This window comes from Bacillota bacterium, from assembly GCA_040757085.1.
GTDB lineage: Bacteria > Bacillota > Sulfobacillia > JACIYH01 > JACIYH01 > JACIYH01.
Genome location: JBFLXJ010000028.1, coordinates 1 through 57,671, shown reverse-complemented (window position 1 = coordinate 57,671; position 57,671 = coordinate 1). Strand labels below are relative to the sequence as shown.

Here is a 57,671-nt window from a genome sequence, read left to right as displayed (position 1 = left end):
CACCATTTGAGCAGTTCGGGTTCCCGCCGCGCCAGGTTGGCCTTCATGGGAAAGGCCGTGCGGGGCAGATTCAGCGTATGGTCGTACTTTCCATCCTTGCTCACTTCTGCAGACACTCCTTCAAGCGGCCCGCCACCTCGTCCACGGTCAGGCCATGGATGAGCACCACCTTGTCGCGCGCCGTGTGGCCCCGGATGATTTCCACCCGCTCGCCAGGAACATCCAGGGTGTCCGCCAGCAGCCGGCGGCAAGCCTCGTTGGCACGCCCACCCTCGGGAGGGGCGGTAACCTTCACCAGCAGGGCACCCTGACGCACGCCGGCCACCTCCTGCCGGCGGGCGTGCGGCTGCACCCGCAGCTTGAATACCACCCCTTCCCGGGTACGGCCCATCGGGATCATGGCCGGCTCACCCACCGCGGTCACGGCGCCGTCATCTCCTGACCCATCAGCTCGTCACGGCCCGTCGTCGTCTCCTGCCGGTACCGCACCCGGCCCCCCCGGGGATGCCTGGGACGGGGCGGATGCCACCGGCGGCCGATCGGTGCCGTGCGCCGGCCGGTCGGCGGCAGCCGCCTGTTCCGCCGCCGCCACATCACCCAGCAGGTCGAGCTGGGTCAGGAACAGGCTGCGCACCCGCGCCTTGAAGGTCTGCACCTGCCGTTTCAGCTCCTCGTATTCATCCTGGGTGCGCTTCACGCGAGCCTGCGCCTCGCGCATGGCAAGCTGGGCGCGCGCCTCGGCATCGTCAACGATTTCCTTTGCCTTCGCCTGCGCTTCCTTGAGGATGATCTCCGCCTCGCGCCGGGCGTTGGCCCGCACCTCGTCGGCGGTGGCCTCGGCCAGTATCAGGGTCTGCTTAAGGGTTTCTTCCAGGGCCTGGTAGTTGGAGAGGCGGTTCTCCAGCTCCTCGACGCGTTCCTCCAGGGCGGTCTTTTCCCTGAGCAGGGCCTCGAAATCGCGCACCACCTGGTCGAGGAACTCGTCTACCTCTGCCTCCGAGTACCCGCGGAACGACCGGCGAAACTCCTTGTTGTGGATGTCAAGAGGGGTGAGCACCAGGGAACCCTCCCTTGCCTTCAAACTTCCGCCATCTTCGACAGGAGGCGACCGAAGTCCTGCGATCAGCCGCGGGGGCCGAAGATGGCCGTCCCCACCCTGATCATGGTTGCCCCCTCCTCCACCGCCACCGGGAAGTCCTGGGTCATGCCCATGGAAAGCTCCTTCATTTCGATTCCCGGGATGCCCCATTCCCGGACCCGCCGGGCCAGTTCGCGCAGGCGCCGGAAGCAGGGGCGAGCCTGTTCCATGTGCTCCACCAGCGGGGCTATGGTCATCAGCCCCTCCACCCGGACCAGGGGCAGGGTGGCCACCTCTTCCAGCAGGGGACGCAACTCGGCCTCGCTTACCCCGTACTTGGAGGGCTCCCCGGACACGTTGACCTCCACCAGAACCCTCACCACCCGGCCCTGCTCGCCCGCCCTCTTCTGGATTTCCCGCGCCAGGCGCACGCTATCCAGGGAATGGATGAGGTCGAAGAGCTTTACGGCGTATTTTACCTTATTAGTCTGCAGGTGTCCAACCAGGTGCCACGACACGGGCAAATCCACCAGGCGCCCGTGCTTGTCCCGGGCCTCCTGCACCCGGTTTTCTCCCAGGATATGCACTCCCGCTGCCACCGCTTCCCGGATGCGCTCATCGTCTATGCCTTTTGAGACTGCCACCACCGCGATCTCTTCCGGCCTCCGCCCCGCGCGCAGGGCGGCCTCGGCCACCTGATCAAGGACCTGCCGGTAACGCTCTGCTACGGACAACTGCCCCTCACCTCACGATGGCCCCCTCGCGGACCAGCCAGGGGTTGGTGATCACCTGGCTGCCCTCGGGAATCCCCTCGACGGCCACCAGGGAATCCTTTTCACCCCTGACCTCCACTTTAACCCACTGGGCCAGGGTCTTCTTCACCACGAATACCCCGGGCTGGCCTTCTCTTTCCACCAGGGCCCGCCTGGGGATCAGGAGTCCTGAGGCCCGCTCTTTGATAACCTCCACCGTAATTACCCTGACGCGCAGCAGTTGTTCGATCCATTCGTTGCTCGCCAGGACAATGGTGCCGTAGGTGCGGTCGTCCCCGGGATGGTGCGCTTCAGGCCGCATCGCAATCTCCCGGCCGCCCGGCAATCGCACCAGCACCCGGGAACGATTGGCGAGCTGGGCCACCTCAGCGGGAGGCAGGACCAGGCACAGGCGCATCCGGCTGGTATCCACCACCCGGGCCAGGGCCTGCCCTACCGCGACCGCCTCGCCATCGCGCAACTGGTGCGGCCGGGGCTTGAGCCCCAGGACCTGGGGAGCGGCCGGCGACGTCCCCGACCCGAAACGCAGGTGGCCTTCCGTCCCGTCCGTGACCAGGCTGACCACGCCGGGGGCGGGAGATCCCACCTCGTTCCCGTCCACCAGGCACACCGGGGTGCCCGTGCGCACCCTCTCCCCTTCCCGCACGCGCAGGCGTACCATACCTGCCACGGGGGCAGTGAGCACCCACTCGTCCCACAGGACCACGGCCTGCCCACTCACAGTGGTCTCCAACCGTCCCGGCTTGGCCTCCACCACGCGGACCAGGTAGGGCAACAGGGCAGCTCGTGTCCAGGAATACCCCAGCGTGCCCACGACGCCCACCCCGACGAGCAGCACCAGCCCCACCAGCAACCACCTCCCCCAGGGTGCCGGGAAAGGCAGGTACCGCCGCACCCCAGCAGAACGTACCCGGGATGAGCGGGTCCTTCCCCCTCGCCGGCGTGCCATGGTCCCCCGTGCGGCCCCCCCCGCGGCAGAACGCCGCCGCGCGGGTGGACGCCCTCCCCGGTAGGAGGCGGGGCGCACCTGCCTCCCCCGCGCTGCCGACCGCGTCATCCCCTCAGGGCCAGTACGGCCGCCATCCGGCCCGTCACACCTCCATCCCGTCTGTGGGACCAGAACAGATGGGGGTGGCAGGCCGTGCACATGTCGGCCCGGTAAACCTGTAGGGAGGGGACGCCGGCCCTCTCCAGGAGAATGGCAATCGTCCCCGGCAGGTCAAAGAAAAGCCTCCCCTGGCGGATGGCAAGCACCCGCGCGGCATCCTCACCCAGGCGATGTTCCACCCGGGCTCGCACATCGTCCCCGACCCCGTAGCAGCAGGGTCCGATGCACGGGCCGATGGCGGCCAGAACGTCCCCGGGGCGGCCGCCGGCAACGGCGGCCATGGCCTCCAGCCCCTGCTCCACGATGCCGGCCACCGTCCCCCGCCAGCCGGCGTGGAGCAGGGCCACCACCCGCCTTCCCGGGTCACAGAGGTGAACCGGAGCACAATCGGCACAGAACACGGCCAGAGGCAAATCCGGCCGGCGCGTCACCATGCCATCTCCTTCTCCGAGCGCGGGCCAGTCTCCCGGTTCGCCCGCAGGGGGGACATCTTCCACCGGCAGCACCCGGGTGCCGTGCACCTGGCGCACCACCACCGGAGGCCGGGGGAGGTATGCCCAGGTCAGGGAAGCCCGAACCTGGCGCACCACTTCCCCGGGATGCAGGGGGCCGGCGGCGAGGCCAAGGGGCCGTAATGTGAACAGGGCCAGGCATCCGGCCTCCTCCAAAGGCCGGATGCGCAGCACCGGTACACCCCCGTCGTCACTCCTTGAGAAACTCACGGGAAACCACCCGGGTTTGGTTTCGTCCCGCCCCGGGCGGCCTCCTGCTAGCCGGCCTCTACCAGGATCACGTCCTCGCCGATCTTCTTTATCCTCTCCCAGGGTATAACGTAATCCGGCTCCCTTCCCAGCAACCCCAGGACGCGGGGGCTACCGGGTACCACCATGGCCAGCAGCCGGCCGGTCTGGGGATCAACTTCCCAATCGCTGATGAAGCCCAGGCGGCGGCCGTCCTTTACCGTTACCACGTCCCGAAAGCGCAGGTCCGACAGGCGCATGTGGGCCCCTGCATCAATTTATGAGGGGAGCGCCGAACCCATCCCGCTCTCGGTTAGGGGTGGGCCTGTTCCTGCCACCACCTCTGCACCCAGCCCGCAGGGTCGATGCCCCGCCTCCGCATCCAGTCCAGGATGAACAAGCGCACCTCCGGACGCGGCATCGCCATCCCCCCGGACTGGGAGCGGCCCACCAGCAACTGCCGCACCTCATGCGGCACCTGCCCCGCCTCCAGTCGAGCGGCCCCCATCGCCTGCTGTCCATCCTGTGCCATGGCGAAAGACAGGACAGCTTCCTCCGCGCTCAGGGGCAGGGCCGTGGGGACGGCTACCCGTGCGTCCAGGAAGCAAAGGGGCGGGAACAGCACGCACCACCAGTTCTGTCCCGTGCCCTCTCCCAGGATCACCCGCAGGGCCGGATATGTTCCCGCCGGCAGGGTCAGGTCACGATAGGTCCGCTCGGGGAAGGGGAAGTACCCCACCTGCAATATAACGCCGTAGTCCTTACCGGCCGCGGCGATCAAGTCCCCCAGGAGCCGTGCCAGCTCGACCCTGTTCGCCTCGAGCACGGCCAGTGCTCCCTGGGTGTCCCGCACTTCTCCCCACCGGGAAGAAAGGAAATTGACGACCGTGTCGCGGGCCCGCATTTTCAGGGCCTGATCCTCGGGCCGGTCGCTGGCTGCGAGAACGTGCAGGCGCACCAGGTTGTAGGGATTGTACGCAAGCTCGGCTCGCGGGGCGGGACGCACGCTGGCCACCAGCCCGACCGCACCCACAATGGCAGCCAGCACCACCGCCCCCAAGCCTAGCAGCACCCTCCGCCCGCGCCTGCTGGAATTGCTCATCACCTTTGTCTCACCTTGCCTTTTCCTCCTCGTCTCTTCCTCCCGCTGTTTCGTACCCGGACGCTCGGGCGCCACGCCAGCTGGCGCCCCGCGGGGGCGGCGGAACGGTCACATATGCTGACGCATGTGGTTGAGGGCCGCCTTTTCCAGCCGGGAGACCTGGGCCTGGGATATCCCGATTTCCTCGGCTACCTCCATCTGGGTCTTCCCTTCGAAGAAGCGCAGGGTAAGGATCAGCCTTTCCCGCTCGGAAAGCTTACCCATCGCCTCCCGGAGGGAGATTCCCTCCAACCAGCTGGCATCTTCGTTGCGCTCGTCGGAGATCTGATCCATCACGAAGATAGGGTCTCCCCCGTCGTGGTACACGGGCTCGAAGAGGGAAATGGGCTCCTGGATGGCGTCCAGGGCGTAAACCACTTCCTCCTGGGGCAACTTCAATTCCTCGGCGATCTCGGCGATAGATGGTTCACGCGCGTACTTGCCGACCAGCGCATCCCGTACCTGCAGGGCCCGGTAGGCCACGTCACGCAGCGAGCGGCTCACCCGGATGGTGTTGTTATCCCGCAGGTAACGGCGGATCTCACCGATGATCATGGGCACCGCGTAGGTGGAAAAGCGCACATTCTGGCTCAGGTCAAAATTGTCTATGGCCTTCATCAGGCCGATGCATCCTACCTGGAACAGGTCGTCCACGTATTCGCCCCGGTTGTTGAAGCGCTGGATGACGCTCAGGACGAGGCGTAGGTTCCCGTATATCAACTCTTCCCTGGACCGCCGATCGCCATTCTTCATGGCCTCAAAAAGCTCCCGCATGCGGGCATTGGATAGTACGGGCAGGCGCGAGGTATCCACCCCGCATATCTCCACCCGGTTCATCCATCCGACCCCCTGCCGTGGGCATCTTCCGCCAAAAGTATGCCCACAACAAAGGACCTTTATGCGCAACGTTGCATGCCAAGTCGGACAAATATGTAAAGGGTACCCCTGCCAGCCCTGCCACCAACCGGCAGGAAGCGCACCGCGACGGGATGCCGGGCCGGTACGGGGCGGCGGTGCTACTGCATGGCGCGCATGAGTTCTCCCTGCAACCGCTTGAGGATGCGCTTCTCCAGGCGGGAAATGTAGGATTGGGATATGCCCAGCAGGTCGGCCACCTGCTTTTGCGTGCGGGGTTTGCCGTCCTTCAGTCCGAACCTGAGTTGTAGGATGCGCCGCTCCCGGGCGCTGAGTCGGGCCACTGCGCTGCGCAGGAGGACGCGGTCAACCTCGTCCTCCATGCGCTTGGACACCGCCTCGCCTCCGGTGTCAGGCAGGACATCGCAGAGGAGCAGTTCGTTCCCGTCCCAGTCGATGTTCAACGGCTCGTGCAGGGACACTTCCAGGCGGGTGCGGCCGTTGCGGCGAAGGTACATGAGGATCTCATTTTCTATGCACTTGGAGGCGTAGGTGGCCAGCTTGATCCTCTTGGACGGGTCAAAGGTGTTGACCGCCTTGATAAGGCCGATGGTACCGATGGAAACCAGATCCTCCGTCGGTACTCCCGTGTTGTCGAACTTGCGGGCAATGTAGACCACCAGGCGGAGATTGCGCTCGATTAGCACGCCCCGCACGGCAAAGTCTCCCTTTTCCAGCCGGGCCAGGAGGTAACGTTCCTCCTCGCTGGACAGCGGGGGCGGCAGTACCTCGGTGGTCCCCACGTACCAGATGCGGGGGATTATCCCCCAGCGTGCCAGCACCCCACGGACCCACAGGTACACCTGCCAGCGCATGGTCGCCCACCGTCGTCTCATGTCGTATCCCCTCCCCCACCCCTGTTCTCTTCCCGGAGGGCATCCTGGGGCAAGAGGCCCCGGTACCACCCTTCCGGCGACAGGATGTCCGGGCAAACTCCCACCACTACCGGTCCCACCAGGCGCCAGCCATCCTGGTGCTGGACTCTCACCCTGTCCGGGCGAAAGCCGTACAGCACGCCCCGCTGGCTCCCGAGGGCTACGAAGGGCACGATACAGAACCGCCCGGCCAGGGGTTCCTCGACCCCTTCCCCGGCACCGGGCACCGTGCGACCGAGCAGGAGGGGCTGAAGGGGCCGGGGGACCAGGCGCCGGGCCGTCCCGTACTCGACCACCACCACGGGAGCACCGGTAAAGGGGTCCCGCAGGCGGTTGCCGGTGTCCACCAGGGCGGGGAAGGCCACCGTGCGCCCGCCCAGGGAGACCTCTGCCGGCAGCACCATCAGACTGGACTGCTGGTGGCGGTAAGCCCAGGCCCGTCCGGCCAGGACCAGGGTGGCTGCCACCGCGACGCCCACCAGCCATGAGGGGATACCGGGAAACGGCCCCCCCACCCCGGGCAGTTGCAGATAAGCCAGGGCCAGGGCCCCTCCGCCGGCAGCCAGGGACAGCACCGCAAAACACCCCCACAGGCGCCCGAGGTGTAGCGGAGAGCGGACAGGGAAGGCCACCGTAACCATGAGCACCGAGAAAACGGCCTTGGCCGCTACTGAATACAGGGGGCGGGCGGCGGGGAACAGGAAGGCGGTGGCGTAGGCGGCTCCCAGGAAGGACGAGGCCGCCAAACGCAACCCCCGGGCCCGCACCCCGGCGAACCTGGCCGTGGCCCAAAGGAGCAGATAATCCATGGCCCAGTTGGTTAGAAAAAACAGGTCCGCGTAGATTACCACCGGCTGTCCCTGCCCGGCATACTAAATGTTTATGCCCCCCGCTCCGCTGTATGCCCCTGCCCCTTGCCCGCGGGGCCACGCATCAAAGCGGGCTGCCAGGATTATACAACTACCGCCGGGGTAGAAGAACGCGAAAACTGGATGTGGCACTGCCAGGCAGGATCCTGAGCGAAGTGCGACCGCGCCCTGCCTGCACCGTGGCTCTTGCATTGGGGCCATCGGAGTCACCCGGATGGGCATTGGTGCGCTCAATGTGCGCCCGCTGCCAGCACTCCTCCGGGAACTCCGGTGTCTTCTGCACCCTCCTGAGCGCCTGCAGCACCTCGCGGGGACGCACCCTCACCTGGCCCCGGACCGCGCCCGGGGCTGGCGGCGATGGCTTCCCGCACATCCAGGAGCCGGCCGGCCAGCGCAGGCGGGACGGCCGTGGCGCAGGCGCTCCCAACCAGCACGATCACCAGGCCCACCGCCCGCAGCCAGGCGCGCACCCCCGTCCAGGACCCCACTCCCATCATCCAGACCCCGGCTGCCAGGACGCCGGCATAGCCAGCTTCCAGAAGAAGGCTCAGCAGGAACGCCCAGCCCGAGGTCCTCTGGCGCGGGTCCCGGGCGGTGAAGTTGGGGTAGAGAGCGCCGGCGGCCACGTTAAGGGAAACCAGACCCGGCGCGACGATGAGGACGAAGGCGGCGATAAGCAGCACGGCCAGCGTGCCACCCCCGAGGACCAGAGCGAGCAGGGGAGCCAGCACCAGCCCCGGGGCGATCACCAGGGGCGTGACACCCAGGACCTTCCCCCAGAGGATCTCCTCCCCGGCCACCGGAGTGCTGCGCAACAGGGGCCAGCTTTTACCCTCACGCCCCACCGCCCCCACACCGAGGTAGCCGGCCAAACCCGCGAGCATCAGGTAGGCGGCTCCCAGGCCGGCGTACCGCCCGCCACTACCGGCAAGGAAGCTCGTGCTCCCACCCTTGATAACGGGGACCACCACGGCCACCCCCATCACCACCACCAGGTACAGGGCCTGGGCCCACTCCCGCATGTCGCGCGCGATGCTGCGCACTTCCTTGGCCGCGAGCGCCAGCACCGGCAACGGCAGCCCTCCCGGCGCGCGGGCCGCACCGGCCGCGGGCACTGGACCGACCGCGCGGCGCACACAGGTTCCGACCGCCCGGCCAGCAGCCTCGGGCACGGCGGCTGGCGCACGGGCGGTGCGCGGCTGGCGGGCGAACCGGCGGCGACGCTGCCTGCCGCGCACTTCGCCGCTACCCGCCCACCCGCCGTAAAACGCCTCCTGCACCAGCACGAACGATAGGGCGAAGAAAACCAGCGAACAGGCGGCCACCAGGCCGAACCAGCCCAGGAAGGCATCGGCCGGTCCCCGGGCGGCCGTGCGGGCGGCCTCGGCCAGCCACCAGGCCGGGGAATACCCCGCACTGGCCAGGCGAAAGCGACCCACCATGTGGGCCAGCTCCTGTGGGTTCATGCCCGCCGCATAACGCGGGCCCAACTGGCTCAGGGCATAGAATGCCGCACCCAGCAGCGAACCCAGGGCGGCGCCCAGTTCCTTCACCCGGTACGGGGGGATGAGGCGCATGGCGAGCAGGTTGAGGGAGGTGCCCACCGCCGCGGGCAGGAACACCGTCACGAAGGCCAGCACGACCGCCGCCGGGTAGTACCACCAGCCGGCACCCACGCCGGCCCCGTACCCCAGGGTGACTGGCAAAACCAGCAGGATGACCCACAGGGACTCGGTCGCCAGTATCTCGGCGAATTTCACCATAAAGACCTGCGTGACCGTGAGAGGGGCACAGAAAAGGAGGGGCAGGTCTGAAGACGAGTACATGGTCACGAAGGCGGTCCCGAAGGCGGTGAAAAGGCAGATCGACAGGCCCACCAGGTAGACGCCTGAGAGCAGGAGACGCTCCATACCCGCGAACATGGCGGCGGCTTCCGGAGGCACCCCCGGCGGCAGGCCCCGCGCTGTCCAGGCGAAAACGTAGCGGGAGCCCACGAAGACCGCCACACTCCACACCAGGCCGAAGAAAGCGAGGATGAGGCTGACGGCAGCCGCTACCTGGGACCGCCGGGCCAGGGAGCGCCAGAACAGCCGGAACTTCCACGCGAACAACCGGCTCACGAGGCGGTCTCCTCCCCGAGCAGGCGGATCACTTCCTCGTACTCGGTGCCCCCCGTGAGCTTGAGGAAAATGTCCTCCAGAGTGGCGGAATCCTCCCGGGCCTGTGCCCGCAGTTCCTGCATGGTCCCGCTGGCGACGAGGTGCCCCCGGTCGACGATGCCCACCCGGGTGCACATGCGCTCGGCGATCTCCAGCACATGGGTGGACATGAACACGGTCACGCCCCTCGCGACAAGAGCTCGCAGGACGTCTTTGAGCACGCGCGCGCTGCGCGGGTCCAGGCCCACGGTAGGTTCGTCCAGGATGAGGACGCGCGGCTCGTGTACCAACGCCCCCGCCACCGCAAGCTTCTGCCTCATACCCCGGGAGTAGGACTGGATGAGGTCGTCCCCACGTTCGCTCAGGCCGAAAAGTTCAAGCAGCTCGGGAATGCGCTCGCGCCTGCGGCTGCCGTCCACCCGGTACAGGTCCGCCACAAAGGTCAGGAACTCGCGCCCCGTCAGTTTCTCATACAGCACGGGCTCGTCGGGCACGTAACCGAGCAGGGCCTTGGCCCGCACCGGCTCTCTCTGGACGTCGTAACCTCCTATGAGTACCCGCCCCGCCGTGGGCCGCAGAAGCCCCGTCAACATACGGATGGTGGTCGTCTTCCCCGCACCGTTCGGGCCCAGAAATCCGAAGAGCTCTCCCTGCCGAACTTCCAGGTCGAGACCGTCAACGGCCATCAGCGTGCCGAAGCGTTTACACAATCGCTCCATCCTGATCACCGCGCCTGTCGCCTCCCAACATCCTCAACCCCGCAAGCCCCCACGCCCGGCCCACTCCCCAGGCACCACGCGCAAGTTGAGGCCACACTTAGCTAATACGTGACGCAACCCGCTCTAACCGCAGTGCTGCTCCACCTCACCTGTATCTCCTCGAAACCCAAAAGTCTCCCCACGTCGCCGGCCTCCTGCTCGAGCCTCTCCTCCTCTGCCCTTCTCTCATGCAAGCCCAGGGCACCAAAGGGCTCAAACTCAACTACCAGCCGTTTTCCGCTCCGCGTGTAGTTCCAGGTGCCCGCAATCCTTCCACCTACAAGCATCACCGGGGATATCCACCCGGCTTTCCGGTACACCTTCTTGTAATGCTCACTGTCCAAAAGAAGGGTCTTGTCACGGTGACCCAGGAGGAAGGGGTCGAAACTGGGCAGGAGGTTTGCAGCATGCTCCGGCTCATCCATGGAGACTAACGTCTCCACGTCTTCTCTCAGGACGAGGGCCTCGGCGCCCGCAATGGAGACGCCCACCACCCTCTCACCCAGGTCTTGCCGAGCCTCGGCTGCATCACTTACGGGAACACCGGACCAAAAAGAAAAGTCCTGGATGGTGGCGGGACCGTATCCCCTCAGATAGTTCTCCAGGACCCTGGCCCTGGCGTAAGCGCCTTCCCTTTCTGAGAGCCGCTTGACGCCCGGGATCCACTGGTCCAACTGCGCAAAGGTGACTTCTCTCCCGCGCTCAGGGCCGAAGCACACAAGCCCCCTGAGGCACGCCTGCTTGATGACCCCTCCCCAGCTGTGCTCCACCCACGGCCTGGCTTCCTCGCCTATCCGCGCCACCACCCGGTAGCCGATCTCCCGCCTGGTGAGGGGCCCGTCTGACAGGACCTCCACCACCGCATCTACCATGCGGTCCAACAGGGGACGCTCCAGGCCGTCTTTCGCCATCCACCGATGTTCTTTGAGGGCTATGCTTGGACATATTCCGGCCAGGTACCACGGCAGGTCGGATGCAGGTAAGTAATGGAGGGTGGCCCTCATGCACCATGTCTTCACCAGCTTTCGTTCCACCCACAGGTGCCCCTCCACGTCCTCGGGCGCAAGACCATTCACCCTGGCCCGGAGTGCCAGACATGCCGCAGCAGCGACCTGGGCCTGGACGCCCGAGATGCTGCGCACTACGTCTTCCAGGAAGACCGGGTCCCCTCTCCGGGAAAGGTGATGCCTCATCAGGCGGAAAGATAGGACCTGGGAGGGGGATACGATTACCGATTCCTTCTTACTCTTATTAGGCCGCTGCGGCAGTTTGCGACTCTCCTTTCTGCGCGCGCTCCGGGGCTACCTCTCCCCGCCTCCCCCAACACGCCCCCTTACGGTTCCCAGGCCACTTGCGCAACCTTTAGAAGCTCTTCACTACTTCATCAACAAGCGAACCCACATAGGCGACAGCCTGGAGGATAGGTTCGGGCTTGGTCATATCCACACCGGCCATCTTCGCCAGTTCGATCGGGCTCTTCGTGCCTCCCGCTTTCAGCACCTCGAGCCACCGTTCGACCGCAGGCTTCCCTTCCTTCTGGATGGCCTGAGCCACGGCAGTACCGATGGTGAGGCCCGCCGAGTAGGTGTAAGGGTACAAGCCCATGTAGTAATGAGGCTGGCGCATCCAGGTCAGCCTGGCGCCGTCGTCGATCTCGACTTCGCCTCCCCAGAACTCACCGAGGATCTCTCCCTGGACCTCGCTGAGAACGCTGGCGGTGATGGGCTGGTCCTTCTCGGCCAGAGCGTAGATACGGCGCTGGAGTTCGCCCTCGATGAGATGACGCACGAAGTTATGGTAGTACGTCATGAGGAACTGCATGGTCATCCAGCGCCGAAAACGCACGTTTTCGGTTTGGGAAAGGATGTAGTTCCCCACCAGGAGCTCATTTGTGGTGGAAGGCGCCTCCACGAAGAACATGGAGGGTTCGCAGTTGACAGGCCGCTGGTACCTTTGTGATAGCACTCCGTGACCGCCGTGACCCAGCTCGTGAGACAGGACGAGCGTGTCGCGCATGCTGTCGGTCCAGGTGATCAGAATGTAGGGATGCACACCGCAGACCGGGTTGCAGAAAGCGCCCGTGGACTTACCGACGTTGTCCGCCAGGTCAATCCACCTGTTCTTGAGAGCCGCGGCAATTATCTCGGTGTACTCAGGTCCGAGAATAGACAGTCCGTTGAGGATCAGCTCCGACGCCCGCTCATAAGTGGTCTCGGGGGCAAAATCCGGGTCAAGCGGGGCCTCGATGTCGCAGTAGAGCATTCTGTCCAACCCCAGCACCTTTTTCCTCAGCTGCGCGTACCGCCTCATATGCGGCGCGAGTTCCTTCAAGATGATATCGTGAAGGTTGTTGTACACCTCGATGGGGACTTCCTGACGGTCGAGGAACATATGGATGGCCGATTCGTACCCGCGCAATTTGGCCAGTACGACGTTTTTCTTAACCTCAGTGCCCCAGGTGGCCCCAAAGGTGTTCTGGTAGGCCTTCAGCCCCTTTACAAACGAGGCATACGCGTTCCGCCGCAAAGTCGTGTCGGGGGAAGTCTCGTACCGGCTCTCGTAGAGCGCGAACGACATGGACAGCTCGTTTCCCTGGCTATCGGTGATGGGGTCGAAAGACATGTCGGTTGCCTTTGCCCGGTTGTAGATCATTGAAGGGGCGTCGAGGACCTCACTCAAGGCCGCCACGGCCTTTTCCGTTTCTGGATGGAGGACGTGCGGCTTTTGTCTTATGAGTTGCTCAATGGCGCGGCGGAAAGACGCAAGGGCCGGTTCCTCCTTAAGGTAGCGTTCCAGAGTACCGTCCGGAAGGGCCAACGCCTCTGATCGAACGAAGGATGTCTCGGCCTGTATCTGAGCCTGCAGAGACGTAGCCTTACCGGCAGCAACCTGGTTGGCCGGCGAGGTTGCATCTCCCGCAAGCCTTAGCAAAGCGTACGAGGCCACACGGTCGAACCTGACCGCAAGACTTTCACAGGCCTCCATGCACTCCAAGAAGACCCGAGCTCCTTCACCGAGGCGACCCTTGTACCTGGTTACGCTGGAAATATCACCTGCAACTGACTTTAGTTCGGCCTCCCACGCTTCCTCGGTAGGAAACAGGTCGTCGAGGTTCCACGTCAACTCACAGGGGACCTCAGATCGAGCCAGACGTTTCCTCAAAACCACCCCTCCTCCAACGGGTCAGGCGCCCGGTACCGAGCAGTTGTGAGATACCACAAGACCACAGCCGGCTCAGACACCACCCTGGCCCGCCCCGGGACATGCGGGCCACCTCGCTTATACCATTTTTGCCGCGCCCTGGTCCAGTCGGTCCTGCGCAGACAACGTGTAAAGTTTCGGTAGGTGGCGGTGGGTCCCGAAGAGAATAATGAGACCTCACCCCGGGGATGTCCTTTCGGGCATCTCACTGCCTGACCAAAAGAGGGTGAGGTCTCATGTGGACAATTCAGTCGCTTCGCGCATGGTAGAGCGTGATTGTGGCTTTGGGACGGATGAAGATCCTGGTACCTGGCTGCGGGCCCGCGTGCCCGCGTTAACCGGCTGGCCCGGGTGCCTCAGGTCACCGGATGGTTACCATGGCAGAATTCGGGTCCGCGGTGGCGGAGGCCGTTCTCGGATCGGGCACGAGAAGGTAGGGATGCTAGAGGGCCGAGCGCTGTGTGCCGCGATCGACGGCCTTCGTCCATTCGCCTGGTTCCCTCCCCCTTGCCTGCATCGACCCCATTATGGTTTTGCAGGCTACCGCCACCGCCTCCCGATGTTGTGGGGGCAGCGTATCCCAGTCGTATGGTTGCCCCAGCGCTTCACGGTAGACTTCCCACCACTGCTTCGCAATCCAGTCATGCAGACTCTCCATGCCTCTCCCCCCTGAGATCAGGTTCGCCACATCCTCGCCCACCTCCTGCATTTTGTTACCGTACAGTCTATACTTATGCGGACCACGGCGTAGCCGAGACCAGATACGGCAGTGCCGGCGGGGTACCTCCCCTGCCTGCTACCTCATCGGCATTATTCTGAGGAGGGTCATGGGCTCCGACCCGTCAGTGATCACAGCGTCCCAGGTGTAGGCCAGGTAGCCACCGCCCGGCGACACGGTCAGTTCCCTGAACATTGCCGGTCCGTCCACCGTCGACACCACCTTGCCGTCGGCAGAAAACACCCGGATTTCACGGACGTGGGGCTGCTTGCCTGGAAGCACGACTTTCCCCACGAGAGTGTGGTCGTCCAGCCAGGTCACCGGAGTGACAACTTCCCCGAGCATCACCGGAGCGAGCCAGGAGCCGGCCGCGCCCCGGCTCCCGCCCGGGCTCCTCACCACGCCTACCCAGAGGCACTGCTCATCCTCCAGGGAAGGAGCGGAGAACGCTAGAGCCGTACCGTCAGGAGCCCATGACAGGGGAAGTTTCGCGCCTTTCCCCTGCGCAGGTCCCGTGACCTGTGTGACCACCCATTGACCGGCCTGTTCCTGGGCTATATGCACATCACAGGACACGCGGAAGCCGCTCGTCCTGCTGCCCTCCACGGTACCCGCCGCAAACGCCAAAGCACCGCCCACGGGCGACCAGACCGGGAGGCCGTACACCAGCTTCCCCGGCACGCTCACGTATTCCACACGACCAGTTCCCACCTCCAGGATTCCCACCCTGTGCGCGATGGGCGGAATCAACTCGTCCTCCGGGCCAAGAAAGGTATCGCCCTCTCCGTCAAGCACCAGGAAGGCCACCCGCGACCCGTCCGGCGACCAGGCAGCCTCGAACGCGCACCCTTTGCCGGGCGCCACCCTGCATACCACGGTGCCCGTGTCCGTCCGCACAATCCCGAACCAGCGCGCCACCTGCCCCTCCACGACCTGATACAGGTAATGGACACCGTCAGGCGACCAGCTGCACCCGATCCCTACAAAGGGGAACTCGTAGCTGGGAACTCCGGGCAACCTCACTTTTTGCCCGGTACGGAAGTCCGTCATGCTGGCCCCTTCGTTGTCATAAAGGACAGCCCGGGCGCGATCCGGCGACATCCTGAACACCGCATTCACCGGCTCGGTTACCTTGTACACCCCGCGCCCCTCCACACCGGAGGGCTCGATGTCGTACCGCCACAGGGGTCCCAGCACGCTCTCCCGAAGCGTAGTAAACACGATTGATTTCCCGTCCGCCAGTGGCGCCCACATGTAGAAACCCTCCGGCAGAGCGTCCTGCTTGAGGGTGAGGACCGCGCGGCCCGTCCAGGCGCCTCCACGGTCCCGGGAAAACCGGACAATAGACTCACCACCCTGGTGTCTCGCCAGCGCCAGGAACTCTTCGTCGCTCACCCAGGTCACTCCGAGCAGCTGCCGGAAGGGCCCGGCAGTCGCCACGTTACCCTCCCGGCGCACCTCTACGGCACCTGCCTCCCCAGGCGTCCACTCGGGCGCGGAGACCCCGTCACCCACCCCGGCTCCCGGGGTCTGCCCGCTGCCAGGCGCTTCACCCCCGCCTCGCGGGCCGCCTCCGGACGGTTCCCGGCTGGCGGCCGGGCCCGGCCCACACCCGGTCAGGCACGACGCGCAGAGCACCGCCAGGCAGGTGAGCATGACCATCGCCAGGAGAATTCCACGGTTACTCGCAACTTGGGGCACAAAGCATCTCTCCTCTCACGGCGCAGGCCGAACCGCAGGGCACGGCCCCCAACAGGAACACCACCGCAGCGAGCCACACCAGCGAACTCCTGACAACCTGAGCGACAAACCCTCTCATCAGCCAGCCCCCCGCTCAAGGCACACCGGTTCCTCACCAACCGCACGAGAACACTTCCACGAAGGCCCGACACGGGTCGCTCAACGCAGACACGCGCCAGCCGTAGTTCCGCTCGGGTTCGAGCGCCAGGGCGAACGAGGCTACGCGGCGCTTCGCCCTTTCCCGAATCAGGCTGAACTCCCGCCAGTCGCCGATCCGGGTGACGGCAGCGCGGCCGGCACACCCGGCGAGGGCCACCGCCAGGACTGCCGCCAACACCACACCGCGAGCATGCTTCTTCACCACGCCAGCCTCCTCCATACAGCCTCATTACATGAGACGCCCCGGGCCAGACCGACGTTGCGGCTGCCAGTCAGCCACCCTCACAACCCCGGAACTGCGGAACCTGGGCGCGGCCGAGGGCCGAGCTGGAAGTCTACCCATGCCAGGAAACAAGTACGCATTCTGTGGCACAAAAGCGATGCGGCTCCGGATTTCGTCCAATGACAGTTCCTCAAGCGGCCGTCCCAGGCATACGCACCGGGAAGGTGACCATGGTGGCTTCAGACCTTTCTGGCGCGCACTCCTAGACGGGAGCATCACCCGCGAGGCGCAACTCCTCCCACTCCACCGCGTGGCGGAGGATAGCCTCTCGCACCAGCCGTTCCCGGCGGCTGAGGTCGGAGTGGCCGGTTTTAACTTCGACGAAGACGATGCGGCGCACCGTGCCCTCGTCCAGGCCGTCGAACACCACCAGGTCCACGGGTGACCCTATGAACCGCACGTCTCTGGGATTGTAAGGAAACTGGGGCAGATAGGGAACCAGGTGCTCTCTCACCTTGCCCGCCGTCACGGCCCGGCTCCTTTCCACCGCGTCCTGGCGGATCGCCTCCTCGATCTCCCGCTTCCAGGCTTCCAGAGCCAGCCGGTACTGCTCGTCCACCAGGCGTCGCTGCTCCTCGACGCGGGCATGGAACTGGCGTTGCAGGGCACCCAGTGCCGCCGCCATTTCTGCCGCCCGCACCCTCGTCACGACGTACAGCACCACCAGGACCAGGACAAGGCAGCCCAGCACCACCAGCAGGAGTTCCCTCGCGCTCAGCAACCACCAGAACCGCTCCACCTGCACCCCTCCCTGGTTCGCTGCCCCTGCCCCGAGAACAGGATACGCTGGGGAAACAGGCCCTGCAAGACGTGCCGTCCACTCGCCCCGAAATTCGTATGTCCAGCCGCCATCGTAACTGTACTGCAACCCGGGCAGGAACCGGTTCAGCGCGAAGGAGAAAAGTGGGGAGGAATGGAAGATCCCCAGATGGCAATTGGAGGTGACAGTCGTGGAGTACAGGATGGTGGGGGAACTGCGGGTGTCGGCAGTGGGACTGGGGTGCCGGCGCCTGGCGGGACCGGGGATGGATCCCGAGCGGTCCCGGCAGGTCGTGCACGCGGCGCTGGATGCCGGGATAGTACTATTCGATACGGCGGACATCTACGGCCGGGGAGCATCTGAGGAGGTGCTGGGGAAGGCCCTGCGCGGTCACAGGCACGAGGTGGTGATAGCCACCAAGGTGGGGATACGCCGGGGCGACGCAACATTTGCCCCGCCCCGCGGGACCGGCCCCGGCGGGGGCACGCAGGCTCCGGGTGGGGGCCTGGGCCCGGCTACCACCACCCAGGACGCGACCGCACCCTACCTGATCAGGGCCACCGAGGATTCGCTGCGCCGCCTCGGCACTGACTACATCGACCTCCTGCAACTCCACTACCCCGACCCGGCCACTCCTTTTGAAGAGACGGCCCAGGCCCTGGGCCTGCTGGTGCGGCAGGGCAAAGCCAGGGCGGTGGGGCTCTCCAATTTCTTTGCCCCCGACCTGGAAGCCTGGCTAGAAGGCCAGCCCGGCTGGCCGGTGGAATCGCGACCCGTGGCGCTGCAGGTGCCGTACAACCTGGTGCAGCGCGACATCGAAGAGACGGTGCTCCCGCTGGCGAGGCAGCACGGCTTCGGGCTGCTCGCTTACATGCCCCTGTTCCTGGGATACCTGGCCCGGGAACCGCAGCCGGGAGAACAGGAGCGTGATCCACACCGCGGGCTTCTGCCCCTGCCCTACATCGACCGCCTGGCCCGAGCGGTGGCCCGCATGAGGGAACTGGGGCGCGAGTGGGGTCTTACGCCCGCCCAGCTTGCCCTGCGCTGGGTCATCGACCGGCCCGGGGTGGTGGCCGCCCTCGCCGGCGCCACCCGCCCTGAGCAAGTATGGGAAAATGCAAGAGCCGGCTCCGCCCTGCCAGACCCGTTGCGCTCAGCCCTCGATGAGATCAGCGAGGACCTCAGTCCGGTACCCCCGCTGGTCATCAACGAAACCGTGGTGGAGTGCCATCCCGCCCCGCGCGGTGACTATTACCTGGTCCTGGCCTCCGGGCTGAAAACTCCCAGCGCGAACCCGGTCAGACCGGGATGGACCGTGGAACTCGACGGCTGGCGCGGCCAGATCCTTCGCGCACGGCCGCCCGAGGGATAGAAACGGCCCGGAGAAGGGCCTGCGTGGGGAGGAGGCTAGGAGCGGCGGCGCAGGAAGGCCGGGATATCGAGATCATCCTCGGCAGCAAACCCCTTGAGGTCGATCTGTTCCAGGGGCAGCTTGTCCCGGGCGGCAGCCTTGGGCCGGGCGTCGAAACCGGTGGCGATCACCGTCACCCGCACTTCGTCCTTCAGGTTGTCATCGATGACGGCACCGAAGATGATGTTGGCGTCCGGGTCGGCAGCCTCGGCCACGATCTCCGCCGCCTCGTTCACCTCGAACAGGCCCAGGTCCGGTCCTCCCGTGATGCTCAACAGCACCCCGCGGGCACCCTCGATGGAGGTCTCCAGCAGGGGACTGGAGATGGCGGCGCGGGCCGCATCGGCAGCGCGGGTTTCCCCGAAGCCCACGCCAATACCCATCAGGGCCGACCCCGTCTCGGCCATGATGGTGCGCACGTCAGCGAAATCCAGGTTGATGAGGCCGGGCACGGCGATGAGATCGGATATCCCCTGCACACCCTGGCGGAGGACATCATCTGCTACCCGGAAAGCCTCTACTATCGACGTTTTCTTGTCCACCACTTGCAGGAGCCGGTCGTTGGGGATGGTAATCAGGGTATCCACCTTGCTGCGCAGGGTGGCAATCCCTCGCTCCGCCACGGCCATGCGGCGCCTGCCCTCGAAGGTAAAAGGCCTGGTCACCACGCCCACGCAGAGGGCCCCAGCCTCCTTGGCGCACTCTGCCACCACGGGGGCCCCGCCCGTACCCGTCCCGCCTCCCATCCCCGCGGTGATGAAAACCAGGTCGGCCCCCTTCAGGGCTTCCAGGATCTGATCGCGGCTTTCTTCTGCCGCTTTGGCCCCCACTTCCGGATCGGCCCCCGCGCCAAGGCCCTTGGTGATCCGGGCACCGATCTGGATCTTGCGGGTGGCGTGACAGGTGGCCAGGGCCTGGGCGTCGGTGTTGATGGATATGAACTCAACCCCTTTTACCCCGGTGGCTATCATGCGATTGACGGCGTTGTTGCCCCCGCCCCCCACTCCGACCACCTTTATCACTGCAAAGGGCTCCCCTTCTAGCTCCAGATCCAGCATGGCAACACCTCCCGAATTTCGCCTTGCGGAGGTCACAACGTGCGCGGCGGCTCAGAAGAAATCTCCCAGGACGCGGCGCACCCGGTCCCAGAGAGATCCCAGCACACCGCCCCGCACCTCTGCCCGCGCCAGCCCGGCCTGGCCGCGGGTGGCGTACAGTAACAGCCCCACCGTGGTGGCGAATGCAGGACTGGACACCAGATCCACCAGTCCCCCCAGGCCAGCTGGCGTCCCCACGCGGGCGGGCATCTGCAATTCCTCCTCGGCCATCTCCCCTATCCCGGGTAAAAGGGCGCATCCGCCGCACAGCACCACCCCGCCCGGGATCTGACCGGCCCGGCCCGACCGCCCGATCTGCTGCTTGACCAGAGCGAACAGTTCCTGCAGCCGGGGGGCAATGATCTGGGCCACCACGCTCCCGCTCATCTGTCGGGTACCCGTACCACCCACGTTGGGTACCTCGAACACGTCGTCGTCCGCCTCGGGACAGGGCCGCGCCCGTCCGTGCTCCAGCTTGATCCTCTCCGCCTCGGGAGGCGGGGTACGCAGGCCGATGGCCAGGTCCCCGGTAACGTGGTCACCTCCCACGGGAACGACGGCGGAATACAAGGGATTGCCACGCTCGAATATCCCCAGATCGGTGGTACCGCCGCCTATGTCCAGCACAAGCACTCCCAATTCCCTCTCCGCCGGTAGGAGCACCGCTTCCCCCGAGGCCAGGGAAGACACCACCAGGTCCTCCACCTGTAAACCCGCCCGGGCCACGCCCTTGAGGAGATTCTGGATGGAGGTCACCGCCCCGGTTACCACGTGGGCCTCCACCTCGAGGCGCACCCCCAGCATGCCCACCGGATCCCTCACGCCGTCGTAGCCGTCCACCACGAACTCCCGGGGCACCACGTGGACGATCTCCCGGTCAGCGGGAATGTTGAGGACGCGAGCCGCGTCCAACACCCGATCCACATCTTCGGCGGTGATCTCGCGGTCATCCCTGGCCACCGCCACCACCCCCCGGTTGTTGAGGCTGGAAAGGTGGCTCCCAGAGATGCTGACGTATGCGGATTTTATCTCCACCCCCGCCATGCGCCCCGCCTTTTGGGCCGCATCGGCGACGGCGCGGGACACCCCTTCTATGTCCACCACCACGCCCTTGCGCATGCCGGCAGAGGGAGTCACGCCGAATCCGATGATGTCGCAGGTGCCGTCCCGGCGCACTTCTCCTACGATGGCGGCTACCTTGCTGGTCCCCACATCGATTCCTACCGCCAGATCGCGCCTGGGCAACCTATGCACCTCCTGGGCCGTTGAATTCTGCAACGCATGTTGTTTTTCCTTTAAACGCCTCGCTTGGCCGGTTGCTGGTGCCGCTTCCGCCAGGTTGCCAGCAGGAGGTGTCTGATGGCTCCCAGGTTGTTGAATATGCGGATGCCGAACGCTACCAGGGCGGCAAAGTAGAGTTCTACTCCCAGGCGGTCCCCCACGTAAGTGAGCCCGGCCGCCAGAAGGGCATTGAGGAAAAACCCGCTTATGAAGACAGTGTTGTCGTACTTCCCTTCCAGCCCTGCCCGCAGCCCGCCGAAGGAAGAGTCCAGGGCAGCCAGCAGGGCCACGGACAGGTATCGGCCGTAAAAGATGGGGATCTGCAGGGGAATGCTCGCCCCCAGCAAGACCCCCACCACCAGCGCCGCCAGAGGAATCCACATGTCACTTTCCTCCCGTCTGGGCCACCCGCCCGTACTGGAAGCGCAGGCTCCCGCTGTAAGCGGGGATGGTCACTTCGGCTTCCTTCTTCACCGTCACCTCGATACCCCAGAAGGACAGGGACTCCACCACCCCGCCCCGCATCCGCAGGGCCCTCTCCAGCACATCGGGATCTCCTATGGCCTGGATGACGATGGGCGGCGCCGTCATCACCCGGTTCACCGATATGGTGGGGCCGGCGCAGCGCACCTCCGTGGTGGCTATCACCCGCTGCCCGTTCAGGGACATGGCCTCGGCCCCCGCAGCGAAGAGCTCGTTGACCACACGGAGCACGTCTTCGTCGTGCAGGAGGAAGGCGTTGATGTCCTGTCCTTTCTGGATGGGCCGCTTGGAATCGTCCATGGTAACGGTGACCCCCGGCCCCTTCACCGGCACCAGCCCGGCCAGCATCTGGGCCTTGGCCAGTTCTTCCTGGAGAGCCTGAAATGCCGCCTGCCCCTGCGTGAGCCGGGAGACGGTGTTGCGCAGTTCCGCCACTTCCTGCTCCAGGCGGCGCCGTTCCGTCTCGGCTTTCTGCAGGAGTTCCACCAGTTCTTCCGTGCGGCGATGGGCCAGGTCAGTAGCAGCCCGCTGCTGCACCCGATACTGGAGGGCCAGCATCAGCCCCAGCACCAGCATCACCAGGGCAACCGCGACCTGTGCTCCCCTAGAGCGCAAGGCCCCTCACCCCCCCTGGGCGGGCTTGACGATGGCCCGGCTGTGGTCGCGAATGTCCACGTACTCGGCCCGCCCCCCCTGGCGCCGGAGGTCGTCCCAGATGGCCACCAGCACCCGCACCTTTTCGGGGAGGTAGGCATCCGGCAACCCAAGGAGGGCAGGGACACCGTCCAGGTCGTAAACCACCAGCTCGCCCTTTTCACTGGCGTGCACCTCGGCAACTCTCTCCCGTCCCGACTGCGGGAAAGCTTCCACACAGGCCAGGGCCGCCAGGATGCCCTGGTCGGTGAGGAACTGCCCGGCCATCGGTTCGGCGGGGACCGGCCCGGTGACCAGCGGCAATCCCCAGGGACTGGCCTCCTCGGTGGTGGTGAGGACCCGGCCTTCGGCGTCCACCACCAGGAAGCGATCGTGATGGGGCACGAGAGCCACCGGGGTGCGCTCGCTCACCCAGATGACCGCCCGCCCGGGCCAGGCCCAGCGTATCCCCGCCTCCTTCACCCAGGGAAGGGAACGCAAGCGAGCAGCCACCCGGGCCGGGCGCAGGGAAAAGACGCTCTGTCCCGGGCGCAACCCGGAAAACTCCGCCACCTGGCCGGGGTCGAGACGGCTGGTGCCACGCACGCTCACTTCCCGCAGCATGGCGTAGCGGGATTGGGCAAAGGCCAGGACAACCGCCACGGCCAGCAGCAGTAACAGGCACCAGGTCACCCTTGTCCGACCAGCATGTCCCCCGAACGTCCGCATCAAGACATCCCGCCCTCAATCACCTAATTGTACCCTACCCCTTACCGGTCCGCCAGTTGCACGCTTTCAGCCGGCCACGCGCTCGATGCGGGCACCCAGACCGGCCAGCTTCGCCTCCAGGCGGTCGTAGCCGCGGTCGATGTGGGAAGTATCCTCCACCGTGGTCACCCCTTCTGCGGCCAGGCCCGCCAGGACCAGGGCTGCCCCGCTCCGCAGGTCGGTGGATTCCACCGCGGCCCCGAACAGTATCGGCACACCCTTCACCACGGCGGTCCGACCTTCCACCCTGATCTGGGCGCCCATGCGGCGCAGTTCGTCGGCATGCTTGAAGCGGTTCTCGAACACCGTCTCCGTAATGACCGACGTCCCCTCGGCCAGGCACATAAGGGCCATCACCTGGGGCTGCATGTCCGTGGGGAACCCCGGGTAGGGCAGCGTCTTGAAGTCGGTGGCCCGCGGCCTCTCCGGTCCCTTCACCAGCAACTGACCCGGCCCCACCGGCGACACGCTCGCCCCGGTCTCCTTGAGCTTGGCGGTGATCGACTCCAGGTGCTCGGGGATCACCCCGGAGACGACCACCTCTCCGCCGGTGACGGCGGCCGCCACCATCATGGTCCCCGCTTCAATGCGGTCGGGGATCACGTGATGCTGGCATCCACCCAATTCCGAAACCCCCTCGATGCGGATGAAGTCGGTGCCCGCCCCGGTGACACGGGCCCCCATGGCGTTGAGGAAGTTCTGCAAGTCCACGATTTCTGGTTCTTTGGCCGCGTTCCTGATCACGGTAACCCCGCGGGCCAGCACCGCCGCCATCATGATGTTTTCCGTGGCCCCCACGCTGGGGAAATCCAGATGGATCTCCTGCCCCCGCAGGCGGGTTGCCTCTCCGTAAATGTATCCGTGGCGTTCCCGGAGTCGCGCTCCCAGGGCCTCCAGCCCGCGCAGGTGCAGGTCGATGGGGCGGGGTCCGATGGCACAACCCCCGGGGTAAGCAACCCTGACCTTACCGGCACGAGCCAGGAGCGGCCCCATCAGGAATATGGAGGAACGCATCTGCCGGCTGAGTTCCTCGCGTACCTCGCACGTCCCCAGTTCCCTGGCCCACATTTCCAGGGTCCCGTCGGGGCGCCACCCCACCTCTACCCCCAGCCTCTCCAGGATCTGGCGCATCACGGAGACGTCTCGCAGACCGGGTACGCCCCGCAACGTGCACCTCTCCCGAGTAAGTACCGCCGCCGCCATCATGGGCAGTACGGCATTCTTGGAACCACTGACCAGAACGGTTCCAGAGAGGCGGTGTCCTCCCTCGATAACAAAACGTTCCACACCCTTCACCCCCGGCTGCCTCCCTGGGGGTCAGATCGCCGGCTCCTCACCCACGATTTCCACTTCCGGCTCCAGCCAGATACCAAACCGCTCCGCCACCCGCTCACGCACCCTGGCGGCCAGGGCCAGGACGTCGCCGGCCGTGGCTCCGCCCCGGTTGACCAGGAAGTTGGCGTGCACCGGGGAAACCTCCGCTCCTCCCACTCGCATCCCCTTGCACCCCGCCCTCTCGATCAGAAAACCGGCCGCCACTCCGGGGGGGTTGCGGAAGAAACTGCCCGCCGACGGCACCCCCCGTGGCTGGGTCCTGCGGCGCACCTCCAACAGTTCCATCGTACGCGCTTCCACCTCGGCACGGGAGGAGGAACGCAGGCACAGTACGGCCTCAGTGACCACCATCTTTTCGCGACGCAGGCGGCTGTCCCGGTAACCGAGCCCCAGGTCCTCCCGGCCCAGGAGCATGCAGCCGTCCCCATCCAGCACGGTGACCTGCTCGATCACTTCTCCCAGGCACATCCCGTGGGCACCTGCGTTCATGATCACGGCGCCTCCCAGGGTTCCCGGTATCCCGGCCGCAAACTCCAGGCCGCTCATGCCGGCCCGGGCGGCCCCGCGGGCCAGGGCGGGAAGGGGAGTGCCACTCCATGCCACCAACCTGACGCCTTCCACCCGCCACCCGCTCAGGCGGGCCGTGGACACCACCGCCCCGCGGATGCCCCCGTCCCTGACCAGCAGGTTGGTGCCCAGTCCCACCACCAGCACCGGCAACTCGGCTTCGGCCAGGATGGCAAGTGCCGCCTGGAGTGAGGGGAAATCCGCGGGGCGCACGTACAGGTCTGCCGGCCCCCCCACCCGGAAGGAGGTGTGGCGGCTCATGGGCTCCGACCACCTGACATCTCCCCGCACCATGCTACGCAGACGGGCCAGCACCTGTTCCAACCGATCCGCCCCCCCGCAGGTGCCTGAGGAACTCCTTTCCCAGCTTCCACACGTCGCCGGCTCCCATGACCAGTACCAGGTCACCGGGCCGGGCGGTTGACTGCAACCACGCCAGAGCCTCTCCGGGCGAGGGCAGAAACGGTGCCTCCTTCCCCTGATCGCGCACTGCCTGCGCGACGAGTTCCCCGGTCACACCCGGGATGGGCGTTTCCGCCGCCGGGTAGATGTCCATGACCCCTACCAGGTCGGCCAGGACCAGGGCCGGCCCGAATGCCCGGTGCAATATCTGGGTACGCGTGTAACGGTGGGGTTGGAACAGGCACACCACCCGTCCTTCACCCGCTTCCTGGCGCGCCGCCCGCAGGGTGGCCTCCACCTCGGCCGGGTGGTGGGCAAAGTCGTCCACCACCCTTATCCCCCTCTCTATCCCCAGGGTCTCAAAACGCCGCCTGACCCCGCGGAAGGAGGCCAGCGCTTCCCGGGCAGACGGGAACTCCACTCCCAGGAAAGAACAGGCCGCTATGGCTCCCAGGGCATTCTGGACGTTGTGCCTGCCCGGCACCGAGAGCCTTACCTCTCCCAGGCGCCGGCCGCGGAACCAGGCGGTGAACCGCGATCCCCCCGGCTGGAGCTGGATGTCCTGGGCGCTGTAATCGGCCTCGCCGTTGAGGGCATACGTGATGAGCCGACGGCCGTATCCATTCAGAGCCCGCCGCACGTAGGGGCTGTCCAGACAGGCCACCGCGGCGCCATCGGGACGCACCTGCTCGAGGAAGCGGCGGAACGCTGCCATCAACTCATCCATGGAATACCGGTAACGTTCCAGGTGATCGTCGTCAATGTTGGTAACCAGGGCCACATAGGCCTCCAGGAGGAGGATGGTACCATCGTATTCGTCCACCTCTGCCACCAGGTAACGCCCGCGGCCCAGGCGGGAAGTGGCGGCGGCGTCGTTCAGTTCTCCTCCGATGAGGACGGTGGGGTCAAACCCGGCACGCTCCAGGCACACCGCCACCATGGAAGCGGTGGTGGTCTTGCCGTGGGCGCCCGCCACCCCCACCCCGTCCCTCTCCGCCATCAGGCGGGCCAGCAATTCCGACCTCCCCAGGATGGGTAACCCGCGGGCGCGTGCTTCTTCGACCTCCGGGTTACCCGCAGGAACTGCGGCCGAAACCACCACCAGGTCGGGATTTCCCACCTGCTCGGCCCGGTGGCCCTGAAAAATGGTAGCTCCCTGGCTGGCCAGGCGCCGGGTGGCCTCGCTGGACACCAGGTCCGACCCGCTCACCTCATACCCCATCTCTATGAGGACATGAGCCAGGGCCGACATGCCGGCCCCGCCGATCCCTACGAAATGCACCCTGGGCATGAACAGTCCTCCACCTGCTTCCCTTGCATCCCATTAGTATGCCACAGGTAACCTGCCGGGCTTCATCCGGACGGGTCACTGCATGCCCGCCCGGCACGCCGCACCGCATCGCCCGGCACCATGTGCGGCTACTCCCGGGCGGCCTGCACCACCACTTCTGCCACCCGCCGGGCAGCATCGGGCTTCCCCAGCCGGCGGGAACCGGCGGCCATCGCTCCCCTGAGGGATGCATCCCCCAGTATGGTATTCACGACAGCGGCGAGGGCCTGTCCATCCAGGTTGTCATCCGGGATCACCCGGGCCGCCCCCTCTTTTTCGAGCTGGCGGGCGTTGTAATCCTGGTGACGCCCTACCACGTTCGGGGAAGGGATCAGGATGGCGGGCAGGCCTCGCACCGTCACCTCCGCTACCGTCATGGCCCCGGCGCGCCCCACCACCAGGTCCGCTGCCGCCAGGGCATCTTCCATGTTATAGACGTAGGGCTCCAGCCGCACGTGCCCCCCCGCCTCCACCCGACCGAGCCGGGAACGGGCTTCGGGGTAATAGTCCCGGCCGGCGATGATCAGGACCTGCAGATCCGGGTGAGCCTCCCTCACGGCAGGAAGTGCGTCCACCGCAGCCTCCGCCACCCGCCGGGCCCCCCGGCTTCCTCCCAGCACGAGGAGCGTAGGGCGCCGTGGATCCAACCCCAGGGCCCGGCACCCCTCTTCCCGGGTACGGGTTACCACCTGGGGGCGGACAGGGTTCCCGGTCACTACCAGGACGGCCCTCGAGGGGAAGTGCACCAGACACTGGGCGTAGGGTACGCACACCGCCCGGCAAAAGCGTGATAACACCCGGTTGGTGGCACCGGGGACCACGTTTTGCTCCTGCAGCACGGCCGGGATGCGCCGCAAGATGGCGGCCAGCACCACCGGACCCGTCACGTACCCGCCCGTCCCCAGCACCGCGCGGGGACGGAAGCGCCCCAGGATGGCCAGGGCCTGTCCCACCGCCAGGGCGGCCCGCCCCGCACCCGCGACCACCTGCCCCGGTGACTTGCCCCGCAGGCCTGTGACCGTTATCCCCTCGAAGGGGATACCCTCCCGGGGCACCAGCTCGGCCTCCATGCTCCCGCGGCTGCCCACGTAAAGGAGCTGGGCGCCATACTCCTCGCGGAGCACCCTGCCCACCGCCAGCGCCGGGTAGATGTGACCGCCCGTCCCTCCGCCCGTCAACACAATCCTGAGTTCGCCTGCCACGCCACCACCGCCTTCGTACATAGGCATCCCGGGTTCCCTCCCGTAACCGCCCTCACCCGGAGGGACGGGTGTACCGGGAGACGTTGAGCACGATGCCCGCCGCGGCCAGGGAGAACACCAGGGAAGAACCGCCGTAGCTGATGAAGGGCAGGGGGATACCGGTAACGGGCAACATGGCCGTGACCACCCCGATGTTCACCACCGCCTGCAGCGCGATCATCCCGGTCAACCCCGCCGCCAGCAGCGAGGAAAAGGTATCCGGTGCGTGCATGGCTGCCCGGAACCCGCGCCAGGTGAAAAGAAAGAACAGGGCGACCACCGTGACGGCCCCGATCACCCCCAGCTCTTCCCCTATTATGGCGAAGATGAAGTCGGTGTGCTCCTCCGGAAGGTACCAGAGCTTCTGCCTGCTTTGCCCCAGGCCCACCCCGAACAGGCGCCCGCATCCCAGGGCGTACAGGGCCTGTATGATATGGAATCCCGACCCCTGCGGGTCAGCCCAGGGATCGAGAAAGGCCAGAAAGCGCCGGCGGCGGTACTCTTCCGCGAAGATGGCCCAGAAGGTGACGGGCACCGCCGCCGCGCCCAGCAGGACGACGTGGGAAAGGCGGGCCCCGGCGGTGATCAGGGCCAGGAACAAAGTCCCCCCCACCGTCACCGCCGTGCCCAGGTCGGGCTGTTCCAGGATGAGGGCAGCCGCCAGGCCGATCCAGAAGAGCAGGGGCACCACCCCCCGCCAGAAGTCCCGCGCTATCCCCTCCCGGCGGGAAAGGTGGTAGGCGGCAAATATGGTGATGGTGACCTTGGCCATCTCGGAGGGCTGAAAGGCGAGGGATCCGTACCCCAGCCAGCGCTGGGCTTCCCGGGATGTCCGCCCCACCCCGGGGATGAGCACCAGCACCAGCAGGATGATGGTGACCACCAGGGCGGGACGCGCCAGCGAGATCCAGTGCCAGTACTTCAGGCGGGAAGTGAACAAGGCGCCCACCAGTCCCAGGACCGCCCACACCGCCTGGCGCTTCAGGTAGTAAAAGCGGTCGCCCAGAGTCTCCAGGGACTTGGCCGCCGACGAACTGGCCACCATGACGATACCCAGCGTTACCAAGCACACCACGGCCAAAAAAAGCAGGGGATCGGGGCTGCCGGGCTGGGGGGAAACCGCCCGCGCCCGCACACTCCTCACGTTCGCGGCCGCCCGCGCGCTCGGGGTCGCCCCCAGACGGGAGCCCCCGGAGCCATGACCGCGAAGATGCCGCCGCTGACCCCCACCCTGGCGTGCCATCACCCCATCCCCCGCCACACCAGGAGCCCCAGGAACGCACACAGCGCCGAACAGGCCCAGAAGAATTCCACCACGCGGGGTTCCGGCCATCCCACCAGCTCGAAATGGTGGTGGAGCGGGCTCATGCGCAGGATGCGGCGGCCGAAGGTGTGGAACCAGAAAACCTGCAGGATGACGGACAGCGCCTCCACCACATACAGCCCCCCGATGAAAAGGAGCAGGAGCTCGGTGCGGGTGAGGATGGCACAGGTGCCCAGAGCCGCCCCCAGGGCGAGGGCTCCCGTATCCCCCATGAATACCCGCGCGGGGTAGACGTTGTAACGCAGGAAACCCACCAGCGCGCCCACGGTGGCCAGGCAGAACGTCACCAGGTCTTCCTCTCCCAGGCTCCAGGCTATAAGCCCGTAGGCCAGGAAGGAACAGGCGGTCGCTCCCGCCGCCAGGCCGTCGAGCCCGTCGGTGAGGTTGACGGCGTTTGCCCCCGCCAGCACCACCAGCATCCCCAGCACCCAGTAAGCCGGGCCCAGGTCGAGGGGACCGTACCAGGGCACCTCCACGATGGTACCCCTGCCCAGGTTCAGGGCAACCGCCACTATGGCCGTGGCCAGGGCCAGTTGACCCGCCACCTTGTAACGGCCTCGCAGTCCCAGCGGTCGCCTGGCCACCACCTTCAGGAAATCATCGGCCCAGCCCAGCATACCGAAAGACCAGGTGCTGAACAGGAGCAGGTACAGGGATCCGGTCCGCGGCCCCCACGCGAGCCCGGCCGCCGAAAGGGCCAGCAGGAACACCAGCCCTCCCATGGTGGGGGTGCCGGCCTTGCCCGCGTGGCTGCGGGGTCCGTCGCTCCGCACCACCTGTCCGGCCTTGAGGCGGCGCAGCACGGGGACCAGCAGGGCACCCGCCACCAGAGCAAACACCCACGCCGCCACCAGCGGCTGCACGCCGATCATCATGCCTGCCCCCACCTCTGCCGCAGTGCGGCCACCACCTGTTCCAGCTTCATACCCCGGGACCCCTTCACCAGCACCACATCGCCTTCTCCCAGCAGGCCGTTCACCAGTTCGGCCGCCTCCCGGGCGGAATCCACCGACGTGATCCGCTCCCCTGGCATGCCCTCCTCGCGGGCGGCTTCCACCAGGTGGCGGGAAAGGGTGCCCACCGTGAGCAGGTAGTCCAGCCCCAAGCGGGCCACCAACCTGCCCACTTCCCGGTGACCGGGGATGGCGCGGGGCCCCAGTTCCAGCATGTCTCCCAGCACAGCCAGGTGACGCCGCCCCGGAATATCCATGAGAGTCTCCAGGGCGGCGGACGTGCTGGTGGGGCTGGCGTTGTACGCATCGTTCAGCACAGTCACCCCGCCCAGCCGCACAACCTCCATGCGCATCCCCGACAGAGCGGGGTTTTCCAAACCCCTCACGATCTCCACCAGGGAAAGGCCCAGCGCCCACCCCACGGCCGCCGCCGCCAGGGCATTCGGCACCTGATGGCGGCCGGGAACGGGCAGGAACACCTCCCCCACCTCCTCCCCCAGGTGCAAAAGGAAACGGCTGCCCCGGTCGCCCAGGGATCGCACACCCGAGGCCCGCACCTCGCACCCGGCGCCCAGGCCAAAGTACACCACCCGCCCCGGGAACCGCTCCCCCATCCTGCGCACCCGGGGGTCGTCACCGTTCAAGATGGCAGTACCGTCCGGGGGCAAAGCGGCCACCAGTTCGGCTTTGGCCCGCGCCACCTCCTCAATCGACCCCAGGAGTTCCAGGTGACTCTCGGAGACGTTGGTAACCACGCCCATTCGGGGCCGTGCCAGGCCAGCCAGGTAGGCTATCTGCCCCCGCCCCCGCATGGCCATCTCGATCAGGGCCACTTCGTGGGTGGCATCCAGACCGAATAGGGTCAGGGGAACCCCCACCTCAGTGTTCAGGTTCCCTTCGTTCTTCAGCACCCGGTAGCGCGTCCCCAGCACGGAGGCTGCCATATCCTTGGTGCTGGTTTTCCCCAGGGAGCCTGTGATCCCTATGACCACCGGGGAAAAACGCAGGCGGTGAGAGAGGGCCAGCTTGCCGAGGGCCAGCACCGTATCGGGCACGAGCAGGCAGGGTCCACCCGCCGGTCGCTGAGGTTCGCGGGAGACCAGGGCAGCCACCGCCCCCCGCGCAAAGGCGTCTTCCAGAAAGAGGTGACCATCCGTGGCGGCACCCGGTATGGCCACGAAGAGGGTTCCCGGGTTGACCCGCCTGCTGTCGTGGGTTACGGCCAGGATCTCCCGCTGCCCCATCCCGCTGGCCTCCGCCGGGGACCCGGCACCGGGGGGAATGAGGCGGCCGTCCAGGATGCGGCAGGCTTCTTCGACCGTGAACAGCAAGCCCTGTCACCTCCCCGCCAGCAACTCCCGCGCCACCTGGCGGTCGTCAAAGGGCAGGGTGCGGTCCCCGATGATCTGGTAGGTCTCGTGGCCCTTGCCCGCGATGAGCACCAGGTCTCCCGGCTTCGCCTCTGCCAGCGCCAGGGCTATGGCCCGGCGCCGATCGGGTTCGACCAGATACTGGTACCCGGGGGCACGCACCCCCTCTTCAATCTCGCGAATGATAGCCCGGGGGTCTTCACTGCGGGGGTTGTCGGATGTGATCACGGTGAGGTCAGCCAGTTCCCGGGCTATCCTCCCCATGATGGGGCGCTTCCCCCGGTCCCGGTCCCCGCCGCAGCCAAACACGGCGATCACCCGCCCCTGCGTGATCTCGCGGGCCGTCTCCAGCACGTTGCGCAGCCCGTCGGGAGTGTGGGCGTAGTCCACGATCACCGAGAAGTCGCGGGCCTCCTTGATCCTCTCGAAGCGTCCCGGCACCTGGGGGGCTTCCGCCAGGGCTCGCACGGCCAGGGCAAGGGGCACACCCTCTCCGATGGCCACGGCCACGGCGGCCAGGGCATTATACACGTTGAACCGTCCCACCAGGGGCAGGGTGACGTGAGCCTCCCCGGCGGGTGTCCTCGCCAGGAAAGATGTACCTTCCGCCGTCATACGTACGTCTTCCGCCGTCATGTCCGCCGGATTACGCAGGGCGTAGCTCACCACCCCGGCCCCCGCCCGGCGAGCTTCCTCCACGAAACGGTACGACGAGGCGTCATCTGCATTGACCACCGCCAGTTTCTTGCCCACGGTGTCCCCCAGGTACCCCACGCCCAGGGACCGGAAGAGCCGCAACTTGGCCTGCAGGTAATCCTCGAATGTGGGGTGGTAGTCCAGGTGGTCCTGGGTAAGGTTGGTGAACACCGCCACCGCAAATTCGCACCCTGCCACCCGCTCCTGGTCCAGGGCATGGGAGGATACCTCCATCACGCAGTACGTCGATCCGCAGGCCGTCATCTGCCCGAGCAGGGACATGATGTCAACCGACTCGGGCGTGGTCCGCTCCACGGGCAACTCCCGGTCGCACACCACGTTCCGTACCGTTCCCACCAATCCCACCCGATGGCCACAGCAAGCCAGGATGTGGCGCACCAGGTGGGTGGTAGTGGTCTTTCCGTTGGTCCCGGTCACGCCCACCAGCCGCAGCCTGCGAGAGGGATGGCCCCAGAACACGGCCGCCAGCAGGGCCAGGGCACGCCGGGAGGAGGGCACCAGTACCTGAGCCACATCCGCGTCCAGCTCCAGCCTCCTCTCCACCAGCAGGGCCCGCGCTCCTCGACGCACCGCCTCCGGGGCAAAGTCGTGGCCATCCCACTTGAGCCCCCGCCAGCAGGCGAAAAGGAACCCGGGGCGCACTGCCCCGGCGTGGTAAGCCAGACCCGTGATTTCCGTGTCCGGGTCACCTCTTAAGTCTTTCTCCGGCAGTATCTTTATCAGTTCTCTCAGGGTCATAGGCAGCAACCACCGCTTTCGGTTAACTTTTCCAGTATTCTGACTCAACCCCGCTCATTTTATGTGACGCCCGCCACCGGCACAACGTGGCGCACCGCCGGGGAACTGCCAGCCGGGCTTCGCCGGCCGCAGGCGAGGACACCAGCTAGGGGGGAGCAGGAGGCGGCGGGGCAAACTCCACCCGCACCAACCCGCCCCGGGGCAGGCTGGCACCGGGAGCGGGTTCTTGTTTCACGGCCCGACCCGTCCCCCGCGCCGCCATGCGCAGGCCGGCCTGCTCCAAACAGTAGGCAGCCGCCCGCATACTCATCCCCCGCACGTCCGGTACCGCCACCGTCCCCGAGGCCACGGCCCCAGCCGCCGTCGTCACCCGGGATCCCGCGCCGGTCGCGCCTGCACCCCCCTGCCGGACGGCCGGGGGGGCAACCGTGCCCTCAGGCGGGATCTCCAGGTAGCGGAAGGCATCAGCCATGATGGCGCTGAACACCGGCGCCGCCACCTGGCTGCCGTAATACTCTCCTTTGGGCTCATCCAGGACGACCAGGGTGAGCAGGCGCGGATCGGGCAGGGGCCCGAACCCCACGAAGGAACTGATGTACTTACCGGAGGCGATGCGGCCCTCCTCCACCTTCTGCGCCGTACCCGTCTTTCCTGCCAGCCGGTAACCTGCGATCCGGGCCGACTTACCGGTTCCCTTTTCCATCACCAGCTCCATGGCACGCACCAGTTCGCGAGCTGTCTCTTCGGAGATGACCCGCCGCACTCCCTTGTCCTCGTAGGACCGCACCAGTTCCCCGGAGGGGGTGCGGATTTCCTTCATCACGTGGGGAGTGGTCATCACGCCCCCGTTGGCGATGGCGGCGATGGCCCGGCAAAGTTGCAGGGGGGTGACGGTCAGCGTCTGGCCGAAGGCCATGGCCGCCAGGTCCACCGGTTTGCAATCCCGCTTGGGCAAGAGCAGGCCCTGTGCCTCCCCCGTACCCGCATCGGTCCCCGTGGGCTGGGTGAACCCGAACTCGTCCAGGTAACGGTAAAAGGCGTCCACGCCCACCCTCAGCCCCATCTGGATGAACGCCACGTTGCAGCTCTGGGCCACGGCTTCCTCGAAGGTAATGGCACCGTGGCCGCCATCCAGCCAGCAGGCAAAGGTGTGCCCGGGTACGGTGATGGAACCGCCGCAATAGAAACCGGAAGTGGGAGTGACCACCCCCGTTTCCAGCGCCGCAGCCGCGGTGATCGGCTTGAAGGTGGAACCGGGAGGGATAGTGTCCGAAACCACCGGGTTGCGGCGGTACGAGCCGGGGAAGTCCTGGTACCGGCCGGGATCAAAAGTAGGACGGCTGGCCAGGGCCAGGATCTCGCCATTCCCCGGATTCATCATCACCACGGCCCCGGCTTTGGCCTCGGTGCGGGCCATGGCTCGCTCAAGTTCCCGTTCGCATATGTACTGGAGCACCTGGTCGATGCTGAGCACCAGGTTGTTGCCGGGCACGGGCGGTTCGAACTGGCGCAGGGAATGGGGTATCTCCCGCCCCAGGGCATCCACCTCCACGACCACCCGGCCCGGCTTACCCCGCAACTCCTCGTCGTAGATGAGTTCCAGTCCCTCCAGCCCCACGTTGTCTATGCCCACAATACCGAGGAGATGGGCAGCCAGTTGCCCCTGAGGGTAAAAGCGCTGGGCTTCCTGGGTGAGCCCGATACCGCGCAGCTTGAGCCCCTTGATGGCGGTGGCCTCCTCCTCGCTGATGCGACGCTTAATCCATACATAAAAGGCGCGTTGCCGCAGCCTTTCCAGGACATCCTGGGGCGGAATACCGAGGACCCGGGACAGTTCACGGGCGGTCTTTTCCACGTCTTTGATTTCGGGTGGGATGGCGTACACCGAGTTTACGTCTACCGATATGGCCAGTTCCCGCCCCCGCCGGTCCAGGATGAGACCACGCCGGGCCTGTACCGGAATGTCGTTCATCCGCACCTGGAGGGCACGGCTCCTCAATTCTTCCCCCTTGACCACCTGCAGCCAGCCCAGGCGCCCGACCAGTACGGTGAAGCAAAGAAAGAAGGCAAAAAAGAGCACCACCAGTCGCCTGCGCAGGCTCAGAGGAGGACTGAACACTACCCTCTGCCCCCTCCCGGCCACTAGCGGGCGGGTCCGGCCAGCACTCCCTGTCCTTGTAGCAGGCCCGCCAGGAAGGAGAATACCTGTTCCAGCCAGGAGGCGGTCACCCGGGGCTCGGCCGCCTCGGCCAGGACGGAAGCGGGAGCCGGGATGGTCCTGGCAACCTCGACGGGCACCATTCCCAGTTTCTCCCTGGCCACCTGCTCCACCCGGGCCGGGGAACTAAGTCGCAGCACCCCCAGTTGCAGCCGTTCGTTCTCCGCCTGGAGGGCTTGCACTTCCTTCTGGAGGGCCAGGATGCGGTGTCCGGTGTCCAGGCAGGCCACGTGCAGGTACACCAGGGCCAGCGCAAGCAGTCCCACCAGCCCCACCAGAGCGGGTCCCAGCACCCAGACCGAGCCCAGCGCGCGCCCGACAGCGCGCGCTCGGGCCGCCCGGCGTACCAGGGGGGTAGCGCAGCGGGCCCGCGCCGCCCGCCGCGTTAGCGAGGTAGCTGCCCGCACCCCCCGTCGGAACTGCGGGATGGCGCACCCCGCCCTGACCGCTCGCCCTCGGGGGCGACCGTATCCCACCCACCGGCCGGTACAGGCCTCGTCGGCCATAACCATGCCTATTCCTCCCCTCCTTGCCCTATGCGGTGGTCGCTCCGCTGCCGGGCTCGGGCCGCCCGCCCTCGTCCCCAACCTGGAACCCCCGCAGCCTGGCACTGCGCGCGCGGGGGTTTGCCTCCACTTCTTCCGGCCCCGGCACGAGGGGGCGACGGGTGAGCACCGTACCCCGTCCCGCCCGTGCCAGGGCAAGGAATCGTCGCTTGACTATCCTGTCTTCCAGGGAATGAAATGCGATCACGCACACCCGCCCCCCCGGCCGGCAGGCAGCGACCGCCTGCTCGAGCCCCTGCTCGAGTTGCTCGAGTTCGCGGTTAACGGCTATCCGTAGGGCCTGGAAAGTGCGGCGGGCGGGATGTCCCCCGTGCCGCCGCGCCGGTGCCGGGATGGCATCCTTGATGATGGCCACTAGGTCCAGAGTGGTGCGGATGGGAGCTCTGGCCCGGGTCTCCACGATACGCCGGGCTATGCGCCGGGCCCACCGCTCCTCGCCGTAGTGGGATATGATGAAGGCCAGTTCCTCCTCGGGTAACCCGTTCACCAGATCCGCTGCAGTCAGGCTCTGCCGCCGGTCCATGCGCATGTCCAGCGGCCCCTGGTGCTGGTACGAGAATCCCCGCCCGGGATCGTCCAGGTGCCGCGAACATACCCCCAGGTCAAAGAGCACGCCGTCCACGGGACCGATGTTCTCCTCGGCCACCACCCACCCCAGGCGCGAAAACGGTTCCCGCCGCAGGCGCACCACGTCCCCCCAGGGAGCCAGCTGCCGGGCCGCCGCCTCGAGGGCTTCCCCATCCCAGTCGAGGCCGAGCAGGCGCCCCCGCCCACCGGCCTTCTCCAGGATGGCGCGGGCGTGACCGCCCTCGCCTACGGTGCAGTCCACGTACGTGCCCCCTTCTTTCACCTGCAGCAGCTCCAGAACCTGGGCCACCATCACCGGCCGGTGCACTACCGGCCTCCCTCCTCTGCCGGTTCCTCGGGAGCGAACAGGCTCTCCGCTATCTCCTCGTACTCCGCGTTCACCTGTTCTTCGAACGCCTCCCATCCCTGGCGGTCCCATATCTCCACGTGATCGGAAACCCCCGCCACCACCACCTCCCGGGTCAGTCCCGCGTAGGTGCGCAGGGCGGGGGAAATCAGGATGCGCCCCTGGGCATCGGGTGAACACTCGACGGCTCCCGCGAAGAAGTAGCGCTGGAAATTGCGGTTACGCGCCCGGGTGAAGGGAAGCTGGGCGAAGCGGCTCGAGATCGCCCGCCAGGTTTCCCACGGGTACACCCACAGGCACTTGTCCAGCCCCCGCGTCACCACCATGCGATCCCCCAGTTCGGTACGGAAGCGGGCGGGGATGGCCACCCGGCCCTTCTCGTCCATGTTGTGAACGTATTGTCCGAGAAACATACCCCGCCCCCCTTCCCCTCCGAACCGCGTGTCCGCGTTCCCCACTGTTCACCACTTTGACCCACTGCGCTTGTCCTATTCTCCACGCGTGCCTCAATTCCTCCTGCCCGGCAAGAATAAAGACATTCCCCCGCAAACGGGGTTGCCACAGGATAGGGAAATCGGACCCGGGATACCTTACACCAGGGTGGCCTCAGTCGGGACGGGGGAGGGAAATCCTTGTTTGCAAATCGCCCCCTGGTGTGCTACCTGAGCACGTTCCCGCCGCGACGTTGCGGCCTCGCCACCTTCGTCTCCAACCTGATGGCCGGCGTGCAAGCAGCGGGATGGGAAGGCAAGGTTATCGCCGTAAGCGACCACGCGGGAGCATACGATTACGGGGAACCGGTGATCGGGGAGATAAGGCAGGGCTACCCGGCCGACTACCGGGCGGCGGCCGATTTCCTCAACCGGGCAGGTTGCCCGGTGGTGAACCTTCACCACGAGTACGGCATCTTCGGAGGCGAAAACGGCCAGATGGTGCTGGAACTGGTGGATCGCCTGCAGAGGCCCCTGGTAGTCACCCTGCACACCGTGCTGTCCCGTCCTCTCCCGGGCCAGCGAGAAATCGTCCGCCGGCTGGCCGACCGGGCTGCGGCCCTGGTGGTGATGACCGACACCGGCCGCCAGTTGCTGGGTGAAGTGTACGGTATCGATCCCTCCCTGGTGCACGTGATCCCCCACGGCGTCCCCGCCGTTCGCGCCTGGAGCCGGCGCGAAATCAGGCGGCGCCTGGGACTCTCCGGAAGGCAGGTGCTCTGCACCTTCGGCCTCATCAACCCGGGCAAGGGCATCGAATACATGCTCCACGCCCTCCCCGGCATCGTCAGGCGCCACCCGCGGGTGCTGTACCTGGTTCTGGGGCAAACCCACCCCGTGGTGCGAAAACTATACGGGGAAAGCTATCGGGAGCACTTGCTCGGGGTGGTAGGGGAACTTGGGCTGACCGACCACGTCCGCTTCGTGGACGCCTACCTCACCGAGGCCGAACTCACCGATTACCTGCTCGCCTCCGACATCTACGTCACCCCGTATCTGGGCGCCGACCAGATTGTATCGGGCACCCTGGCCTACGCGCTGGGACTGGGAAAGGCTATCGTCTCCACGCCTTACCTGTACGCCCGGGAGCTGTTGGGCAACGGCAGGGGCCTGCTGGTGGAGTTCCGCAACCCCGAGGCCCTCGAACATGCCATCAACCGCATCCTGGGTTCCTTCCGACTGCGCCGCCAGTTGCAGCAACGGGCCATCACCTTGGGCATCACTATGACCTGGCCCCGCGTGGGTGCTCGCTACGCGAGCCTGTTCAGGGAGCTAACGGGAAGGAGCAAGGGATATGACCGCGTGCGCAAGCTTGCCGTCCCCTACCTTGCGCTGGGATCACCTTCAACGCCTGACGGACTGCACCGCCCTCATCCAGCACGCCATCTATTCCCTGCCGGACCTGGCCAGCGGATACACAACGGACGACAACAGCCGGGCTCTGACGCTTCTGATGAGAGTGCCAAACACGCGCGGTGATCCCGTGCTGCAGCCCCTGGCCCAGCGCTACCTGGCCTTCCTGGCATATGCCCAGATGCCAGGAGGGTGGTTCCACAACTTCATGGACTACACCCGGCGCTTCGTGGACGAAAAAGGATCGGAAGACTGCTTCGCCCGGGCCCTGGGAGCCTGCGTAGAGGTGATGACGAGCGACGACCGCAACCCTCCGGGCGGAAGCTATCTCCTGGCCAGGCGTCTCTGGGAACGGGCCCTCCCCCACGTGGGCCGGTTGCGTGCCCCACGGGCTCAGGCCTTGGCCCTCATCGCCCTGCAGCGGTATCAGGAAACTTCCCCCGAACCGGGGATCCAGACCCTCGCCGACCGGCTCGGGCACCACCTCCTGGCCGCTTACCGGGCCTCGGCCGCTCCGGGATGGCACTGGTTCGAGGAAACCATGACTTACAGCAACGGGGTTCTCCCCCAGGGCATGCTGGCCGCCTACCTGGTTACCGGTCGCCGCAAGTTCCTGCGGGCGGCCAGGGAAACCCTGGACTTCCTCAACGACTGCTGTTTCCGCCGTGGCTACCCCAAGCTGGTGGGAAACCGGCACTGGTATCGCCGCGGGGGTACGCCGGCGGAGTTCGACGAACAGCCCGTGGACGCCGCTCACCTGGCCGAGGTCAACATCCAGGCCTACCTGGTGACCGGGGCTTCCCGCTATCGAGAACTGGCCCGCCAGGCAGCAGCCTGGTTCCACGGGCACAACGAGCTGGGGGTATCCCTGGCGGACGCTACCACCGGCGGGTGCTACGACGGCCTCACGCCCGGCGGGGTGAACCTGAACCAGGGGGCAGAGTCCCTGCTCTCCTACCTCTGGGTGCAGGCCCTGATGCTGGAACTGGATGCGGCCCGGGATGCCGTCCCGGCCGCGGGAACCTCATAGCCCGTTCCCGCTGCGGGAAGGCCACAGGCTTTCCGAACTGGGATCAGCAGGCGCGGCGGCCGGCAGGTGCCGCCGCGCGCAGAAAAGGGGGGTTCTGAAGTGAAGCTGAGAGACGCCTTGCTGGCGCAAAGGGTGCACGAGGTGCTGGGGCAGATAGCGCCGTTGTCCGCAGCCCCCATCCGGGCCGTGGCCCAGGACGGCGTGGTGCACCTGCGGGGCTCGGTGGGCTCCGCCCGGGAAGCACGCCTGGCAGAAACCATCGTGTCGGGGCTGACCGGGGTGAGAAGGGTGGTTAACGAACTGCAGGTGAGGCCGGCCGCCGAGCCCGCCGCCTCCTATCCTGCTTCAGAAGGGGTATTCCACCCCGGCATCACCATGGCCCGGGACGATGAAGACAGCGTGGAGGTGTAAGGCGTGCCATACGGCAACTTTGCTCCCGATGGCCGGGAGTACGTGATCACCCGCCCCGAGACCCCCCGGCCCTGGGCAAATTACCTCACCAATGGGCACTACTGCGCCCTCATTTCCCAGACGGGTGGTGGCTATTCCTTCTTCGGAAGTTCCGGGTACCATCGCATCACCAGGGCCCACCCCGCCGACATGCTGGTTTCCGACAGGCCCGGTCGCTACATTTACCTGCGTGACGAAGACACCGGGGAAACCTGGTCGCTGGGCTGGCAGCCCGTACAGGCTCCTTACGACCGGTGGGAGTGCCGCCACGGGCTCGGTTACACCCACATCCATTGCCTGGCCCGGGAGATAGAGGCACAGGTAACCTTTTTCGTCCCCCGCGGGGATGACCTGGAGATCTGGTGGGTTAAGCTGGCCAACCGGTCGGCGCACGCCCGGAACCTGGGAGTATTCTCTTACCTGGAATGGGCGCTGGGGAGTTTCCCCTACGACCTGCTGGAGAGCACCTTTGCGTCCCTGTTCAAGCGCGTGGAATGGAGTGACAGCACCCTCCTGGCCGAAAACAGGCTGTGGGAAGTGGGCGCCCGGCCCGCCAAGCCCCACCTGCCCTGGCCGGCAGTGGCTTTCGCCTGCTCCAGCCTGCCCGTCACCAGCTTCGACGGCCTGCGGGCCGCCTTCGTGGGACCGGGCCGGTACCTGTCACGCCCGCTGGCCGTCGAGAGAGGACACTGCAGCAACTCCCAGGGACCCGGTCAGGACGCGATCGCCAGCCTGCACTCTTCCCTCAGACTGGAGCCGGGGGAAACCCGTGATTTCGTCATCCTGACCGGAGCCAGCCCCGACCGGGGGTCCGTCACCCATCTCACCCGGAAATACCTGGATCTCGATGAAGTACGGCGCGCGTATTCCCACGTGCGCGGTTACTGGGACGACTACGTGGGACGCCTTTGGGCCACCACCCCCGACCGGAACTTCGACCTGGCCCTTAACGTGTGGTCCAAGTACCAGTCGTGGGTGACCTTCCACTGGTCCCGCATGGTCTCCTATTACATCGGGGGCGGCTCCGTAATTGGCTTCCGGGACAGCTGCCAGGACCTGCTGGGCGTCCTGCCCATGGAACCGGAAGCGGCTGCCCGCAAGCTGCGCGAACTGTTGCGCCACCAGTTCCCCGACGGCGGTTGCCTGCACAACTGGGACCCCGTGTCCGACACCGGCCCCCGTACGGGGCATTCCGACGACGCCCTCTGGCCGGTGCTCGCCGTCATCTCCTACCTGAAGGAGACGGGCGACGTGGACTTCCTGCAGGAAGTGGTGCCCTTTTACGGTGGTGGCGAAGGCACCGTGCACGACCACCTGCAGCGTTCCCTGGAGTATACCCTGGGCCGGGTGAGCCCGCGGGGCATACCCCTGATGGGAGCGGCGGACTGGAACGACGGCCTCGACCAGGTGGGCATCGAGGGCCGGGGAGAAAGCGTCATGACCGCGGAATTCCTGGTGTGGATGCTCCGGGAGATGGCTGCGCTCGAGGACACCCTGGGGAACCGTGAGCCGGCACAGAGGTACCGGGCACGGGCAGAAGAGGTCTCGCGCCTGGTGAACGAGCACTGCTGGGATGGCCAATGGTACATCCGGGGCACCACCGACCGGGGGGAGGCATTCGGAAGCCACCTCAACCGGTGGGGCCGCATCTACGTCAACGCGCAGACCTGGGCCGTCCTCAGCGACCTGGCCCCTCCGGACCGAGCGCTGACCGCCATGGATTCCGTCTGGAAGCACCTGGATACTCCCTACGGACCGGCCCTCTTCCTACCGGCATACCAGGAACCCGACCCGTCCCTGGGCATCATCACCATGTTCGCGCCGGGCACCAAGGAAAACGGCGCCATCTTCAACCACCCCGTCACCTGGGCCATCCTGGCAGAAGCGAAAATCGGCCGCGGTGACCGGGCCTACGAGTGGTTCCGCAAGAGTTCGTTCATGAACTCCTCTGCGGACCAGGACCGCTACCTGGCAGAACCCTACGTGTACGCCGAATACGTGCACGGCCCGGATTCACCCTGGTTCGGCCGGGGGGAGTTCACCTGGACTACCGGTACGGCCGCCTGGGCCCAGATCGCCGGGTACCAGGGCATCCTGGGTGCCCGGCCCGAACTGGAAGGCCTGCGCATAGATCCTGCCATCCCCCCCGAATGGGACGGCTTCCAGTTGCGCCGGTCATTCCGCCGTGCCACCTACCTCATAGAAGTCGACAATCCCGGACACGTCAGCCACGGCGTGCGCAAGGTCTACCTGGACGGTGATGAGTTGCCCACCAACCTCCTGCCGCCCCTGGAGGACGGCAAGGAACACCAGGTGCGCGTCATCATGGGGCCCGCCTGATCATCCCGGGCGGAACGGGGAGCAGCCCCGGATCAGAGGCGGGAGAGCACACCGGCCAAGTCCTCCAGTTCCCGCTCGGCCACGTAGAAAGCGGTGGAGATGCGGCAGCAGGGGGGCTCGGGTACGGTACGGAAGCGCGTCGTAAATCGGGCGGCCGCGGCGTCATAGTCGCCGCGAGCCAGAGCCTCCATGAAGAGGGCGGCTGCCTCTTCCGGGACGCCCGGTGCCAGTGGTGGTGGCTGTCTCTCCGTCGCGCGAACACGGCGGCACCTCTGCCTACGGGCAAGCTCTGCGGGCTCTTTCCAGCCAGGTAGAGATGATGCGGTCGACCACGAAGCCGTTGCGCAGGTACAGGCGAACCGCCCGCTCGTTGGTGTCAATCACGGTGAGGCGAATGCACCTGACCTGCCGCCGCCGCAGGGTCTCTATAGCCCTGGCCAGCGCCTGCCGCCCGTAACCGCGGCCCCACCGATCGGGCAAGACGCCCAGACCGAGGATCTCTCCCTCGCCGCCCTTCACTTCCAGCTCCAGCACGCAGACGGGTTCTCCGTCGGCATACCCCAACTGGAGCAGGTCCGTGCCCATGCTCTCGCGGAACACATCCAGGGCCTGTTCTTCGTTGAAGGTGGCCCCGTTGGGGGTCACCGAGAAGGCCGCATTGTGGACGTCCAGAAAGTGAACAAGGCGGTCCCGGTCAACGGGCACGAAGCACAACCCCGCACCCGGACCAGCTTCGCGCGCTTCGGTTCGCACGCGCTCGGCTCCCGGGCGTGGAGGTCGGGGGCCTTCAACCGCAAGGTGTGCAGGATCCGGCCTTCCGGCTTCCGAACGCTTGCGGGCAGGCGCTGCGGCCAACTCCCCCGCATATCTCATTTCCAGCGCCCGGTACACCACCTGGAAACCGGCCCTCTCCGCCTCGCCCACCAGGTCACGGTGCCTTTCGGGGATGCCCAGCTTCACCACCTGGTGCGGGACGTCACGTACCAGGCCGAGCGCCGTTTCCACCATTTCGGTGAAGAGTGCGGCCTGCGACGGTTCCAGGTACAGCCCGGCCAGGTACACCACACCCTGGCTGGCGGCTTCCCTGGTGACGACGCCGAGGCATCCCACCACCGTCTCCGCCGCGCCTGTGGGGCCGGGCAGCCACACGCTGATGTGCTGGCGGCCGCCTTCGAACGCAGGTCCCGTGTAGTAGTCGACCATCTCAGCCCGGGTCCGGAACGACGGGTGGGGATCCAGGGTGGAGATGAACCGGTATAGCCTGTCTACCTGTGCTTCTCCCAGTTCGCTCAAACTCAGGTACCGGCGCAACACCCAACCCTCCGCGCAGGTGCTATTCTCAAACTACAGCGGCTGTGCCAATTCATGGCCCCGTACGCCTATCACCCTCGCCCACTGTGACTGCTTCCCTGGGACTCTCACCGCGCGCGGCACGAATCTTCAGGAACGAGGCTGACTGACTATGCCTCCGCGCAGGCCCGCAGGACCGGGCGGCTCCGATGCTCACCGCTCGGTCGCGTTCCCAAGCCCAACAGCTCGGCCAGATCACCGGTTTGCTCCCGGGCTTCACGGCTACAAGCGTCTCGCGCTTGTTCGTAATACGCGGGAGTACCACCAAAAGATCAACGTCGCTGTCCGGGCTCGCATCGCCGCGCGCCTGAGAACCGAAAAGGAGTATCTGCAGAGGCTGAAAACCGGCGACAAGACGTTCCACGATTTCAGGAACCCAGTCCGTAGCCGTTCTCCCCCCATCGCTCCCCGCACGCCGCTTCATGTCCCCACCACCCGAGATTCGGCACCGGTATTCTACCACGCAACCCCAGGAAGTACCAACTGCCAGGTTGCCGGCCCCAGGGCCTTATCCCCCGGGGAAAGCCCATCAGATCCTGAAACAGAGTGAGGTCATCCTGTGCGACATCAGAGGAGATGGGCCGGCGCTCGGAATTCTCAAGCAGGCCTGGCACGACTCTTCCAACCCTGCTGGGAGGATCACGGGACCTGATGGCCCTGCTACGAATGGGCCCCTTTTCCATGCAGCGCGTGGCCGAGCGCGGGACGGCACTGGAGGTGGATTACCGCCGCATTAAGCACCTGAGCAACGTAGTTGAAAAGCTGGGCGGGATCCTCCCGGTCGGCGCCCTCAGACACGCCCGCAACTGGGTACGGTGCATCAGGCACTGGACGAACGCCAGCGGGGAAAACCTCAAGAGCCTGCTCCTCTTTGTGGCCCGGGAGTACGGGGGGATCAGGGTCCGGGCGAAGCCGCCCATCGAGTTTCCCGAGTATCGGAATTCCACCCCGTATCGGGAAAGTGGTGGCGGGGTCTGGGAGAGTACCTCGCGGCACAGCCTCCTGACCCGGGCATGCCCGCAGTGGATCACCCCTTACCCTTTCGCAAAGCTCCCACCAGCGCCGGCACCACCTCGAACAGATCACCCACGATGCCGTAGTTGGCCACCTTGAAAATGGGAGCCTGGGGGTTCTTGTTGATGGCCACGATCACGTCCGCGGAACTCATGCCCGCCAGGTGCTGGATGGCCCCCGAAATCCCCACCGCAATGTACACCTTGGGCGCCACCGTCTTCCCCGTCTGCCCCACTTGGTGGTAGTAGGGAATCCAGCCCGCGTCCACCGCCGCCCGCGAGGCACCCACCGCTCCCCCCAGCAGGCGCGCCAGCTCGAACAGGAGCGAAAAACTCTCGGGACCCCCCAGACCCCGCCCTCCCGCCACGATGATGTCCGCATCCTCCAGCTTTACGGTCTCGGTAACCTCTTCGGCATATTCCAGCAACCGCGTGCGGCAAAGAAGCCGCGACCCGTCCACCGGGAAAGAGACAATCTCCCCCCGCCGGCCCGGGTCGGGAGCCAGGGGACGGAACACCCGCGGACGGGCAGTGGCCATCTGGGGCCGGTGGCGCGGGCAGATCACCACGGCCATGAGATTACCACCAAACGCCGGCCGGGTCTGCACCAGCAGCCGGCGCTCGGGATCGATATCCAGCCCCGTGCAGTCCGCCGTCAACCCCGTGCCCAGCCTGGCCGCCAGCCGGGGCGCCAGGGACCGCCCCAGAGCCGTGGCCCCGAAAAGAAAGATCTCCGGTTTGCGTTCCCACACCAGATCCGCCAGGGCAGCAGCCACCGGCTCCTCCCGCAGATCAGAAAGGGCAGGATCCTCCACCACCAGCACCTGGTCAGCCCCACGGGCAACCAGCTCCCCCGCCAGGGGAGCAACCCCCTCCCCCACCAGCACAGCACTCACCGCCGCACCCAACCGCCCAGCCAGCTGGCGCGCCTGCCCCAGCAACTCGTACACCACCGGGGCCACCCGGCCCCGACGATGCTCCACAAACACCCACACCCCCTGACCCTCCGCAGCCTCGCCCCGCTCGGGCTCGTGCACGACGATGGCCTCAACCGGACACACGGAGAGACAGGCCCGACACAGGTTGCACCCTTCACCAATGTAAGCAGTCCCTTCCCGCATGCTGATGGCACCGGTGGGACACACGCCCAGGCACGATTCGCAGCCGGTGCACCGGTCGGCCAGTACCTCAATCAGATTGACAAATCCCTCTGGACCCAACAACAGCACCCCCTAAAGTACACCCGCCGATTGCAGCCGCGAAAGCAGCACCTCTGCCACTTCTTCAGGGGAACCCTCCAGCAACTCACCCCGCCGCTCCACCTGGGGCACGAATATCTTCTCCACCATCGTGGGAGAACCGCGCAGCCCCACCTCCTCCTCCGAAAGGCCCACGTCGGCAGGAGTCCACACCGGGATGGTGGCCCGCCGCGCCTTCATGATCCCCTTCAGGGAAGGAATGCGGGGCTGGTTGATGTCCTTCACCACCGTGATCAGGCCCGGCAACGACATCTCCACCGTCTCCACAGCTCCCTCCACCATGCGCTCCACCACAGCCCGACCGGGTTCCAGTTCCCTGATCTTGCGCACGTAAGTCACGTGCGGTATGCCCAGCAGCTCCGCCACCTCCGGACCCACCTGGGCGGTATCCCCGTCGATGGCCTGCTTGCCGCAGATGATGAGGTCGTAAGGCTCCAGCTTGCGGATGGCCCCCGCCAGCGCCCGCGAGGTGGCCAGGGTGTCCGCCCCCGCAAAAGCACGGTCGGAAAGGAGGACGGCCTCATCCGCCCCCACCGCAATGGCATCCTGCAGAGCCTCCCGCGCCTGGGGCGGACCCATGCTCACCACCACCACCTGCCCCCCCAGGCGCTCCCTGATCAGCACCCCTTCCTCAAGGGCATAGGTGTCAAACGGGTTGATGATGCCCTTGACCCCTTCCCTGATCAGCGTGTTGGTCTCCGGGTTGATGCGCACCTCCGTGCTCTCGGGAACCTGCTTGATGAGAACGATGATCTTCACCACGGATCACCTCCCGCCCGCAAGGCGCCAGAATTGACACCATCGGCAACAGCCGAAGATGGATGAACAGGCTCAGACCCCCTCCTGCTCCTCCTGGCAATCTTCCTTGATGACGATGTTCCGCCTGGCAAGCTCCTCCCGCAACTCTTCATAAAGGGCAGCATCCGAGAACACCCGCTCCAGCGGCGCTACACCCCGCGAGCCAATCCGGCCCCGCAGAATCATCCCGATCAGGACCGAGCAGGTGTAGCCGGTAGTGCGGGCCATGGAGGTAACGCCGGTCTCCCGGTCGTAGAAGTCCACCATTTCAAACGCCCAGGCAACCCTTTTGTGCCCCTTTTCGCCCCGCACCACTACCCGGAGAACCGTGACGTCAGCCTCATCGCCCTGGCTGAGGAGCGGCGAGAGCAGTGCTCCCGTGAAACGACGCGGGATCACCTTCGCGCCATCCACAGTCACGGGCTGCTGGGAAAAAAACCCGCACTGCCGCAAGAAAAGAACCTTGTCCCGGTGCCCGGGATACCGGACGGTCTTTTCCGCCAGCTCCCGAAAACCCATGTCCAGGCCGGTCCGCGCCAGCGTGCCGAGCCCGTAGGTGTAAAATGCCTCGCAGCGACCCACCGGTTCGGGGAACACCAGCTCCTCCAGGCCGTCCAGTGCTTCGGCCTCCACCAGGGAGCCACCCTTGATGATCGGAGCCGGCGCGACGTACTCGTCGATCACGGTATCCATAGAGAAGACCAGCCGGTATTCCAGCGGCGGACGAGGTTGCATCGGCAACCCGCCCACATATATGACCCCCTCGAGCGGGCGGTCAAGCCGGGCGGCACCCTGGCCCACCAGGGCATTGGTCAGCCCCGGCGCTACCCCGCAGCCGGGCAAAAGAGTCACCCCCGCCCGGAGAGCGTCGTCATGATATTCGAAGATGTCAAACCCCTCCGCAGAACCGGTAAGGTCCGCGAGAGGAACCCCGGCCTCAATTGCCGCCTCTGTGACCTGACGCACGGCTGCCACAGGGTAGGCGCCTGCCACCACATCTGCCTCGCGCATGGCCTCGACCAGTGCGCGCCGGTCCCAGATATCGAGCACTTTCCCCTCGCACCGGGCGGGGTCGGTAAGCCGACCCGCCTCGGCCACCCGCGCGGGATCGATATCCGCCACCACCACCCGCCGGGCGATCTCGTACTTGAGCAAGTCGCTTGCTATGGCCGGACCCATGAGACCTGCTCCCAGCACCAGTACAGTAGCCATGCGTGTTGTCTCCCCCCAACTCCCTGTTTAGGGCACAGCTTTTCCCGTTTCGCCTGTGAACTCCTTGACCACACATGGGCTCTGCATGGCATACAGCAGAGCCCCGTAATTGCACCGGAAACGGATTTCCTGCCCGACGGAAAGAGGAACCTCCGAGGCCGTAGCGTCCAGGATAACGTGGTCACTGCTAGCCGCCAGTACCCGGAGCCCCGGGATGCGGGGTTCAATCCCCTCCACGTATACGTCCTGCCGGCCGAGCGCACATATGGCACGGAGCATAGGCCCGCGGTCTTCGAAGACGGGACGCCGGCCAAACGCGTCAAGGCCAACTTCTCCCTCCGGCAGCGAGGGCTTCCACTTCAACTCGATCACAGGCGCCAGCAGGTCGAAGGCGTCGTGGCGTGCCCCCGGTATGGGATCGTCCCAGGTGTTGTAGTCCCCGAGCCAGATAGCGGAACCCACCCGGAAGTGATTGATCCCCGGCGGCACGGTCCCCTCGATGAGCATGGGAATGGCGGTGCTGCTCCCCCCCGATACCAGTTCCAACCGGTGGCCCAGCCTGTCCTCCACGTCCCGGGCCAGCTCCGCAAGCAAACCCATGTTGGACGGGCTTGGCAACACACCGCTCACGCAACCCACATTCATCCCGAGACCGTAAAGCGCCACGCCCTTCATCCCCAGGACAGCCCGTGCTGCCTCGAGCACGTCGCCGGGCATGAGCCCCTCCCGGCGGTCGCCCACGTCCACCATGAGGACGACCCTGTGAGTGCGCCCCTGCGCCTCCGCCGCCGAGGCGAGAGCCCGCACGACCTCCACCTCGGAGTGGTAGCTGACGTCGGCCAACCAGAGGACTTCGGGGATTTCCGCGGGAGAGGGCGCCCTTATCAGGTGAAATTCCGCCCTTATCCCCGCCGCCCGCATCTTCAGGATGTTCTGGAGCCGCGAGTCTCCCAGCATACCCACACCCGCAGACAGCACCTGCCGGACTATGGCCGGTTCGCCGAGAACCCCCTTGGTAACCCCCGTGAGCCGGATCCCCCGCGACGCACAAAGCTCCATAATGAGCCGGGCGTTGTGCCGTATGGCTTCCAGATTAATCAGCAGCCGCGCTATCGCTGATCACCCCCTCGCCATGGCCCGACCCCGGGATCGGTGGCCGGCAAACCCCTTCAGCATCCGGGAACAAAGGGCAGAGAAGAACAGCCGCGGGCAGCCATCACCCGGCGCATGGCTTCGTCCAGGCCGGAAGCCCGATCGGGTTCCAGCCCCCTCGGCTGGTGCTCGGCCAGAATCCGCTGCACCTGTTCACGGGCCCTGGCCAGGGCGCCGGTACCACCCTTTTGTTCCCAACCCTTGCGATCCAGCCGGTCGATGACCGGACCGGGCAGGTATGCCTCTTTTTTGAACCAGCGCCGCGTGTGTGCCTGGGACAGGTACTCTCCGCCCGGCCCGAGTTCCATTATGAGCCGGGTGGCCAGCGTCTCCGACGACACCTCTACACCCCGAAGCAGCCGCTGCACCATTCCGCACACCTCAGCGTCGATGACGAGCTTCTCGCAGCTCTGCGTGCCCACGAAATCCAGAGCGCCGGCCCCCGCGATGAGGTTCACGCGGGCGAGGGCAGCCAGCAACCCGCTCAGGGCAGTCTCCAGGCCAGCCTGGGCATCCACCAGCTTGGAGTCGCTCAACCCCGCATAGGTGTGGGTGGGCAGACCGTAGTACTTGCCCATCTGGGCGGTGGCCACCGCGATCATGGTTGCTTCCACGGCGCTGAGGGGTGTCGTACCGTACCTCATGTCAAACTGCACCGGCGCACCTCCCCACACCAGGCGGGCACCCGGCCTGACCGTCTGGGCCAGCACCACGCCGCTCAGCGTCTCTGCAGTGTGGATCACTACGCTGCCGGCTAGGGTGGCCGGGGAGGCTGCTCCCGGCATGGGCATGGAGACAAACTCGATGGGCAGCCCTGCGGACGCACCATCCATCACGTTGGCGGCACCGATGGCAGTCCACTTCAGGGGTGGAGACGGGCATACATCGAACACCGCGCACGGGGCATCTTCCACCTGGCCGCCCGTGACGGCATCCAGGAGCGATCTCATGTCCCACAGACCGTGCTCGCTGAAGGCCCCGGTGATGACGGGCTTGGCCGAGTTCTTGAGGACCAGGTACAGGCGGTAAGTGTCGGCCAGCGTCTTGGGTGCCTCGCCGGCCACCACCGCAGTGGACTGCAGTTCCACCTGGGGGAGCGCGTCGGCAACCCGGACCAGCCGGACCAGGTCCTCGGCAACGGACGAACGGGCGGAACCATCCTCCTGGTAACGGATGGCACAGGAACCCGTGGCGAAGTGAACCTCATCGCCACCCACCCGCACCGCCGGGTTGCCGTCCCTGTCGTGAAGGATAAAGGACGAGGGACAGGTTTTCAATGCATTCTCTACCAGGGACCGGGGAAACCTGACCCTCCGTGAAGCAAAGTCCACCAGGGCTCCTTTACTGGCCAGATGCTCCAGTGCTCGGGGGTAGTCGATGAACACCCCGCACTCCTGCAGGACCGTGATGGCGGCCTCGTGAATTTCCGCTATCTCGCTGTCGGAAAGGACCCGAAGAACTGCTGCCTCGCTCACCTGCGTCACCTCCAAGAAAATGCAACCTACCGGTGCCCGCCTACCAGGCCGAGGGCTACCTCCACCGCTTCCGCGGCGTTGGGGGCGTATCCGTCGGCCCCGATCTCAGCCGCCCACTGCGCGGTTACCGGTGCACCACCCACCATAACTCTGACGCAGGACCGCAAACCCGCCTGCTCGAGTGCCTCGATGACCACCTTCTGCTCCATCATGGTGGTGGTGAGCAGGGCACTCAGACCTACGATGCTCGGCTGGAGCTCCTGCACGGCCCGGACGAACCTGTCGGCAGGTACGTCCTTACCCAAATCGTGGACCTCGAAGCCGGCGGTCTTCATCATGGCCCCCACGATGTTCTTCCCTAGGTCGTGGAGGTCTCCCTTTACCGTCCCGATCACCACGCGCTGACCGGCCCTTTGCTGACCGCTCGCAAGCAGCACGGGCTCGACCGCTTCGCCACACTTTCTGAAGATGTCAGCCGCAGCCACAACTTCAGGCAGGAACGCCTCTCCCCTGTTCCACCTCTGCCCCAGCTCGGCCATGGCTGCGGCCATGGCATCGAGGATGGCACGGGGATCGACGCCGCTGTCCAGCAACCTCCTTGTGACGTCCAGAGCAGCGGTTTCGTCGGCTTCTAGCAATGCTTCCCCCAGGCGAGCCAGCAGCTCGCTCATATCCGTCCCCTCCCGTCATTGTCCAGTCACACATCTCCTGCATGCAAGCGCGGGTGGCGCCCTCCCGGCAGAGGTTCCCACAGCCGGTCTTACCGGAAGAGCCGCCACCCGCTGCACAAGCTTTATTCGGGCGGGATCTCCGCGTAGATCCGCGCCAGATCAACGCCCTCCTTGAGGTTGCGCTGCTGCGACCACATGTACAGAGCCGTGATCACGAAAATGGTCACGCAGAACGCTACCTGGGGACCGGTTCCCAGCGGGGAGATCGCGAAGGCCACCAGGAACCACCCTATGCCGGTGGTGAGCGCCCCCAGCCAGGAGATGGCAGGGACACCCAGGATCTCGCCCCGAACGGGCGACAACTCGTAAATGTCCGGGCGCTTGAAGGGCAGCATGACGGCACTCAGGCCAAACGCCCAGAAGAGGAAGTAGGCGGACACGTCGAGCATGCCCAGGACCGTCTGGATTCCGTACACGTTCAGGAAGATGGCCAGCACGCCCAGCACTCCCGCCAGGTGGGTGGCCACGGTGGGCACGCCCCTCTTGTTCACCGCCGCGAACTGCTTAGGCAGCTGCCGGTCAAAGCTCATGGCAAACAGGATGCGCGCAGTCACTACCACCGAGGGCAAAGCCGTGTTATAAAACCACAGTGTCACAAGGAGCATGACAACCACGGCCAGCCACGGGTTGGGTAGCAGGGACCCCAGGAACAACGGAAGCGAGGGCCGAGACACCGGCATGATCGACTTCAACACATCGGGGTGCTGGTCGTGCAGGAAGACGTACGCCGGAATGAACCCGCTGGCGGCGTACGGGTGCCATGCCGACCAGGCTATGATCACGTACATGAGCACGGTCGCCAGGAAACCACCGATAATGCCCCGGAAGAGACTGCGGTGAGGACTCTTGACCTCGCCCGCCACCATGGTCACCATTTCCATGCCTGAATACGCCCAGAACACCACGAGTAACATGCTGATGGTGGAAGGCCACGAGAAGGCGGGCGGCGACCACCCGTTCGCCTTGGCCGCGTCTATCACCGCCTGGAACACCCCGGGTCCCCAGGTACGGTCAAACGCGGCCCGCGCGTCCCCGACCAGCCAGCCGGCCAGCACCAGGACGATCGTGGCGGCCAGCGGGAGCGCGAAGCTCAGCCGCATGAGCCACTTGACCGCGCGCAGGCTGATCAGGGAAAACCACCAGAACAAGAGGGTGATGATTACCGACAGGATCGTGCGCCCGGCGGTAGTGGCCACCCACTCACCGGCCCTGACGACTTCCTCCATGTGGCCCGCCTGGCCAGCCAGGGTCAGGCATGAACTGAGTACGCCGGTACCGACCCAGGACATGATGCCAACCGTCATCCCGCACGATATGGCGTACATGAAGTTGGTGACATACGCCACCGAAGGATCCACCAGGCGGCTGATGCAGACGTACGGGCCGCCCGACCTGGGCATGACCCGCATCATGGTGGCCAGGGCAAGCACCACCGGGAAAATGATGATGCCCCCCAGGAGAAAACTGAGCATGGGGTTGGCACCGGGATAGTCGTTCGCCGAAGCCACCATGTAGTACATCAGCCCGCTCGCCGTGGGACAGGCGATCGACCAGATCACTACGTCAGCGGCTGTCAGTTCGCGTACCAACCCCGAGGCCTTTCTCATGAACACCAACCGTTCGGACACGCTTTCGCCTCCCTTGGGGCTCCTAGTAATGGTCCTCACCGCACCCGTCCATCCCGAGATCTGCCCGACCGCGAACCATAAAGCCGCCTCTGTCGCCTGACCGGTTCTCACCTCCCTACCACTCGCTCCACACCGCGACGCGCTCCTTAACCCGGAACCCTCGCTTTTTCATTTGCCCAGCGAAGTAGGGCCGGGGCAGTGCAAGCTCAACGGGCTTCGCCCCCCCTTGGGGGGTAACGCCGTGGGCCATGGCTATGGCCATGATGGAGGCGTGCCAACCCGACGGTGCCGTGGACGTCCCGCCCGCGGCGGTGAACGCCTCCAGGGTTCCCAGCAGGGGGAACTCTACCTCCCCGTACTCGCTGAAGGGGGGAACCTCGACCAGCTTTCCGTCCCGGAGGAATATCGCCCTCCCGCGGTACTCATTTGTCAGACCCGCGATGTTGAAGGTCAGCGCATAATCCCACGGCGGGCCGGGGTTCTGGACAAGGCCGGCGTGGTCGGTGACGTCTAGGGCATCCCTGGCGCCCCCCACCAAGCACTGCGTACCGGTAACCCACTCCGCCCACCGCCTCCGGCAGAAAATCGTCAGCAGCCCAGCTCCTCCTCCCGTCCCCCGCAGACCATGGTGGCCATTTCCACCACATCCCTGGTTTGGAACCCAAAACTTTGCACCCGGCGCCGCCACGTACTCACCCCTCTTACGTCAGGGGACAAATTTCGCCCGTCGGCCTTGCATTGTATACGATATTTGTGTACACTCCCGGTAGGCATTATACAACCCGCAGGAAGTACTGGTCAAGCACGAGATTTTTGCACGAGGTTTTTGCTGTATGGGGTCCATCACATCCCTCGACTGCAACGGGCCTCTGCCCGAGTCAGGAGGCGATCCCACATGACATTCGCAGGCCACCGGGACAACTGCAGAATGGTGGCGGGTACGAGGCGACTATGGGGGGCTCAATCGCCCGTTGCCCCGCTGCGCAGGGCTCTCGTGCGTCCCCCCTGCTGGTCGCCGGCCCAGGCTTTGCAGGAGGACCTCGGCCCCTGGGGTTTCACCTCGCCACCGGATCTGGCGGCCGCTGGGGAGGAACACGCCGCTCTGGTCGCCATCCTGCGCAAGGCAGGTGTCCAGGTCCACGAGTGCCGCGAACCCGCCCCCGCCCTGTACGATTCGGTTTTCGCCGGCGACTGGGCACTGGTGACTGACGCCGGTGCGGTGGTCCTTCGCCCCGGGAAGCCGGTCCGCACAGAAGAGGCCGATCTAGCAGAAAGGGCATTTGCGCAGGCAGGGGTGCCCGTCCTGCACCGCATGCGGGGGCCGGGTACTGCAGAAGGGGGCGACCTGCTCTGGTTGCGCCCCGATACGCTGCTGGCGGGACGGTCCTACCGGACCAGCGCAGACGGGGTCCAGGAGTTGCGTTCCGTACTGGAACCCCTCGGGGTAAGGGTCCTTCCGGTGCCGGTCGCCCACTGGAAGGGACCCGGATCGGTGATGCACCTCTTATCCGTTATCAGCATGATCGACTACGACCTGGCTGTCGTCTATCCCCCACTCATGGCGGTGGAGGCAGTCGAGATGCTGCGCGCGAACGGTGTAGAACTCATCGAAGTGGATGACGAGGAGTTCCTCACTCAGGGGTGCAACATACTGGCCCTGGCCCCCCGCCGCTGCGTGGTCATGGCAGGGAACCCCCGCGTGAGGAAACAACTCGAGAAGCGGGGCGTCGAGGTTCATGAGTTCCCGGGCAGGGAACTCGGGTTAAACATGGGGGGCGGGCCAACCTGTCTGGTGCAGGCCGTCCTGAGAGATTACTGACCGCAAGGGGGGATGGAACCGCAGGGGCTTAAACAGCAGCGCGGCTAAGGAACGATCCAGCTGGGCGCGGAGCCAAAGACTGACAAGGGAGGGAAGGACGCTGGCCAGGATATTCTTCGCCGTCGATGTGCACGGCAGCGTAGGGGTATGGCAAAAGTGGCTCAAGGTCCCCGAGTTCTACAAGGCAGACGTGATCATGCTCTGCGGGGACCTCACGGGTAAAGGCCTGGTACCACTGGTGCAGGAGAAGCAGGGGTACGTCTGCAGCTTTTACGGCCGCAGGCAGCTACTCAGAAACGAGCGCGACATCACCCGCATGGAACAGCAGATCTCCATGACTGGCATGTACCCCTTGCGTTGTACCCAGGAAGAAGTCAGCCGGCTTCAGAATGACCCCAAGCACCTGGAAGAGGTCATGCGGGAGCAAATGGTCGCCCGCATGGAGCAGTGGATGGAGCAACTGGTGAGCCGGGTCACCCCGCGTAAGGTAACGGTGATGGTCATGCCGGGTAATGACGACGACCCGGTGATCGATGACGTGATCAAGAAGTACCGCGATGCCGGCGTGGTCTGGCCACTTGATGGACCGGTAGAGGTAGCAGGATTTCAGGTTGCCAGCCTCGCCCACGTTAACCCCACGCCGTGGAACACCCCCCGTGAGGGCACCGAGGAAGAACTGCAAGAACTTATAGATGAACAGGTGGGCCAGCTAGACGATCCCCGGCGTGCCATATTCAACTTCCATGCCCCTCCGTACGGAACCGCCCTCGACCTGGCACCCAAGCTCCGTCCGGACCTGACGCCGGTCATGGGCCCGGGTGGCGTAGAAACAGTGCACGTGGGCAGTAAGGCGGTGGCGGACGCCATCCGGAAGTACCGCCCCCTCATCGGCCTGCACGGCCACATTCACGAGTCCGCCGCCCACGATCTCATCGAGGGGGTACCCGTAGTCAACCCCGGCTCCGAGTATGGCGAGAACGTGCTGCGCGGCGTCATAGTCGAAACCACGCGGGACGGAATACAGCGTTTCTGGAGGGTGGAGGGATGAGACAGTGAGCGAAGAAGCCCGAGCCCAAGAACAGAAGCTGGTAGAACTGGGATTGGGCCTGGTAGAGGCAGCTCGCGAAAAGGGCGTTACCCTGCGCCTTCTCGGGGCAGTCGCATTCCGCGTCCACTGCCCCGCATTCAAACACCTGGAATACCAGGTGGGCCGATGGCTGTCGGACCTAGATTTCGCAGCCTACGCCCGGGACCTTGACAAGCTGGAGAAAATCTTCACCCAGCAGGGGTTTGTCGAAGACGAGCGGGTAAAGACCCTGCACGGCATGGAGCGGCGTGTCTTCAACCACGAATCGGGCTGGCATGCCGACGTGTTCGTCGATCGCCTGCGGTTCTGTCACGACGTAAACTTCCGCGGCCGTCTGGAGCAGGATTATCCCACCATCCCCCTGGCGGAATTGCTTCTGGAAAAGCTGCAGATCGTTGCGTTCGAGCCCAAGGATGCGGTGGACACGTTCGTGCTCCTGCGCGAGCACCCGGTGGGGGAAGGGGATCGAGAAACAGTCAACGCCCCACTCATCGCCCGCATATGCGGCGACGATTGGGGCTTCTGGAAAACCGTCAACCTGAACCTGGACCGGATGGAAGAATATGCCCGCAGTCTCAAACTCCAGGTCACCGAGGAAGACCGCCGTGATGTGTTGGATAAGATATCGCTCCTGCGCAAGCACATCCAGGACGAGCCCAAATCCCTGAAGTGGCGCATGCGCGCCCGCCTGGGGACGCGGGTCCCCTGGTATAGGGAGGTCGAGGAGTTGTCCCGCCAGTAGGGCGCCGGGCGGAGTACGGGCGCAGGCCCGGGGCCCCCGGGCCTCACGTCGTCGTCAGTTCGCAGCCAGCTTACCTTCCCGGTAAGCGCGCAGATACCTGCTGCAGTACGGATCCCTTCCCAGGACCGCTTCTGCTGCCCTGAGAAGGGCCATAAGCTTGTCGTCCAGGGGGTCCAAAATCACCGCATCGAGCCCGGCCGCCATGGCGGCCACCAAGAAGGCCCGGTTCAGCAAGCGGCGCTCGGGCAGGCCGAAGGACACGTTGCTGAGCCCACAGATGGCGTGTACGCCGGGGTATTGCTGCCGCAAGGCCCGAATGGCATCGAGCACTGCCAGGCCCGCACGGAAGTCGGTGCTCACGGGCCTGACCAGCGGGTCCAGGTATATGTCCTCTGCGGGTATTCCCGCCGAAAGCAGATCCTCCACGAGCCTGCTGCCCTTGGCCACCGCCTCCTCGCCTGAAGCCGGCATACCAGCATCATCCATACACAGCGCCACCACCCCGCAGCCGAACTGTTTCACCACGGGCAACAACTGCTGGAAGCGGGTGCGCTCCCCGGTTATCGAATTCACCAGGGCCTTACCACGGTGTACCTCCAGGGCAGCCCTTATGGCAATCGGGTTGGGACTGTCTACGCACAGGGGGACCTGTACAGCATGCTGAACCACCGTAACCAACCACCGCAGCAATTCAGGCTCCTCGGAAACGAAAGTGCCCGCGTTGACGTCTACGAAATTCGCGCCCGCCTCCACCTGCCGACGCGCCTCCCGCGCGATCGCCTCGCCGTCGCGCCGCGCCACCATCTCGGCCACGCCCTTGCGACTCGTGTTTATCCTTTCCCCCACTACCAGCACGGAACCCCCCCTTTTTCGATGCCATACACGTGGAGGATTGTATACAATTGTTGTATCCAGTGCCTGAGGCATTATACTCAACCTGGAACCACCGCGTCAAGGACACCCCCTCATCACTGTTATCGGTCTGTGATATTGTCACCCTCTAAGCGGACTGAGAAAATGTCACCATGAGAGGAGACATTTTCTTGAATCGGAAGGAATCGAAAAGGCTCTACGTGATGGAACAGGTGCTCCAGGG

Annotated in this window: 56 protein-coding genes (1 of these 56 running past the window's edge); 8 read left to right on the top strand and 48 right to left on the bottom strand. The window is 65.8% G+C overall.

The features are described 5' to 3' along the window. The 19 genes from ileS to AB1446_10885 form a co-directional block, all read right to left on the bottom strand. Nucleotides 1–47, bottom strand: the 5' end (the start) of a protein-coding gene (gene ileS, locus AB1446_10975) for an isoleucine--tRNA ligase (protein MEW6547415.1). It extends 2,749 nt beyond the left edge of the window; the window shows 47 of its 2,796 coding nt (coding positions 1–47); its start codon is at nucleotides 45–47; the stop codon falls past the left edge of the window. A gap of 53 nt (nucleotides 48–100) precedes the next feature. Continuing rightward, nucleotides 101–424 (bottom strand): DUF167 domain-containing protein, encoded by a 324-nt coding sequence (locus tag AB1446_10970; GenBank protein MEW6547414.1) that lies wholly within the window; start codon nucleotides 422–424, stop codon nucleotides 101–103. A 30-nt stretch (nucleotides 425–454) separates the two neighbouring features. Then, entirely contained in the window at nucleotides 455–1,081 is a 627-nt protein-coding gene (locus tag AB1446_10965) for a DivIVA domain-containing protein (GenBank protein ID MEW6547413.1), read from the bottom strand. 41 nt (nucleotides 1,082–1,122) lie between these two features. Continuing rightward, complete coding sequence (locus AB1446_10960) at nucleotides 1,123–1,812, bottom strand: YggS family pyridoxal phosphate-dependent enzyme (protein MEW6547412.1); 690 nt, start codon at nucleotides 1,810–1,812, stop codon at nucleotides 1,123–1,125. Between the two features lie 7 nt (nucleotides 1,813–1,819). Continuing rightward, nucleotides 1,820–2,698: an HlyD family efflux transporter periplasmic adaptor subunit gene (locus tag AB1446_10955; protein ID MEW6547411.1), complete on the bottom strand. Its 879-nt coding sequence runs from the start codon at nucleotides 2,696–2,698 to the stop codon at nucleotides 1,820–1,822. 206 nt (nucleotides 2,699–2,904) lie between these two features. After that, entirely contained in the window at nucleotides 2,905–3,681 is a 777-nt protein-coding gene (gene pgeF, locus AB1446_10950) for a peptidoglycan editing factor PgeF (GenBank protein ID MEW6547410.1), read from the bottom strand. A gap of 47 nt (nucleotides 3,682–3,728) precedes the next feature. Continuing rightward, nucleotides 3,729–3,959 (bottom strand): YlmC/YmxH family sporulation protein, encoded by a 231-nt coding sequence (locus tag AB1446_10945; GenBank protein ID MEW6547409.1) that lies wholly within the window; start codon nucleotides 3,957–3,959, stop codon nucleotides 3,729–3,731. A 53-nt stretch (nucleotides 3,960–4,012) separates the two neighbouring features. Next, on the bottom strand, nucleotides 4,013–4,750 hold the full coding sequence (locus AB1446_10940; protein ID MEW6547408.1) for a stage II sporulation protein R: 738 nt from the start codon (nucleotides 4,748–4,750) through the stop codon (nucleotides 4,013–4,015). Between the two features lie 159 nt (nucleotides 4,751–4,909). Beyond that, nucleotides 4,910–5,677: an RNA polymerase sporulation sigma factor SigG gene (gene sigG / locus AB1446_10935; GenBank protein ID MEW6547407.1), complete on the bottom strand. Its 768-nt coding sequence runs from the start codon at nucleotides 5,675–5,677 to the stop codon at nucleotides 4,910–4,912. A 179-nt stretch (nucleotides 5,678–5,856) separates the two neighbouring features. Continuing rightward, complete coding sequence (gene sigE / locus AB1446_10930; GenBank protein ID MEW6547406.1) at nucleotides 5,857–6,591, bottom strand: RNA polymerase sporulation sigma factor SigE; 735 nt, start codon at nucleotides 6,589–6,591, stop codon at nucleotides 5,857–5,859. Further along, nucleotides 6,588–7,481: a sigma-E processing peptidase SpoIIGA gene (locus AB1446_10925; protein ID MEW6547405.1), complete on the bottom strand. Its 894-nt coding sequence runs from the start codon at nucleotides 7,479–7,481 to the stop codon at nucleotides 6,588–6,590. Before AB1446_10925 ends, sigE begins: the two co-directional genes overlap by 4 nt. 248 nt (nucleotides 7,482–7,729) lie before the next feature. Then, complete coding sequence (locus AB1446_10920) at nucleotides 7,730–9,619, bottom strand: hypothetical protein (protein MEW6547404.1); 1,890 nt, start codon at nucleotides 9,617–9,619, stop codon at nucleotides 7,730–7,732. Continuing rightward, nucleotides 9,616–10,377 carry an ABC transporter ATP-binding protein gene (locus AB1446_10915; GenBank protein ID MEW6547403.1) on the bottom strand — a complete coding sequence of 254 codons (762 nt, stop codon included), beginning with the start codon at nucleotides 10,375–10,377 and terminating at the stop codon, nucleotides 9,616–9,618. Before AB1446_10915 ends, AB1446_10920 begins: the two co-directional genes overlap by 4 nt. A gap of 101 nt (nucleotides 10,378–10,478) precedes the next feature. After that, on the bottom strand, nucleotides 10,479–11,558 hold the full coding sequence (locus AB1446_10910; protein MEW6547402.1) for a winged helix DNA-binding domain-containing protein: 1,080 nt from the start codon (nucleotides 11,556–11,558) through the stop codon (nucleotides 10,479–10,481). A gap of 220 nt (nucleotides 11,559–11,778) precedes the next feature. Beyond that, a complete protein-coding gene (pepF, locus tag AB1446_10905) occupies nucleotides 11,779–13,584 on the bottom strand; it encodes an oligoendopeptidase F (GenBank protein ID MEW6547401.1) in 1,806 nt (601 codons plus the stop codon). 475 nt (nucleotides 13,585–14,059) lie between these two features. After that, complete coding sequence (locus AB1446_10900; protein MEW6547400.1) at nucleotides 14,060–14,275, bottom strand: hypothetical protein; 216 nt, start codon at nucleotides 14,273–14,275, stop codon at nucleotides 14,060–14,062. Between the two features lie 138 nt (nucleotides 14,276–14,413). Continuing rightward, the gene (locus AB1446_10895) at nucleotides 14,414–16,036 is read right to left on the bottom strand and encodes a hypothetical protein (GenBank protein MEW6547399.1); all 1,623 of its coding nucleotides are present in this window, start codon (nucleotides 16,034–16,036) and stop codon (nucleotides 14,414–14,416) included. Nucleotides 16,037–16,187: 151 nt separating this feature from the next. Then, nucleotides 16,188–16,436 (bottom strand): hypothetical protein, encoded by a 249-nt coding sequence (locus tag AB1446_10890; protein ID MEW6547398.1) that lies wholly within the window; start codon nucleotides 16,434–16,436, stop codon nucleotides 16,188–16,190. A gap of 283 nt (nucleotides 16,437–16,719) precedes the next feature. Continuing rightward, nucleotides 16,720–17,256 carry a Holliday junction resolvase-like protein gene (locus AB1446_10885; protein MEW6547397.1) on the bottom strand — a complete coding sequence of 179 codons (537 nt, stop codon included), beginning with the start codon at nucleotides 17,254–17,256 and terminating at the stop codon, nucleotides 16,720–16,722. A gap of 211 nt (nucleotides 17,257–17,467) precedes the next feature. Here AB1446_10885 and AB1446_10880 point away from each other — a divergent pair, with 211 nt between their 5' ends. Beyond that, nucleotides 17,468–18,649, top strand: a complete 1,182-nt coding sequence (locus AB1446_10880; protein ID MEW6547396.1) for an aldo/keto reductase — start codon at nucleotides 17,468–17,470, stop codon at nucleotides 18,647–18,649. A gap of 35 nt (nucleotides 18,650–18,684) precedes the next feature. Here AB1446_10880 and ftsZ read toward each other — a convergent pair whose 3' ends face one another. From ftsZ to mraZ, 17 genes are all read right to left on the bottom strand, one after another. After that, entirely contained in the window at nucleotides 18,685–19,746 is a 1,062-nt protein-coding gene (ftsZ, locus tag AB1446_10875; GenBank protein ID MEW6547395.1) for a cell division protein FtsZ, read from the bottom strand. Nucleotides 19,747–19,797: 51 nt separating this feature from the next. Then, nucleotides 19,798–21,030, bottom strand: a complete 1,233-nt coding sequence (ftsA, locus tag AB1446_10870) for a cell division protein FtsA (GenBank protein MEW6547394.1) — start codon at nucleotides 21,028–21,030, stop codon at nucleotides 19,798–19,800. A gap of 50 nt (nucleotides 21,031–21,080) precedes the next feature. Beyond that, nucleotides 21,081–21,449 carry a small basic family protein gene (locus AB1446_10865; protein ID MEW6547393.1) on the bottom strand — a complete coding sequence of 123 codons (369 nt, stop codon included), beginning with the start codon at nucleotides 21,447–21,449 and terminating at the stop codon, nucleotides 21,081–21,083. Nucleotide 21,450: 1 nt separating this feature from the next. Continuing rightward, complete coding sequence (locus tag AB1446_10860; GenBank protein ID MEW6547392.1) at nucleotides 21,451–22,164, bottom strand: DUF881 domain-containing protein; 714 nt, start codon at nucleotides 22,162–22,164, stop codon at nucleotides 21,451–21,453. Nucleotides 22,165–22,170: 6 nt separating this feature from the next. Further along, nucleotides 22,171–22,911 carry an FtsQ-type POTRA domain-containing protein gene (locus AB1446_10855; GenBank protein ID MEW6547391.1) on the bottom strand — a complete coding sequence of 247 codons (741 nt, stop codon included), beginning with the start codon at nucleotides 22,909–22,911 and terminating at the stop codon, nucleotides 22,171–22,173. A 66-nt stretch (nucleotides 22,912–22,977) separates the two neighbouring features. Then, on the bottom strand, nucleotides 22,978–24,237 hold the full coding sequence (gene murA / locus AB1446_10850) for a UDP-N-acetylglucosamine 1-carboxyvinyltransferase (protein MEW6547390.1): 1,260 nt from the start codon (nucleotides 24,235–24,237) through the stop codon (nucleotides 22,978–22,980). A gap of 30 nt (nucleotides 24,238–24,267) precedes the next feature. Continuing rightward, nucleotides 24,268–25,146, bottom strand: a complete 879-nt coding sequence (gene murB / locus AB1446_10845) for a UDP-N-acetylmuramate dehydrogenase (GenBank protein ID MEW6547389.1) — start codon at nucleotides 25,144–25,146, stop codon at nucleotides 24,268–24,270. A 1-nt stretch (nucleotide 25,147) separates the two neighbouring features. Continuing rightward, nucleotides 25,148–26,545 carry a UDP-N-acetylmuramate--L-alanine ligase gene (murC, locus tag AB1446_10840; GenBank protein ID MEW6547388.1) on the bottom strand — a complete coding sequence of 466 codons (1,398 nt, stop codon included), beginning with the start codon at nucleotides 26,543–26,545 and terminating at the stop codon, nucleotides 25,148–25,150. A 128-nt stretch (nucleotides 26,546–26,673) separates the two neighbouring features. Next, the gene (gene murG, locus AB1446_10835; protein MEW6547387.1) at nucleotides 26,674–27,813 is read right to left on the bottom strand and encodes an undecaprenyldiphospho-muramoylpentapeptide beta-N-acetylglucosaminyltransferase; all 1,140 of its coding nucleotides are present in this window, start codon (nucleotides 27,811–27,813) and stop codon (nucleotides 26,674–26,676) included. Nucleotides 27,814–27,838: 25 nt separating this feature from the next. After that, nucleotides 27,839–28,969, bottom strand: a complete 1,131-nt coding sequence (gene ftsW / locus AB1446_10830; GenBank protein MEW6547386.1) for a putative lipid II flippase FtsW — start codon at nucleotides 28,967–28,969, stop codon at nucleotides 27,839–27,841. 98 nt (nucleotides 28,970–29,067) lie between these two features. Further along, nucleotides 29,068–30,024 (bottom strand): phospho-N-acetylmuramoyl-pentapeptide-transferase, encoded by a 957-nt coding sequence (mraY, locus tag AB1446_10825; GenBank protein MEW6547385.1) that lies wholly within the window; start codon nucleotides 30,022–30,024, stop codon nucleotides 29,068–29,070. After that, complete coding sequence (gene murF, locus AB1446_10820; protein MEW6547384.1) at nucleotides 30,021–31,433, bottom strand: UDP-N-acetylmuramoyl-tripeptide--D-alanyl-D-alanine ligase; 1,413 nt, start codon at nucleotides 31,431–31,433, stop codon at nucleotides 30,021–30,023. The genes mraY and murF overlap by 4 nt, the downstream gene beginning before the upstream one ends. Before the next feature lie 6 nt (nucleotides 31,434–31,439). Then, nucleotides 31,440–32,927 carry a UDP-N-acetylmuramoyl-L-alanyl-D-glutamate--2,6-diaminopimelate ligase gene (locus AB1446_10815; protein MEW6547383.1) on the bottom strand — a complete coding sequence of 496 codons (1,488 nt, stop codon included), beginning with the start codon at nucleotides 32,925–32,927 and terminating at the stop codon, nucleotides 31,440–31,442. A gap of 145 nt (nucleotides 32,928–33,072) precedes the next feature. Beyond that, nucleotides 33,073–35,046 carry a penicillin-binding transpeptidase domain-containing protein gene (locus AB1446_10810; protein ID MEW6547382.1) on the bottom strand — a complete coding sequence of 658 codons (1,974 nt, stop codon included), beginning with the start codon at nucleotides 35,044–35,046 and terminating at the stop codon, nucleotides 33,073–33,075. 23 nt (nucleotides 35,047–35,069) lie between these two features. Then, a complete protein-coding gene (locus AB1446_10805) occupies nucleotides 35,070–35,657 on the bottom strand; it encodes a cell division protein FtsL (GenBank protein MEW6547381.1) in 588 nt (195 codons plus the stop codon). Between the two features lie 22 nt (nucleotides 35,658–35,679). Then, the gene (rsmH, locus tag AB1446_10800) at nucleotides 35,680–36,606 is read right to left on the bottom strand and encodes a 16S rRNA (cytosine(1402)-N(4))-methyltransferase RsmH (GenBank protein MEW6547380.1); all 927 of its coding nucleotides are present in this window, start codon (nucleotides 36,604–36,606) and stop codon (nucleotides 35,680–35,682) included. Continuing rightward, nucleotides 36,606–37,058, bottom strand: coding sequence for a division/cell wall cluster transcriptional repressor MraZ (gene mraZ, locus AB1446_10795; protein MEW6547379.1), 453 nt, complete (start codon nucleotides 37,056–37,058; stop codon nucleotides 36,606–36,608). The genes rsmH and mraZ overlap by 1 nt, the downstream gene beginning before the upstream one ends. A gap of 219 nt (nucleotides 37,059–37,277) precedes the next feature. On the opposite strand from mraZ, the gene AB1446_10790 reads away from it, so the two are divergent. The 4 genes from AB1446_10790 to AB1446_10775 all read left to right on the top strand — a co-directional run bounded on the left by AB1446_10790 (nucleotide 37,278) and on the right by AB1446_10775 (nucleotide 42,309). Beyond that, nucleotides 37,278–38,615: a glycosyltransferase family 4 protein gene (locus AB1446_10790; GenBank protein MEW6547378.1), complete on the top strand. Its 1,338-nt coding sequence runs from the start codon at nucleotides 37,278–37,280 to the stop codon at nucleotides 38,613–38,615. A 4-nt stretch (nucleotides 38,616–38,619) separates the two neighbouring features. Continuing rightward, complete coding sequence (locus AB1446_10785; GenBank protein MEW6547377.1) at nucleotides 38,620–39,519, top strand: glycosyltransferase; 900 nt, start codon at nucleotides 38,620–38,622, stop codon at nucleotides 39,517–39,519. A 99-nt stretch (nucleotides 39,520–39,618) separates the two neighbouring features. Next, nucleotides 39,619–39,930, top strand: coding sequence for a BON domain-containing protein (locus tag AB1446_10780; GenBank protein MEW6547376.1), 312 nt, complete (start codon nucleotides 39,619–39,621; stop codon nucleotides 39,928–39,930). 3 nt (nucleotides 39,931–39,933) lie between these two features. Continuing rightward, a complete protein-coding gene (locus AB1446_10775; GenBank protein MEW6547375.1) occupies nucleotides 39,934–42,309 on the top strand; it encodes a glycosyl transferase family 36 in 2,376 nt (791 codons plus the stop codon). 32 nt (nucleotides 42,310–42,341) lie between these two features. On the opposite strand, the gene AB1446_10770 is transcribed toward AB1446_10775, so the two are convergent. From AB1446_10770 to AB1446_10720, 11 genes are all read right to left on the bottom strand, one after another. Then, nucleotides 42,342–42,500, bottom strand: a complete 159-nt coding sequence (locus AB1446_10770) for a hypothetical protein (protein ID MEW6547374.1) — start codon at nucleotides 42,498–42,500, stop codon at nucleotides 42,342–42,344. An 85-nt stretch (nucleotides 42,501–42,585) separates the two neighbouring features. After that, nucleotides 42,586–43,620 carry a GNAT family N-acetyltransferase gene (locus tag AB1446_10765; GenBank protein MEW6547373.1) on the bottom strand — a complete coding sequence of 345 codons (1,035 nt, stop codon included), beginning with the start codon at nucleotides 43,618–43,620 and terminating at the stop codon, nucleotides 42,586–42,588. A 52-nt stretch (nucleotides 43,621–43,672) separates the two neighbouring features. Next, complete coding sequence (locus tag AB1446_10760; protein MEW6547372.1) at nucleotides 43,673–44,083, bottom strand: nucleotidyltransferase domain-containing protein; 411 nt, start codon at nucleotides 44,081–44,083, stop codon at nucleotides 43,673–43,675. A 603-nt stretch (nucleotides 44,084–44,686) separates the two neighbouring features. Next, nucleotides 44,687–45,892: an FAD-binding protein gene (locus AB1446_10755; protein MEW6547371.1), complete on the bottom strand. Its 1,206-nt coding sequence runs from the start codon at nucleotides 45,890–45,892 to the stop codon at nucleotides 44,687–44,689. A gap of 12 nt (nucleotides 45,893–45,904) precedes the next feature. Next, nucleotides 45,905–46,690: an electron transfer flavoprotein subunit beta/FixA family protein gene (locus tag AB1446_10750; GenBank protein MEW6547370.1), complete on the bottom strand. Its 786-nt coding sequence runs from the start codon at nucleotides 46,688–46,690 to the stop codon at nucleotides 45,905–45,907. A gap of 72 nt (nucleotides 46,691–46,762) precedes the next feature. After that, nucleotides 46,763–47,941, bottom strand: coding sequence for a saccharopine dehydrogenase C-terminal domain-containing protein (locus AB1446_10745; GenBank protein MEW6547369.1), 1,179 nt, complete (start codon nucleotides 47,939–47,941; stop codon nucleotides 46,763–46,765). Nucleotides 47,942–47,968: 27 nt separating this feature from the next. Next, entirely contained in the window at nucleotides 47,969–49,033 is a 1,065-nt protein-coding gene (locus tag AB1446_10740) for an alanine/ornithine racemase family PLP-dependent enzyme (GenBank protein ID MEW6547368.1), read from the bottom strand. A 77-nt stretch (nucleotides 49,034–49,110) separates the two neighbouring features. Next, nucleotides 49,111–50,568 (bottom strand): trimethylamine methyltransferase family protein, encoded by a 1,458-nt coding sequence (locus AB1446_10735; GenBank protein ID MEW6547367.1) that lies wholly within the window; start codon nucleotides 50,566–50,568, stop codon nucleotides 49,111–49,113. 26 nt (nucleotides 50,569–50,594) lie between these two features. Continuing rightward, nucleotides 50,595–51,239, bottom strand: coding sequence for a corrinoid protein (locus tag AB1446_10730; GenBank protein MEW6547366.1), 645 nt, complete (start codon nucleotides 51,237–51,239; stop codon nucleotides 50,595–50,597). Between the two features lie 122 nt (nucleotides 51,240–51,361). After that, on the bottom strand, nucleotides 51,362–52,927 hold the full coding sequence (locus tag AB1446_10725) for an APC family permease (GenBank protein ID MEW6547365.1): 1,566 nt from the start codon (nucleotides 52,925–52,927) through the stop codon (nucleotides 51,362–51,364). A 115-nt stretch (nucleotides 52,928–53,042) separates the two neighbouring features. After that, nucleotides 53,043–53,462, bottom strand: a complete 420-nt coding sequence (locus AB1446_10720; GenBank protein MEW6547364.1) for a hypothetical protein — start codon at nucleotides 53,460–53,462, stop codon at nucleotides 53,043–53,045. Between the two features lie 360 nt (nucleotides 53,463–53,822). On the opposite strand from AB1446_10720, the gene AB1446_10715 reads away from it, so the two are divergent. The 3 genes from AB1446_10715 to AB1446_10705 all read left to right on the top strand — a co-directional run bounded on the left by AB1446_10715 (nucleotide 53,823) and on the right by AB1446_10705 (nucleotide 56,575). Then, nucleotides 53,823–54,746 carry an arginine deiminase family protein gene (locus AB1446_10715; GenBank protein MEW6547363.1) on the top strand — a complete coding sequence of 308 codons (924 nt, stop codon included), beginning with the start codon at nucleotides 53,823–53,825 and terminating at the stop codon, nucleotides 54,744–54,746. A gap of 127 nt (nucleotides 54,747–54,873) precedes the next feature. Next, the gene (locus tag AB1446_10710; protein ID MEW6547362.1) at nucleotides 54,874–55,794 is read left to right on the top strand and encodes a phosphoesterase; all 921 of its coding nucleotides are present in this window, start codon (nucleotides 54,874–54,876) and stop codon (nucleotides 55,792–55,794) included. A 4-nt stretch (nucleotides 55,795–55,798) separates the two neighbouring features. After that, the gene (locus AB1446_10705) at nucleotides 55,799–56,575 is read left to right on the top strand and encodes a hypothetical protein (protein ID MEW6547361.1); all 777 of its coding nucleotides are present in this window, start codon (nucleotides 55,799–55,801) and stop codon (nucleotides 56,573–56,575) included. A gap of 54 nt (nucleotides 56,576–56,629) precedes the next feature. Here AB1446_10705 and AB1446_10700 read toward each other — a convergent pair whose 3' ends face one another. Next, nucleotides 56,630–57,430: a methyltetrahydrofolate cobalamin methyltransferase gene (locus tag AB1446_10700; protein ID MEW6547360.1), complete on the bottom strand. Its 801-nt coding sequence runs from the start codon at nucleotides 57,428–57,430 to the stop codon at nucleotides 56,630–56,632. Between the last annotated feature and the right edge of the window lie 241 nt (nucleotides 57,431–57,671).

What these genes read in the sequence shown, in the direction of transcription:
- sigE (MEW6547406.1), bottom strand. Translation starts at nt 6,591, where the DNA reads ATGAGACGACGGTGGGCGACCATGCGCTGGCAGGTGTACCTGTGGGTC.
- murC (MEW6547388.1), bottom strand. Translation starts at nt 26,545, where the DNA reads ATGCCCAGGGTGCATTTCGTAGGGATCGGCGGGGCCGGCATGTCGGCC.
- AB1446_10730 (MEW6547366.1), bottom strand. Translation starts at nt 51,239, where the DNA reads ATGAGCGAGCTGCTGGCTCGCCTGGGGGAAGCATTGCTAGAAGCCGAC.
- AB1446_10760 (MEW6547372.1), bottom strand. Translation starts at nt 44,083, where the DNA reads ATGAAGCGGCGTGCGGGGAGCGATGGGGGGAGAACGGCTACGGACTGG.
- AB1446_10715 (MEW6547363.1), top strand. Translation starts at nt 53,823, where the DNA reads ATGACATTCGCAGGCCACCGGGACAACTGCAGAATGGTGGCGGGTACG.
- AB1446_10815 (MEW6547383.1), bottom strand. Translation starts at nt 32,927, where the DNA reads ATGACCCTGAGAGAACTGATAAAGATACTGCCGGAGAAAGACTTAAGA.
- murB (MEW6547389.1), bottom strand. Translation starts at nt 25,146, where the DNA reads ATGGTGCGGGGAGATGTCAGGTGGTCGGAGCCCATGAGCCGCCACACC.
- AB1446_10865 (MEW6547393.1), bottom strand. Translation starts at nt 21,449, where the DNA reads ATGTGGATTCCTCTGGCGGCGCTGGTGGTGGGGGTCTTGCTGGGGGCG.
- mraZ (MEW6547379.1), bottom strand. Translation starts at nt 37,058, where the DNA reads ATGTTTCTCGGACAATACGTTCACAACATGGACGAGAAGGGCCGGGTG.
- AB1446_10855 (MEW6547391.1), bottom strand. Translation starts at nt 22,911, where the DNA reads ATGCGGACGTTCGGGGGACATGCTGGTCGGACAAGGGTGACCTGGTGC.
- AB1446_10745 (MEW6547369.1), bottom strand. Translation starts at nt 47,941, where the DNA reads ATGGCTACTGTACTGGTGCTGGGAGCAGGTCTCATGGGTCCGGCCATA.
- AB1446_10900 (MEW6547400.1), bottom strand. Translation starts at nt 14,275, where the DNA reads ATGGAGAGTCTGCATGACTGGATTGCGAAGCAGTGGTGGGAAGTCTAC.
- sigG (MEW6547407.1), bottom strand. Translation starts at nt 5,677, where the DNA reads ATGAACCGGGTGGAGATATGCGGGGTGGATACCTCGCGCCTGCCCGTA.
- mraY (MEW6547385.1), bottom strand. Translation starts at nt 30,024, where the DNA reads ATGATGATCGGCGTGCAGCCGCTGGTGGCGGCGTGGGTGTTTGCTCTG.
- AB1446_10770 (MEW6547374.1), bottom strand. Translation starts at nt 42,500, where the DNA reads ATGGAGGCTCTGGCTCGCGGCGACTATGACGCCGCGGCCGCCCGATTT.
- AB1446_10945 (MEW6547409.1), bottom strand. Translation starts at nt 3,959, where the DNA reads ATGCGCCTGTCGGACCTGCGCTTTCGGGACGTGGTAACGGTAAAGGAC.
- ftsZ (MEW6547395.1), bottom strand. Translation starts at nt 19,746, where the DNA reads ATGCTGGATCTGGAGCTAGAAGGGGAGCCCTTTGCAGTGATAAAGGTG.
- murG (MEW6547387.1), bottom strand. Translation starts at nt 27,813, where the DNA reads ATGCCTATGTACGAAGGCGGTGGTGGCGTGGCAGGCGAACTCAGGATT.
- AB1446_10805 (MEW6547381.1), bottom strand. Translation starts at nt 35,657, where the DNA reads ATGGTTATGGCCGACGAGGCCTGTACCGGCCGGTGGGTGGGATACGGT.
- AB1446_10915 (MEW6547403.1), bottom strand. Translation starts at nt 10,377, where the DNA reads ATGGAGCGATTGTGTAAACGCTTCGGCACGCTGATGGCCGTTGACGGT.